Annotated in this window: 53 protein-coding genes and 1 tRNA gene; 30 read left to right on the top strand and 24 right to left on the bottom strand. The window is 61.3% G+C overall.

Going from position 1 to position 55,058, the window contains the following annotated elements:
* The 6 genes from VKV28_11580 to ftsZ all read left to right on the top strand — a co-directional run.
* Positions 1–529 (top strand): glycosyltransferase (locus tag VKV28_11580; GenBank protein ID HLH77437.1); only part of this gene is annotated, 529 nt, incomplete at its 5' end.
* Complete coding sequence (murC, locus tag VKV28_11575) at positions 526–1,956, top strand: UDP-N-acetylmuramate--L-alanine ligase (GenBank protein ID HLH77436.1); 1,431 nt, start codon at positions 526–528, stop codon at positions 1,954–1,956. The genes VKV28_11580 and murC, both read left to right, overlap by 4 nt.
* Entirely contained in the window at positions 1,943–2,881 is a 939-nt protein-coding gene (gene murB / locus VKV28_11570; protein HLH77435.1) for a UDP-N-acetylmuramate dehydrogenase, read from the top strand. The genes murC and murB overlap by 14 nt, the downstream gene beginning before the upstream one ends.
* Positions 2,881–3,564 carry a hypothetical protein gene (locus VKV28_11565; protein HLH77434.1) on the top strand — a complete coding sequence of 228 codons (684 nt, stop codon included), beginning with the start codon at positions 2,881–2,883 and terminating at the stop codon, positions 3,562–3,564. The genes murB and VKV28_11565 overlap by 1 nt, the downstream gene beginning before the upstream one ends.
* Positions 3,561–4,772: a cell division protein FtsA gene (gene ftsA / locus VKV28_11560; GenBank protein HLH77433.1), complete on the top strand. Its 1,212-nt coding sequence runs from the start codon at positions 3,561–3,563 to the stop codon at positions 4,770–4,772. Before VKV28_11565 ends, ftsA begins: the two co-directional genes overlap by 4 nt.
* A gap of 70 nt (positions 4,773–4,842) precedes the next feature.
* Complete coding sequence (gene ftsZ, locus VKV28_11555) at positions 4,843–6,210, top strand: cell division protein FtsZ (GenBank protein HLH77432.1); 1,368 nt, start codon at positions 4,843–4,845, stop codon at positions 6,208–6,210.
* Between the two features lie 81 nt (positions 6,211–6,291).
* On the opposite strand, the gene VKV28_11550 is transcribed toward ftsZ, so the two are convergent.
* From VKV28_11550 to VKV28_11540, 3 genes are read right to left on the bottom strand one after another with little or no spacing between them, the layout of a single operon-like run.
* Positions 6,292–7,443, bottom strand: a complete 1,152-nt coding sequence (locus tag VKV28_11550) for a M20/M25/M40 family metallo-hydrolase (protein HLH77431.1) — start codon at positions 7,441–7,443, stop codon at positions 6,292–6,294.
* Between the two features lie 31 nt (positions 7,444–7,474).
* Complete coding sequence (locus VKV28_11545; protein HLH77430.1) at positions 7,475–7,945, bottom strand: M67 family metallopeptidase; 471 nt, start codon at positions 7,943–7,945, stop codon at positions 7,475–7,477.
* Positions 7,942–8,928 carry a 2-dehydropantoate 2-reductase gene (locus tag VKV28_11540; GenBank protein ID HLH77429.1) on the bottom strand — a complete coding sequence of 329 codons (987 nt, stop codon included), beginning with the start codon at positions 8,926–8,928 and terminating at the stop codon, positions 7,942–7,944. Before VKV28_11540 ends, VKV28_11545 begins: the two co-directional genes overlap by 4 nt.
* Before the next feature lie 254 nt (positions 8,929–9,182).
* On the opposite strand from VKV28_11540, the gene VKV28_11535 reads away from it, so the two are divergent.
* Both VKV28_11535 and VKV28_11530 read left to right on the top strand, forming a co-directional pair.
* Positions 9,183–9,260 (top strand) — tRNA-Glu (locus VKV28_11535).
* A gap of 71 nt (positions 9,261–9,331) precedes the next feature.
* Positions 9,332–9,550, top strand: a complete 219-nt coding sequence (locus tag VKV28_11530; GenBank protein HLH77428.1) for a hypothetical protein — start codon at positions 9,332–9,334, stop codon at positions 9,548–9,550.
* A 7-nt stretch (positions 9,551–9,557) separates the two neighbouring features.
* Here the strand turns inward: VKV28_11530 and VKV28_11525 are convergent, their stop codons facing one another.
* A complete protein-coding gene (locus VKV28_11525) occupies positions 9,558–9,911 on the bottom strand; it encodes a hypothetical protein (GenBank protein HLH77427.1) in 354 nt (117 codons plus the stop codon).
* 656 nt (positions 9,912–10,567) lie between these two features.
* Here VKV28_11525 and VKV28_11520 point away from each other — a divergent pair.
* The gene (locus VKV28_11520) at positions 10,568–11,563 is read left to right on the top strand and encodes a hypothetical protein (protein HLH77426.1); all 996 of its coding nucleotides are present in this window, start codon (positions 10,568–10,570) and stop codon (positions 11,561–11,563) included.
* 94 nt (positions 11,564–11,657) lie between these two features.
* On the opposite strand, the gene VKV28_11515 is transcribed toward VKV28_11520, so the two are convergent.
* The 4 genes from VKV28_11515 to VKV28_11500 form a co-directional block, all read right to left on the bottom strand.
* A complete protein-coding gene (locus VKV28_11515) occupies positions 11,658–12,044 on the bottom strand; it encodes a hypothetical protein (GenBank protein ID HLH77425.1) in 387 nt (128 codons plus the stop codon).
* 48 nt (positions 12,045–12,092) lie between these two features.
* Complete coding sequence (locus VKV28_11510; protein ID HLH77424.1) at positions 12,093–12,227, bottom strand: hypothetical protein; 135 nt, start codon at positions 12,225–12,227, stop codon at positions 12,093–12,095.
* A 144-nt stretch (positions 12,228–12,371) separates the two neighbouring features.
* On the bottom strand, positions 12,372–13,814 hold the full coding sequence (locus VKV28_11505; protein ID HLH77423.1) for a CAP domain-containing protein: 1,443 nt from the start codon (positions 13,812–13,814) through the stop codon (positions 12,372–12,374).
* Between the two features lie 351 nt (positions 13,815–14,165).
* Positions 14,166–15,944: a DUF1302 family protein gene (locus tag VKV28_11500; GenBank protein ID HLH77422.1), complete on the bottom strand. Its 1,779-nt coding sequence runs from the start codon at positions 15,942–15,944 to the stop codon at positions 14,166–14,168.
* A gap of 955 nt (positions 15,945–16,899) precedes the next feature.
* On the opposite strand from VKV28_11500, the gene VKV28_11495 reads away from it, so the two are divergent.
* From VKV28_11495 to VKV28_11440, 12 genes are all read left to right on the top strand, one after another.
* Positions 16,900–18,033 (top strand): LLM class flavin-dependent oxidoreductase, encoded by a 1,134-nt coding sequence (locus tag VKV28_11495; protein ID HLH77421.1) that lies wholly within the window; start codon positions 16,900–16,902, stop codon positions 18,031–18,033.
* Between the two features lie 171 nt (positions 18,034–18,204).
* Positions 18,205–20,856, top strand: a complete 2,652-nt coding sequence (locus tag VKV28_11490; GenBank protein HLH77420.1) for a PAS domain S-box protein — start codon at positions 18,205–18,207, stop codon at positions 20,854–20,856.
* A 96-nt stretch (positions 20,857–20,952) separates the two neighbouring features.
* On the top strand, positions 20,953–21,966 hold the full coding sequence (locus tag VKV28_11485; protein HLH77419.1) for an amidohydrolase family protein: 1,014 nt from the start codon (positions 20,953–20,955) through the stop codon (positions 21,964–21,966).
* Positions 21,967–22,222: 256 nt separating this feature from the next.
* A complete protein-coding gene (trpE, locus tag VKV28_11480) occupies positions 22,223–23,731 on the top strand; it encodes an anthranilate synthase component I (protein ID HLH77418.1) in 1,509 nt (502 codons plus the stop codon).
* Complete coding sequence (locus VKV28_11475; GenBank protein ID HLH77417.1) at positions 23,728–24,315, top strand: aminodeoxychorismate/anthranilate synthase component II; 588 nt, start codon at positions 23,728–23,730, stop codon at positions 24,313–24,315. The genes trpE and VKV28_11475 overlap by 4 nt, the downstream gene beginning before the upstream one ends.
* The gene (gene trpD, locus VKV28_11470) at positions 24,312–25,325 is read left to right on the top strand and encodes an anthranilate phosphoribosyltransferase (GenBank protein ID HLH77416.1); all 1,014 of its coding nucleotides are present in this window, start codon (positions 24,312–24,314) and stop codon (positions 25,323–25,325) included. The genes VKV28_11475 and trpD overlap by 4 nt, the downstream gene beginning before the upstream one ends.
* On the top strand, positions 25,326–26,129 hold the full coding sequence (trpC, locus tag VKV28_11465) for an indole-3-glycerol phosphate synthase TrpC (GenBank protein HLH77415.1): 804 nt from the start codon (positions 25,326–25,328) through the stop codon (positions 26,127–26,129).
* A gap of 13 nt (positions 26,130–26,142) precedes the next feature.
* The gene (locus tag VKV28_11460; protein HLH77414.1) at positions 26,143–26,757 is read left to right on the top strand and encodes a phosphoribosylanthranilate isomerase; all 615 of its coding nucleotides are present in this window, start codon (positions 26,143–26,145) and stop codon (positions 26,755–26,757) included.
* Positions 26,741–27,934, top strand: coding sequence for a tryptophan synthase subunit beta (gene trpB, locus VKV28_11455; protein HLH77413.1), 1,194 nt, complete (start codon positions 26,741–26,743; stop codon positions 27,932–27,934). Before VKV28_11460 ends, trpB begins: the two co-directional genes overlap by 17 nt.
* Before the next feature lie 134 nt (positions 27,935–28,068).
* Complete coding sequence (trpA, locus tag VKV28_11450) at positions 28,069–28,899, top strand: tryptophan synthase subunit alpha (GenBank protein ID HLH77412.1); 831 nt, start codon at positions 28,069–28,071, stop codon at positions 28,897–28,899.
* Positions 28,900–28,903: 4 nt separating this feature from the next.
* Positions 28,904–29,713, top strand: coding sequence for an acetyl-CoA carboxylase, carboxyltransferase subunit beta (accD, locus tag VKV28_11445; GenBank protein ID HLH77411.1), 810 nt, complete (start codon positions 28,904–28,906; stop codon positions 29,711–29,713).
* 282 nt (positions 29,714–29,995) lie between these two features.
* Positions 29,996–30,661, top strand: a complete 666-nt coding sequence (locus tag VKV28_11440) for a hypothetical protein (GenBank protein ID HLH77410.1) — start codon at positions 29,996–29,998, stop codon at positions 30,659–30,661.
* Between the two features lie 23 nt (positions 30,662–30,684).
* Here the strand turns inward: VKV28_11440 and VKV28_11435 are convergent, their stop codons facing one another.
* The gene (locus VKV28_11435; protein ID HLH77409.1) at positions 30,685–31,089 is read right to left on the bottom strand and encodes a hypothetical protein; all 405 of its coding nucleotides are present in this window, start codon (positions 31,087–31,089) and stop codon (positions 30,685–30,687) included.
* 433 nt (positions 31,090–31,522) lie between these two features.
* Positions 31,523–31,717 carry a hypothetical protein gene (locus VKV28_11430; protein ID HLH77408.1) on the bottom strand — a complete coding sequence of 65 codons (195 nt, stop codon included), beginning with the start codon at positions 31,715–31,717 and terminating at the stop codon, positions 31,523–31,525.
* Between VKV28_11430 and VKV28_11425 the strand changes: the two genes are divergently transcribed.
* The gene (locus tag VKV28_11425) at positions 31,704–32,495 is read left to right on the top strand and encodes an NHL repeat-containing protein (GenBank protein HLH77407.1); all 792 of its coding nucleotides are present in this window, start codon (positions 31,704–31,706) and stop codon (positions 32,493–32,495) included. The genes VKV28_11430 and VKV28_11425 overlap by 14 nt on opposite strands.
* A gap of 110 nt (positions 32,496–32,605) precedes the next feature.
* Here the strand turns inward: VKV28_11425 and VKV28_11420 are convergent, their stop codons facing one another.
* The 4 genes from VKV28_11420 to VKV28_11405 all read right to left on the bottom strand — a co-directional run bounded on the left by VKV28_11420 (position 32,606) and on the right by VKV28_11405 (position 38,423).
* A complete protein-coding gene (locus VKV28_11420) occupies positions 32,606–33,871 on the bottom strand; it encodes an MFS transporter (GenBank protein ID HLH77406.1) in 1,266 nt (421 codons plus the stop codon).
* Positions 33,872–33,992: 121 nt separating this feature from the next.
* Positions 33,993–34,784 (bottom strand): DNA-binding domain-containing protein, encoded by a 792-nt coding sequence (locus VKV28_11415; protein HLH77405.1) that lies wholly within the window; start codon positions 34,782–34,784, stop codon positions 33,993–33,995.
* Positions 34,785–34,789: 5 nt separating this feature from the next.
* Positions 34,790–35,644: a DUF692 domain-containing protein gene (locus VKV28_11410; protein ID HLH77404.1), complete on the bottom strand. Its 855-nt coding sequence runs from the start codon at positions 35,642–35,644 to the stop codon at positions 34,790–34,792.
* Between the two features lie 679 nt (positions 35,645–36,323).
* Entirely contained in the window at positions 36,324–38,423 is a 2,100-nt protein-coding gene (locus VKV28_11405; GenBank protein HLH77403.1) for a DUF3179 domain-containing (seleno)protein, read from the bottom strand.
* Between the two features lie 234 nt (positions 38,424–38,657).
* On the opposite strand from VKV28_11405, the gene VKV28_11400 reads away from it, so the two are divergent.
* Positions 38,658–39,248, top strand: a complete 591-nt coding sequence (locus VKV28_11400; protein HLH77402.1) for a MarR family transcriptional regulator — start codon at positions 38,658–38,660, stop codon at positions 39,246–39,248.
* 37 nt (positions 39,249–39,285) lie between these two features.
* Here VKV28_11400 and VKV28_11395 read toward each other — a convergent pair whose 3' ends face one another.
* The 7 genes from VKV28_11395 to VKV28_11365 form a co-directional block, all read right to left on the bottom strand.
* Entirely contained in the window at positions 39,286–40,320 is a 1,035-nt protein-coding gene (locus VKV28_11395) for a polyprenyl synthetase family protein (protein ID HLH77401.1), read from the bottom strand.
* An 8-nt stretch (positions 40,321–40,328) separates the two neighbouring features.
* Positions 40,329–41,081 carry a coenzyme F420-0:L-glutamate ligase gene (gene cofE / locus VKV28_11390; GenBank protein ID HLH77400.1) on the bottom strand — a complete coding sequence of 251 codons (753 nt, stop codon included), beginning with the start codon at positions 41,079–41,081 and terminating at the stop codon, positions 40,329–40,331.
* Positions 41,082–41,092: 11 nt separating this feature from the next.
* Positions 41,093–42,052 (bottom strand): 2-phospho-L-lactate transferase, encoded by a 960-nt coding sequence (gene cofD, locus VKV28_11385; GenBank protein ID HLH77399.1) that lies wholly within the window; start codon positions 42,050–42,052, stop codon positions 41,093–41,095.
* Positions 41,985–43,232 carry a 5-amino-6-(D-ribitylamino)uracil--L-tyrosine 4-hydroxyphenyl transferase CofH gene (cofH, locus tag VKV28_11380; protein ID HLH77398.1) on the bottom strand — a complete coding sequence of 416 codons (1,248 nt, stop codon included), beginning with the start codon at positions 43,230–43,232 and terminating at the stop codon, positions 41,985–41,987. The genes cofD and cofH overlap by 68 nt, the downstream gene beginning before the upstream one ends.
* Complete coding sequence (cofG, locus tag VKV28_11375) at positions 43,229–44,410, bottom strand: 7,8-didemethyl-8-hydroxy-5-deazariboflavin synthase CofG (protein ID HLH77397.1); 1,182 nt, start codon at positions 44,408–44,410, stop codon at positions 43,229–43,231. Before cofG ends, cofH begins: the two co-directional genes overlap by 4 nt.
* A gap of 115 nt (positions 44,411–44,525) precedes the next feature.
* Positions 44,526–44,900 (bottom strand): phage holin family protein, encoded by a 375-nt coding sequence (locus tag VKV28_11370; GenBank protein ID HLH77396.1) that lies wholly within the window; start codon positions 44,898–44,900, stop codon positions 44,526–44,528.
* A gap of 161 nt (positions 44,901–45,061) precedes the next feature.
* Positions 45,062–45,331 (bottom strand): hypothetical protein, encoded by a 270-nt coding sequence (locus tag VKV28_11365; GenBank protein ID HLH77395.1) that lies wholly within the window; start codon positions 45,329–45,331, stop codon positions 45,062–45,064.
* Between the two features lie 340 nt (positions 45,332–45,671).
* On the opposite strand from VKV28_11365, the gene VKV28_11360 reads away from it, so the two are divergent.
* From VKV28_11360 to glp, 4 genes are read left to right on the top strand one after another with little or no spacing between them, the layout of a single operon-like run.
* The gene (locus VKV28_11360; protein HLH77394.1) at positions 45,672–46,697 is read left to right on the top strand and encodes a thiamine pyrophosphate-dependent dehydrogenase E1 component subunit alpha; all 1,026 of its coding nucleotides are present in this window, start codon (positions 45,672–45,674) and stop codon (positions 46,695–46,697) included.
* Between the two features lie 3 nt (positions 46,698–46,700).
* Positions 46,701–47,681, top strand: coding sequence for an alpha-ketoacid dehydrogenase subunit beta (locus VKV28_11355; protein ID HLH77393.1), 981 nt, complete (start codon positions 46,701–46,703; stop codon positions 47,679–47,681).
* Between the two features lie 9 nt (positions 47,682–47,690).
* Positions 47,691–49,016 (top strand): dihydrolipoamide acetyltransferase family protein, encoded by a 1,326-nt coding sequence (locus VKV28_11350; GenBank protein ID HLH77392.1) that lies wholly within the window; start codon positions 47,691–47,693, stop codon positions 49,014–49,016.
* A 33-nt stretch (positions 49,017–49,049) separates the two neighbouring features.
* Positions 49,050–50,282 (top strand): gephyrin-like molybdotransferase Glp, encoded by a 1,233-nt coding sequence (gene glp / locus VKV28_11345; protein HLH77391.1) that lies wholly within the window; start codon positions 49,050–49,052, stop codon positions 50,280–50,282.
* Here glp and VKV28_11340 read toward each other — a convergent pair.
* Positions 50,228–50,518 carry a hypothetical protein gene (locus tag VKV28_11340; GenBank protein HLH77390.1) on the bottom strand — a complete coding sequence of 97 codons (291 nt, stop codon included), beginning with the start codon at positions 50,516–50,518 and terminating at the stop codon, positions 50,228–50,230. The genes glp and VKV28_11340 overlap by 55 nt on opposite strands.
* 111 nt (positions 50,519–50,629) lie before the next feature.
* Between VKV28_11340 and ispF the strand changes: the two genes are divergently transcribed.
* Both ispF and VKV28_11330 read left to right on the top strand, forming a co-directional pair.
* The gene (ispF, locus tag VKV28_11335; protein ID HLH77389.1) at positions 50,630–51,109 is read left to right on the top strand and encodes a 2-C-methyl-D-erythritol 2,4-cyclodiphosphate synthase; all 480 of its coding nucleotides are present in this window, start codon (positions 50,630–50,632) and stop codon (positions 51,107–51,109) included.
* Between the two features lie 178 nt (positions 51,110–51,287).
* Complete coding sequence (locus tag VKV28_11330) at positions 51,288–51,890, top strand: MarR family transcriptional regulator (protein HLH77388.1); 603 nt, start codon at positions 51,288–51,290, stop codon at positions 51,888–51,890.
* Position 51,891: 1 nt separating this feature from the next.
* Here the strand turns inward: VKV28_11330 and VKV28_11325 are convergent, their stop codons facing one another.
* Entirely contained in the window at positions 51,892–52,818 is a 927-nt protein-coding gene (locus VKV28_11325) for an NAD-dependent epimerase/dehydratase family protein (protein ID HLH77387.1), read from the bottom strand.
* A 150-nt stretch (positions 52,819–52,968) separates the two neighbouring features.
* Positions 52,969–53,844: a phosphatase PAP2 family protein gene (locus VKV28_11320; protein HLH77386.1), complete on the bottom strand. Its 876-nt coding sequence runs from the start codon at positions 53,842–53,844 to the stop codon at positions 52,969–52,971.
* Positions 53,845–54,872: 1,028 nt separating this feature from the next.
* Here VKV28_11320 and VKV28_11315 point away from each other — a divergent pair.
* Positions 54,873–55,058 (top strand): hypothetical protein (locus VKV28_11315; protein ID HLH77385.1); only part of this gene is annotated, 186 nt, incomplete at its 3' end.

Below are 55,058 nucleotides of genomic sequence, written 5' to 3'. Positions count from 1 at the left end.
TGTTTTAGGGGGGTCAAGCGGAGCGCATAGACTGAACATTGGGGCTTTGTTTGCCTTCACTTCTTTGCGCAAAACTGTTATAAATTTCACCATTGTACATCAGACCGGGAGTGTGGACGAGGGGTTGGTGGGTAGCGGTTATCAACAAGCGGGAATCGCCGCGCGGGTAATCCCGTTTATAGACGATATGGCGGCTGCGCTGGCGGCCGCCGACTTGGTCGTGGCGCGCGCCGGAGCGATGACGGTCAGCGAGTTGGCCTTGGCTGGCCGCCCCTCCATCCTGGTGCCCTATCCCTTCCATCGCGATCGCCAACAGGAGCATAACGCCCGTACCCTGGAACGGGTGGGGGCGGCGATCATCGTGCCCGACGATGATCACCTGGGAGAAAACCTCAGCCGCAAGTTGTTGGAGCTCAATAACGACCGAGCTCGGCTGGTGACGATGGCCCAGCGTGCGCTGAGCATGGCGCGCCCGGACGCGGCGGCGGCGATCGCACGCACCTGCCTTGAGATCGCGGAGGCGCGATGAGCGGCGGCGCCATCCCTCAGAGCCTGATGGGGGCGGGCTCCCGCCCGCTGCATTTCATTGGGATTGGCGGCGCCGGAATGAGTGGAATCGCCGAGTTGTGTCTGCGGCTTAATCTGGCGGTGAGTGGATGCGATTTGCGCGCCAGCGCCGCCACGGCGCGGCTGGCCGGGTTGGGCGCCAGGATAACCATTGGCCACGATCCCAGTCACCTCTCGCCCGAACTTAACGCGGTGGTCATCTCGTCCGCGGTCAAAGCGAACAATCCCGAGGTGCAACGGGCGCGAGCGATGCGCATTCCGGTCATCGCGCGAGCCGAGATGTTGGGAGAATTGCTGCGCCTGGCCCGGGCTGGTGTCGCGGTGGCGGGCACTCATGGCAAGACCACCACGACTTCGCTGGTGGCTTTAATCCTGGAAGAGGCGGGTTTGGATCCGACGGTGGCAATCGGCGGCAACCTGCGCGCGCGCGGCACCAACGTGCGGCTGGGGCGAGGCGATTTCATGGTTGCCGAGGCCGATGAGAGCGACGCTTCCTTTTTGCTCCTGCTGCCCACCATCGCCATCGTCACCAATATCGATCCTGAGCATCTGGACCATTACGGCACCATGGAACGCGTGCGCGAGGCCTATCTGAATTTCGTCAACCGGGTGCCCTTTTACGGCTTCGCCGTGCTCGGTATCGACAGTGCCGAAGTGCGCGAGTTGCTGCCCATGGTACGCAAGCCGTATCTGACCTACGGGGAAGCGGCCGATGCCGATTATCGGGCCAGTGCAATTGCGATTCGGGGCCTGGCCACCACCTTCGAAGTGAGCGAACGCGGCCAGCCCTTGGGCAGCATCACGCTACCGCTACCCGGCCATCACGTGGCGCTCAACGCCCTGGCCGCGATCGCGGTGACGCGCGCGCTCGGGGTAAGTTTTGCGGTGGCCGCGGCGGCGTTGGCAAGCTTTTCGGGGATTGCGCGCCGGTTCGAAGTCAAAGGCGAGATGGCCGGTCGTATCGTGCTGGACGATTACGCCCATCATCCGGCCGAGGTGCGCGCCACCTTGGCGGCGGCTAAACGCGCCTTCGGTAGACGCATGCTGGTGGTTTTCCAACCCCATCGCTTCACCCGTCTGCGCGATCTGTTCGACGAGTTCATCACCGCCTTCGACGATGCCGACCGGCTCTACCTGACGGACGTTTATCCGGCTGGCGAGGAACCGATTGCCAACGTGTCCGCGCTGCGGCTGAGTCAGGCAATTCGGGCGCGGGGCGGGTTGGAGGTGGCATATCTAGGCGAGGAGCTCTGGCCGGCGCGTCGGGTGGTAGCGGATTCCGCTCCCGGCGACCTGATTGCGACCCTGGGCGCGGGCGATATTTATCGGCTGGGCGAGACGATTTTGCACGACCTGGGCCAGGAGAGCCCTGCCGATGAGCGCGCTTGAGCGGCAATTGGCCGGCCACTTCGCCGCGCGACTGCGCCGGGAGTGCGTGCTGGCAGAGCTGACCTCCTTTCGCATCGGCGGTCCGGCCGATCTGCTTCTGGAAGTCGCCGACGAAGACGAATTGGCGCTGGCAGTGAGCGCGGCGCGTCGCTGCGAAAGCCCGCTCTTCGTGTTGGGTGCGGGCACCAACTTGCTAATCAGCGACCGCGGCATTCGCGGACTGGTGCTGCGCCTGGGACCGGGCTTCGGCGAGATCGCGGTGGAGGGCAGCCGTGTGCGCGCCGGAGCCGCGGTGCCCTTCGGCATGCTAGTGGCGACGGTGGTGGCGCGCGGGCTAGCCGGATTGGAATTCGGCGAAGGCATCCCGGGTAGCGTAGGCGGCGCCTTAATCATGAATGCTGGCGCTTTCGGCGGCGAGCTGGCGCGTACGGTGGCCGCGGTTGAGGGGGTCGATCGCGAGGGCCGGCGCTGCCGATTGCAGCCCGCGGAAATCGCCTTTGGTTATCGACATAGTGCGCTGCCCGAGGGCTTTATCGTCGCCCGGGTGGACTTCCAGCTGGAGCCCGGCGACGCCGGCGCGCTCAGGGCGCGGGTGGCGGAACTCAAGGCGCGGCGCGCGCGCCATCAGCCGCAAGGACTACCCAATGCCGGCTCGGTGTTTAAAAATCCTCCTGGCGGTTTTGCCGCGCGCCTGCTCGATCAATGCGGGCTTAAAGGACAGCGGGTCGGCGCGGCCGCCTTTTCCGAGCAGCATGCGAATTTTATCGTTAACTTGGGCGGTGCGCGTGCGGCCCACGTGCGCGCCCTGATCGAATTGGCGCGCCGGCGAGTTGAAGACCAGACCGGAGTTCGCCTGGAGCCCGAGCTGCGGATGGTGGGCGAGTGGCAGGAACAGACCTCGGTGCTTGGGATGGGCGAGGCTTGATGAGCAGAGTGGCGGCAGGCAGGCAAAAGAGCCGACCCGCGGCGGATTGGAGCGGCCGGTTGGGCGGCATCGTGCTGTGCGCCTTCTTCGCTCTGGGCGTGGTGGCCGGGATCGGCGTGACCGGTCGTCACGGCGGCTTGGCGCTGGTTCGCCGCTTGCGCCATGCCTCGCGTCAATTGGCCCCGTTTGCTGGCGGCGGCGGAGCGATCGCGACCGTGGAGCGCTCGGACGGGCTTTATCTGTTGGCGGGTGATGGTTCGCTCAGCGGCCCTATCTCAGCGCGTGCGGCCGGGGATTTGCCGGTGCTCAGCGGCAGCGGCCTGGATTACGCACGGGCTTCGCAGTTGCTGGAATACGCCAGCCTGTTGGTGCGCGCTGAAGCGTTATGGTCGGAGTTGGTATCCGAGATGAAAGTGGAAAACGACGGCACGGCGACCCTGTTTTTGGAACAAACCCATACTGCGGTTACGGTGGATGTGGATCGAGGGAGTCTGGAGTTGACCCGCGCGGCCGCCATTCTGACCCGCTGGCGCGCCCGCCAGGATCTGGTCGCGGCTATGGACCTGACAGTCAGCGGTCAGGCGGTATTGCGCCTGCGCCAACCGCTGCCGGTTGCCTTGCAGGCTCTGCATAATCAGGCGTCTTTCCGCCGGCCGAACAATGGGGAGATGGCCTCGCGATGAGAAACATTCTGAGCGCTTTCGATATCGGCACCAGCAAGGTGTGCGCGCTGGTGGCCGAAGCCTCCGACGACTCCGACCTGGCTCTGCTGGGCTACGGGGTGGCGCCGTGCAGCGGGTTGCGCAAAGGGGTGGTGGTCAATATCGAGGCCACCGTGGAAGCCTTGCGCGCTGCGCTCAACGAGGCCGAGCGCAGCGCTGGCGTGAAGATTGGTGCTTCCTTGGTGGGCATCGCGGGCTCGCACATCAAGGGTTTTAACAGCCACGGGATCGTGGCGGTGCGCGGTGGCGAAGTCGGCCCGCGTGACGTCGAACGCGTGATCGAAGCCGCGCGCGCGGTCGCCATCCCGCTGGATCGGCAGGTCTTGCACGTGCTGCCGCAACAATTCGCGGTCGACGATCAGGACGGCGTGCGAGATCCGGTGGGGATGGCGGGCGTACGGCTGGAAGCGCGCATCCATATCGTGACCACAGCCCAGGGGTATGCGCAAAATCTGGTCAAGTGCTGCGAGCGCGCTGGCGTCAGCGTCTCCGAGCTGGTGCTGGAGCCGCTGGCGTCGGCTGAGTCGGCGCTCTTTCCTGAGGAGCGCGAGTTGGGGGTGGCGCTGGTGGATATCGGCGGCGGCACTACCGACATCATCGTGTATCACGCTGGTGCAGTGATGCACACTGCGGTACTGCCGCTGGGCGGCAATCATTTGACCGGTGACTTGGCGGCCGGCCTGCGCACCGCTCTGGCCGACGCCGAGAAGCTTAAAACCAGCTATGGCGTGGCTACCAATCAGGTGGTGGGTAGCGACGAAATGGTGCGCGTGCCTGGGGTGGGCGGGCGCGAGCCGCGCAGTCTGGCACGCCGGCTGCTCGGAGAGATCCTCGAACCCCGAATGGAAGAAATTTTCGTGATGGTGCAGCGCGAGTTAATCCGCTCGGGGGTGGCGGAGGCGCTCGCTTCGGGTTTGGTGCTGGTGGGTGGCAGCTCGTTGCTGGAGGGGACCCAGGAGTTAGCCGAACGGGTGTTCGAGCTTCCGGTGCGCCGCGGCCTGCCGGTCAATCTCAAAGGGATGCCCGAGGAGCTGATGAAACCGATGTATGCGACCGCCGCCGGCTTGCTGCTAGCGGGGCGGAGCAACTCTGCCAGCGCGGCCACGCGCTTGCGCTCTTGGAGCAAGCTGCGCTCGCGAGTCAGTGGCTGGGTGCGGGATTTTTTTTAACTTTGGCGGGCCTGCGCGCGCCCTGCGCGTGGCGTCATCGTCGACGAGGAGCGGCTGAGGAGGATTAGCGATGATCGAGTTGGTGGAAACGCCCGACCCGGGCGCCCGCATCAAAGTTATTGGCGCGGGGGGATGTGGTGGTAATGCGGTCAATCACATGATTCAGGCCGGGCTGCGCAATGTCGAGTTCATCTCGGTGAACACCGACATTCAAGCCCTGCAGAACAACGTGGCCCCGATGCGGATGCAGGTGGGTCAGCAGCTTACCCGCGGGCGCGGCACCGGCGGTAATCCCGAAATCGGGCGCAAGGCCGCTCTGGAGGACGAGGAACGCTTGCGCGAGGCCTTGACCGGGGCCGAAATGGTTTTCGTCACCGCTGGCATGGGCGGCGGGACTGGTACCGGTTCGGCGCCGGTGATCGCGCGCCTGGCGCGCGAAGCGGGTGCGCTCACGGTGGGGGTGGTAACCAAGCCCTTTCAGTTCGAGGGGCGCAAGCGGATGACCCAGGCCGAGGATGGGTTGCGTGAACTCAAGGCCGCGGTCGATACCTTAATTACCATTCCCAACCAACGCCTACTCTCCGTGGCCAGTCGCAATACCCCGTTGCGTGAAGCCTTTCAGCGCGCCGACGAAGTACTGCTGCAGGCGGTACGCGGAATCTCCGAACTGGTAACCGTCCACGGCCTAATCAATCTGGACTTCGCCGACGTGCGCTCGATTATGGCTGAGATGGGTTTGGCGATGATGGGAGCGGCGACGGCCTCGGGCGAAAATCGCGCGGTCGAGGCCGCCCAGCGCGCCATCTCCAGCCCGCTGCTGGAGGACCTGTCGATCAAGGGGGCGCGCGGTTTGCTCATCAACGTGACCGGCGGCAGCGATCTGTCGCTTTACGAGGTGAACGAGGCTGCCAGCCTGATCCAGGAAGAGGCGCACGAGGACGCCAACATCATCTTTGGCGCGGTGATCGACGACTCACTCAGCGATGAAATCCGGGTGACCGTCATTGCCACCGGCTTCGGCGACCTGGAGACGCGCTATGCGCCCAAGCCGACGATGGCCACGGCTATCCATCAGGCTTCCAGCGGCCGTCACTCCGGACCGTTGGGCAGTGTGCCGGGGCTGACGCGTACGCCGATTTCGACTCCGCTGCCGCATGCTCCGATTACCGCGCCGGTGCAATCGGCGGCTACCGCGCCGATCGATGGGAGCGAGACGCTAACCACTCCGGCGCCCACTTCGCCGGTTAAGGTGTTTCCTAGCAAGCCGGTGCGCAAGCTGGGCTTGCTGGTTGACGACAGCCTGGATATCCCGACTTTCAAGCGGCGGGCGGAGGAGGCTGGCTTTGGGACTGCGCCGATGAAGCTGGAGCCCAACCAGTTACTGGAGAATGAGGATTCGCTGGATATACCCACTTTTCTGCGCAAGCACGCCGATTAGCGAGCGGGGCTCGGTCACCCGGGCCCTGCAGGTGCGAGCGATCGGCGCGTGGGTAAGTGAATGGACGGGCCGAGCCTACTCTCAGCTCTCGGCCTGAACCTGCACTAGCTCCAAGGTGACCTCGGCGGCGGCAATCATGTCCTTGACGTCCAGCCATTCGCGCACGGTGTGGATGTCGCGCATGCCGGTGCCGAGGTTGGCCACCACCAAGCCGCGCTGATTGAGGACATTGGCGTCGCAACCGCCGCCACACGCGCCGGGCTCGACCAGCCGCCCGGCGCGCCGTGCAGCCTCCAGCACCTTGCGCACGATCGGCGCGTCCTCGCTCACGTTCATCGCCTGGTACTGGCTGTCGGCGCGGTGATTCAAGCGGGCCTCGAAGCGTTGCCCCTCCAGAGTCAGGTGGGCGTGCGCCACGGCTTGGCGAAAACAATCGACCATATGCTGGACCTGGGCGCTGAGCTTGGCCGGATCGCGCGAGCGCGCTTCGCCGCGCACGACCACCCGATTGGGGATGATATTGAGCGCGCGGCCGCCGTGGATAATTCCAAGGTTGGCCGTGGTTTCCTCGTCGATTCGTCCCAGGCGCATCGCGGCAATCGCCTGGGCGGCGACCTGGATGGCGGATAGACCTCGCTCCGGGGCCATTCCGGCGTGCGCCTCCAAGCCATGGACCACGAATTCCAAGGTTTGGCTGGCGGGACCGCGCACGAACAGAAAGCCGGGCGCGTCGCTGTCGAACACCAGCCCCTCGCGCGCTGCGACCAGGTTCAAATCCAGATGCTTGGCGCCTTGCAGGCCCACCTCCTCGCAGATCGTGAAGACCGCATCGATGGGCCCATAAGGCACCTGGGCTTCGTGCAGCCGATGGAGGACTTCGCAAATGATCGCGCAGCCCGACTTGTCATCGCCGCCCAAAACTGTGCGGCCGTCGCTGCGAATGATGTCGCCCTCCACGATCGGCCGCACGCCCTGGCCGGGGCTGACTGTGTCCATGTGGGAACACAGCAGCAGCGGGGCGGCGGCGGGCCGCGTACCGGGAAAATGGGCGATTAGGTTGCCGACCTCGCCGCCGACCTTGGTGCCCGCGCTATCGAAGCAGCACTGTGCCCCCAACGGCTCCAATTCTTTTCGCAGACGCTCGGCGCATTCGCCCTCGTGGCGGGAGAGCGAATCGATCTGTACCAGCTCCAACAACAGATGTTTGAGCCGCTGTGAATTTACCCCAATCATCGCCCTCGCCAGGTCGCCCGATCGTGCCTTGCTAGCGCATCCTCAGCTCGCTTTCGACAAAATCCTTGGTTGCCTCGTCCCAGGTATAGAGCGCGGCGCGGGCGAATCTCCCCTGTTTGATCGAAACTACCAAATAGCCGGTGTCGGGATAGTCGGGGCTGTCGGGAGTGAAGGAGCAGGCCTGGCGCCGGTCAGTGGGAGAGAAGTAGGCGTCGTGATCAGGATGGGAATGGTAGACCAAGCGCACGTCCAAGCCGCGGTCGTCCACTTCGCGCAACACCGCGAGGTGTTGGCGCGGCTCCATCAGGTAGGCGGTGCGCGCGTCGCGCGGAAAGGCCTGAGGGTCCTCGGCGTGCTTTTGATCTTGAATGTTTTGGATCGGCCGCACTTCTTCGATCCGTTCGTTGCCGATCACGAAGCCGCAGCATTCGTTAGGGTATTCGCGCTCGGCTTGCGCCTTGATCGCATCGAAGCTGGCTGCTCGTAGCGTAATTGTACTCATTGCCGATGCTCTCGTGCGCTTTGGCGCAGCCGTTCGCAGGCCTTAATCAAGTCGGTGAGGGTGCGATTGATTTCCACCGCCAGCCCCAACTCATCGCCCAGGGCTACGATGCGTCCGTTGAGGGCGTCGATTTCGGTGCGTCCGCGCTGTTCCAGATCGACCAGCATCGAGGGGCGATGATCGTAGGTGATCGGGACCAGTCGGCCGTAGAAGGCCTCGCGATAAGCGTCGGCGTTGGCGAAAGGCAACGCGATTTCCAGCCGGTGAGCAACGGCAAAGGCCTCCTCGATAACCCCATCCATGATTCGGCGCAGCGCTGGGTCCGCGCCCAGCGCTCCGTAATGGGTGCGCAGGAGGGCGCCGAGCGGATTGAGCGCGGCATTGTAGAACAGCTTGGTCCACAACAGGGGTCGGATGTCGGTGCTGGCCTCGCTGGGGATACCGGCCTGGGTCAGATGCGCGCTCAACCGCTGAGCGCTCGCATACAGGGCCGTGCTTGCCGTGCCGCTCAAATCGGGCGAAGGGCCCAGCGCCACCGGTTCGGCGAAGACCGTGACCCGGACCCGCGCCGGCGCCAGTTCGGCGCCAAAGATTACGCGCGCGCCCAGCAGGCGCCCGGCTCCAAGATAACGGGCAAGCTGCTCGAGATTGCCCAGGCCGTTTTGTGCCGCCACCACGATTCCATCTTCGGCCAACAATGCGCCAAGATGCGAGGCGAAAGCCGCGGTATCGTAGCTTTTGACCGCCAGGATTATCAGACTGAAGCGCCGGCCGGCCAAGGCATCGAGGTTGTCGACCAGAGCGAAACCATGGGCGCGATGGCTACCGAAGAGCCCCTCGAGTCGAAGGCCGTCGCGATCGATCGCCTGGAGATGGGCAGCGCGGCCGAGCAAGGTGACCTGGTCGCCGGCGAGTTGCAGCAGCGTGCCGATCGTCGAGCCGATCGCACCCGCGCCGGCAATCAAAATCGGTCCTTGCCACATCGCTAAGAAAGATAGCGGGCGGAGGCTGATCTCACAACCAAGGCGACTCAAGGGCGCCAACCACATCATGGGACCCGCGAGCGGTCGCGAATTCGTGGCGGCTTGCGCGCTGGCTGAGCGCATCCATGAGCCGTTGCGATGGCGGCGTCGCACTGCACCGACAGCAGGTGGGCAAAACCCAGCTTGCTCCAAGTTGCGATGGTCTGATACGTTTGCGCCGACGCGGCTGCGCCGTGTCGCGTCGCCCACCTTGCGTCCCCGTCGTCTAGCTCGGCCTAGGACACCGGCCTTTCACGTCGGTAACACGGGTTCGAATCCCGTCGGGGACGCCAAGGCTTTTCCCGTTAAACCCCCTAAATTGTCCGCTTTTTGTCCTGCGTCGAACCATTTTTGGCGCAGGGTAGTGAAACGGCATCACGCGTGGCTCACCACCGGCAACGCCTACATCATGCTGTTCGACGCGGCCACGTTGCCGGCAAATGACGCGACGCCGAAGGTGCTGATCTACGTACCGCCGAACAGTTTCGGATGGGAGACCGATGCGCAGACGCTCGGCACCGCTGGGTCTTTCAGGAAAGGTGAATTGCGCCGCATACACGCCCAATCGCATCTCCGCTGTTAGCGCTCACTCAGTTGGCATTGGCACAAGCGGAGGGCGGATTCGCAATTTTCTCGAAACCCACCTCTCCGCATTGCCCCTGGTAGAAGTAGTTGTAGCAGTTCAGCGGCATCCGCCCGACGTTGGCGGAAACGTGGCCGCCCGCGCCGGTGTCGTTCCAGTGGACATATTCCGGCGTGGGCCCACTCGGGGTCGGCGCCGCAGTCGGAGTCTCGATCGCGCTGAAACTGTAACTTATCGCCGGGTTGCTGGAGTTGCCGATGAACACGTTTATGGCGGTGCCGGTCGGAATCTGATTTACGGGATTGCTCGTGGGATCGTTGGAACCCTGGGGCCATTGCGACATGGGCGCATCGATTTCCATTTCGCCGATTTCCGGCGTCCCAGAAAGGTGTCGCCGCAAAACGGCGTGCCTGACAACTGAGGAAAGCTGCAGCACCCCTGCTCGGTCTGCCAATCACCGGGCGCGGTGGTACTCGGTCCTGTGACGGATTGCACCCACGCTGACGATCACCGATCCCAGCAAGTGCACGCTCAATCCGCCGTTATATTATCTGGGCGTCGGTTTCGACCGCCCTGGCGCCACGCCGGGCAACCCCTTCCATAGCCCTGCCGCAAATGCATTTCTGCACGTCACCGACGCAGCTAACGGCACCGACATCGCCCCGGGGTACGTCCTCACCACGAAAGGCGCAACGCTGGGAATCGACGGGACCACCGGCTACAAAGTGATCGCTCTGATGCGAGAAAAAACGAAGCCGCGGGGATGCCGGCGCCATCCACGCCAGGAGTTTCGGTGGTCGTAACGCTGCCGGCGCCCGGCAAGCCGCTCGAAACTCCGGTTCCCGACAGCCGCGGCCTGGCTCTGACCGTGGACGGCGCGTCCGGCGGCACCGTCAAATCGGCTGCTGACTGGCGCGCTTTCGGTCTCCATGTTCCGGATGAACCAGCGCAAGCCCGATAAAAACACTACTATCGCGAATTCGCAATGTGATATACGCATCAAAGGAGTACGGTCCGATGGCCGATCTGCCGCTCACGCTAGCGTGTTGGACCTATGACCGCACGCGCGCGCTCGCTGATGGAAGCGTGAAGCCCGAAGGTATCGCGCTCCGGATGGAAAGCGCGCCGCAGGTTGGCACGATCATGGAGCGCATGGTACGCGAGCGTGCCTATGACGCCTCCGAACTTGGCCTCACTTATTACTTAAGAACGCTGGAGCTGACCGGCGCGCCCTTTATCGCAATCCCGGTCTTTCCCAACCGCATCTTTCGCCATGCGGCGATCTTCGTGAACCAAGCGCGGGTGGCAAAGCCGCAGGACCTGATTGGAGCCAAGGTGGGTGAACTGCATCGCTACGGGCACGACGCCGGTATCTGGGCCAAGGGTATTCTTGCCGACGAATATGGCGTACCAGCGCGCAGCATGACGCATGTCGTAGGCGGGCTCGATCAGCCCGATGGGCGCGCGGACTGGGCGCCGTTCGAACCGCCCGCAGACGTGCGAATCGAACCGCTGCCACCCGGACGGGGCCTCGATCGGATGCTGGAAACGGGTGAGGTGGCCGCGCTCTTCTCGGCTTGGCTGCCCCCCAGCTTCGTGCGCGGCGCGCCTAACGTCGCGCGCCTTTTTCCCAACTATCGCGAGGTGGAGCGCGACTGGTTTCGCCGCACCGGGATTTTCCCCATCATGCACACGGTAGTAATCCGCCGCGAGCTTTACGAAGCCAACCGCTGGATCGCGCGTGCCTTGATGCAGGCCTTCGAAGCGGCGAAGGCCCGCGCGCTGGCTGAGTTCCGTGCGGCTGACACCTTCATGGGCACGTTCGTGATGGTCCCCTGGCTTTCCGCGCTGGTCGAGGAGAACCACGCACTTTTGGGCGCCGACCCGTGGGCCTACGGACTGGAGCCGAACCGCAAGGCGATCGAGACCTATCTTCGCTATCATGCCGAGCAGGGTTTATCCAAGCGTCGCTGGGCTCCCGAAGAGCTGTTCGCCCCGGAATGCCTGGGGTGACGCCGTTTGCACAAACCCGATCTGAGCATCGCCCTCGCGCGCAGCTTACCAAGAACGCCCTTATTGATGGGTAGGCCACTGGGTGCGCTGCGGCTCAGCGCTTGTGGTACGGGTAAAAGCGATCTTTTTCGCCGCGCTTCCATGCCGCCTTCAGGACCGGGTCGCTGATATCCCAATCGGGACGGCAGCGCTTGAGCACGGTGCGCAAATCCAGACGCAATTCTTCGACCGTGGGACGGCCAAAAAACCAGTAGCCGCAATAGAGCTTGAAGACCACCAATCCGGGCTCCAGCACGAGGGTGTACGGGATCATCGGATCGTGCCTTGTATCGGTATATTCGGCGATATCGAGATCCTTCTGGACCGTGCGCTCGACATCCGACAGGAAAGGCCATTGAGCGCCGACGCCCGAACGATACTCCTTGGTTTGGAGCGCATCGTCCGTGCTGATAGTTACCATCCGGCAGTAGCCCACTTCCATTTCGCGATGGAGCTGAACCAGCCCCTCCGCCTGGCGGCGATCTTTAGGTCAAAAGCCGCCCCGGCTGAGCACCAATACCATCGGATCGGCTCCCTGCAACTCCGACAGTGAGCGCAATTCGCCGTTGTGGTCCGGCAATTTGTAATCTGGGAACTTGGCCCCCGCAACGATATCTGGCCGCATCGCTTTGCACCTCGCTCATGAGCGTAGTCAAAGCAGCGCCTATAGCCAAATGCCGCTGAATTTCGTCTGCGACCTTATCCAAATAGCCCGCAGAGCTTCACACGCGCGAAGACGAGATTCGCCCGCCCTAACGTCCGCGCGGGTTCATTGCTCATCGAGCTTTGTAATGTGGGCGCTTGGCTTAGAGCCGCTGGCCTGAAAATCCCATGTGTAGGAGTGGCGCTGTGTGACGATACTTACCCGGTAGGCATGTCCCGGGGCGAGCGGCTCGCGCGGCATGACGACTACCGCGCCATATTCAAGCAGCACTTGCCGGCCGTGTTCGACGGGGAATGTCCGAGAGTCAAAGCCGCAGGCCTCCACATCCTGGCCAGTCGTGGTGTCGCGCAGTCCAAATGACTGCAAAAACGCCTTCACATCCGCCCCGGTTTGAACCGTGATCGGGACGCCCACGGGGAAGTGATACCCCGGGCAAGCGTCGAGAGGATTGGGCCATTCCGATCCTTCCATGACCCCGCGCACGACCGAACCGGCGGGAGGAAAGATGGTTGCAGGCGTGGTGCCGGTAGGGGTGGAACCGCGAATCACCAGCGTTGCCGCGCGCATCGGAAAGCGCCCGCAATCGCCATAGCCGGCCACCTTTGCCCAGGGCGCCAGCAGCGAGAGCCGATGGAACGCGGTGTCGATTAGCGCGTCGACGTCGGCCTCGGGATTGCGGTCCCAGCTGATGTCGCCGCTATGAGCCGCCCGGTTGCCAGCCATCGTGAAGTAAGGATTGGCGGGACTTTCGTTGTGGGCCGCGCCATCGATGGTTTGCTCGTATTGGAGGAAACCCGCCGGGTCGCTCGGTCCGTTTTTCACCAGGTAACAAGCATGGCTTTGCGCCGCGTCACTCAGCCCGGCGTTCTCCCCGATCGGCTCAACTCCGGCCTCAATTCTCCAGCCGTTAAGCGCTGTAAGCCATGGCTCATCCGATTTGAAGGCGATAAGTCCGGCGGCATCGGGGTCGAGTGTGGTACCCGGTGCGGCCGCCAAATCGCCAGACGCAGCTTCCTGATTCTGCCGCTTCAGCGACTGGCTTTGCCAGACTGGCAGGCCGGGCAAGCCGATTGACTGCATCTGTCCTTGGGAATTGGTCGAGTACTGGAGGGGGATACAGGATGACGCCCCAGCGGCGAGCGCGATGGCAACGACCAAAAGACGGGCTTGCCTGGGGAGAGGTCGCCGTGAAGCAAGCTTTTCGTGCTGAACCTTTCGCTCGCATTCCGCCCACCCTTGATGCCGGACGCTCATATTCGAACCCCCCTTTTTACCTCCGAAAACACAAGCAGCGGAGAAGCGAGGCTGATGTACGGACTGACGCAATCGTAGGCCATTTGGGCTATCGATTTCGAGCACTTCGATGCAAAAAGTTACAATTTCTAACGTTCGCGGAACCGGCCGGATCTTGCGCGTGGCCGAAACCTCGAGCTTCGCTGGGCCAAAGCTTGCGATTGCTGGCTGAAATCTCTCGATCTCTTCTTGGGCGGTCGCGAAAACCGGGCTCGCGGTCTGCGTGTCTGCGTTGGCTTTGCCCGAGACGGACAAGCAGTTCGCTCGCCGGCTTAGCTGATTCAGCCGGAGGGCTAATCCTTTTGCATCATGACCTAGGTTGACTTGATCGCAGCGCTGACGTGGTCCTTTTCAGCCTCAGATCCTCAACGCTACGACAAGTGAATACCGATTCAGTCGTGCTGTCGCCCACATTGAGATCCATCGGTAAAAGCCCGTTCAGTAAAAGCCCGTTGCGCGTCGTGCACTATATCTGCCACAGCCAGGCCTGCGGCAGCACCGATGCAATCGATTTCGTTGGCAGTGGCATCCGACGAAACCCATCGCAATGGCGGCGAGCGGCTGCGAGCAGACAAGTAGGAAGTCTGCCCGCAGCCGAGCCCAGGCTTAAATCAGGTCAAAATTATATTGGAATTGCGCCGTCAACATCGAAAGACCCTTGAGTATTCCGATGTCCAATCCGCCGTTGGGAAAACCGTAGCGATTGGTTCCAAGCACCTCGATCCAGCGAAAAGTGGCAAAATATTTGTTGGTCCATGGCGGTGTCAGAGTCAAGCTGGGAAAAAACGCGAATGTTTCGCCGTTGGGGTCGTAGGCCATGGTCCAGGTCGGCGCGATGGCGCCCCACCACCAGCTCGAGGTGATGTTGAGGGAACCGCTGATATCGTTGTGATACATCGGGTTAAAGTAAGTCAGGAATTGTTGCATTTTGCGGCTCGGACTGAGTAATGTCTGACCGTCGATTTCCGCATTGACGGTTAGATTACCCGTGCTGGTCAGCCAGGGAACGTAGGCGGAATCCAGATCCAGACCCGCGATCCAGAGCATGACGTCAGAATAGGTAAGGCCGTCGGGGGAGCCATTTTGATAATTCGGATTGAAGTGTGTAAACACAGTACCTGGAATTGCAAAAGTGTTGAACGGCATGTGATTTTGATACATCACCTCAGTGCGCGCCACGAACGGCAGGGAAGCCAGTGCGCCCGGCAGGTATATAGGCCTGTTGGCGGTAAAGCCGGCGCCTTGGTACGACTGATAGGTGATATATTGGTTGCGGGCAAAGACCCCGGGCGCTTCGGCAAAGTCCACAGAGCCAAGCTTGTCCACGGGTAGGTAGCTGTGAGCGTTGGCGTAGATTGCCGTCATCTCGACGTCATAGGCCAAGGTATGAAATCGCACAAAAACGTTACTATTGGCGAAGGTCGCGCTCGGATATACCCAGCGCGGGTTGTAAGGCGAGGGAACATACAAACCAGTGCCCGCGGGTCCGCCGACCTGGTACATGACAAAGGGCGGGGCTTGCGCGATTGGTGCACCGGCAGGCGGAGGACCTTCGCCGGTACAAACGGTGCCCTTGGGCCCGCCAGTGGGACTGGTGCAACCGCGGTTGTCGGGGCGCCCCGTGAAGCGACCACCGGGTAAGCCGCCCAAAAGCGTCTCGCGACCTGCTATCGGGTCCATCCCAAATAGATGATCGTCGCTGTAGTTGACGTTGGTGTACATAAAGTCGAAGCCGGGTTCATAGACGACCTCCAGAAAGTTCGTGCCAAAGGGACCGAAATCGGGCAGGTTGAGGATTGGGTGGATCATCCAGACCGGCATGTAGGTCTGCTCGATGTTGGCGAAGCCGAAACTCCAACTCAGGTCCTGTGGATTGATTTGGTCGGTAGCGCGGAATGTCACCGACTCGCCCCATTTCACGATCTGCTTGCCGATGAATAGCTGCAAAGGGCCGATTCGGTGCTTGATCCAGAACTCACGCAGGCCGTACTGGTTATAAAAGTCGCTATTGCAATGCGTTTGCACGCCCCTGGGGTTTAGGCAGTTGGTTTCCCAGGGGTAGCTGGGTTCGTAGACGCCCCAAAAACGCATGAAGACCTGGTCGTTCTCGGTGGGGTCGTCATTGACATCCAATTGCACGAAATTGCGTTCGGTAGCTAAAGAGTTTTTGCTTTTGTTGTAATTTAGCGCCTCAGAATCCAGGAATACACCGCTGGTGTTATTGATGAATCCAGAGACGTTTAAGGTTTTTAGGGCCAAGGGCTGCGAGGATGTTCCTCCGCTGGATGTCATTAATTGCGCCGCGGCTTCAGGAGGTGCTGCAAAATGAAACAAGACAAAAATGAACAGATAAAATGCGACACTAAATAATAGACGCGATTTCAAGTGATTTGCCTCCATTTGCTTAGCTAGACAAGTGTGGGGCTTCGGCACGCTACGCCTTTGCGCAGTGGCGCAAATCGAATGTGGTTCAGCGCAAGGTGAACCACGGAAGCGCTGTACCGAGAAAAGCTGGCTAAGCGAGGAAAGCGTGGGCCGGATCGTCGGGTATGCGGGATGCCGTCCGGCAGTGTAGGCGATAAGGTTGAACGACCGGCGGCGGAACTGAAGCTAAACGGTGCTGGCCGCGGGGTGTTCTTTCGACCTCAATAGCAAGACAGAAAACAGGCGCGGAGTTTTCCACGAGGTCAGGAGCAGGCGGACTGACCTGCTCCACGACGTGACGAGCAGATTGATTGCGGGCGGAATGAATAAGCGAACTACGGAGATGGGCGCTTAGCGCAAACTCTCGCGACAGATGAGCCAAAGCGAGGTTGGTCAGAGCAAAAACGAGCAGAAGCGGTAACAGCCTGTGCTTCATGGCCGTGATGAAAAATGGCCCTTATAAAGTCACGGATAGCCAGGTTCCACTGGTCAACCGAGTTATCATAGTCATCGAGAAAGAGTCAAGAAGAGAGTGTAAGAAAAAAATAGCCTGTGCCGGGCGGATGCGAAAAAGTATTAATTTGGATGGGCGGGCGACAGCGCAACGGTAGATATTGTAGCGGCCTGCGTGGGTGGAGCTTAAGTGTTGCGCAAGCCAAGCTTACGAGGATAGCTCGACGACCGACTACGGGCTTTCCGATCAAGCATGCGAGGAGCGCGGTGTTCAATGGTGGCGTGGTTTGGCTGAGGCAACTCGGGGTGGGGGCTCGGTCCGGGCGGCGGACATCATAAAGTCATGAGACTGGGCGGTGGACCGGCAGTGGTAGCTGGCCGTATATTTCATCGGTCAGGGGGCTGACAATTGCTCGTGCGGAACTGATCGCCGCGCCGGCTCCGGCGGGAAAGGGAATTCGTGATGGCGCAACGCAACCCGGGCTTGGTGGAAGGTAATCGCTTCAAGTTGGGGATCTTCGGGCCCAATTGTTCCGGGGGCTTGGCTTTCACCAAACTGCCGGAGCGCTGGGATGCTGATTGGGACAAAAATGTGGTTCTGGCCCAAATGGCCGACCAGGCCGGCATCGAATGCCTGATACCGGTGGGTCGCTGGAAGGGATACGGCGGAGCCACCGATGTGAACGGTACATCGTTCGAAACCATCACCTGGGCGGGGGGACTGCTGCCACAGACCCGGCGCATCAATATCTTTGGTACCGTGCATGCGCCCCTGTTCAATCCGGTAATGGCGGCCAAGATGATGGTTACCGTGGATCACGCCGGTCATGGGCGCTTCGGGATCAATATTGTGTGCGGGTGGAACCAGGGCGAGTTTGAGATGTTTGGAGCGGTGCAGCAGGAGCACGACGGTCGCTACGAGCAGGGCCAGGAATGGTGGGAGGTGGTACGGCTGCTGTGGTCGGGACAAGGACCGGTAGATTACCATGGACGTTTCTTCAATCTAAAGGGGCTGGTGGCTTCACCGCGTCCTTGGGGCGAGCGCGCCCCATTGATGATGAATGCCGGGGCCTCACCGGCGGGACGAGCCTTCGCGATTCGCAACTCCGATCTTCACTTTGACGCCTGTGGACAACCCGAACAATGTGTGGAGCGGATCGCCGAGACCAAGCGTCTGGCCCTCCAAAACGGCCATGCCATCGCGGTCTGGACCCCGATCAGCGTCATCTGCCGGCCTACCCAGCGCGAGGCCGAGGAGTATGTGGAGCGAGTGGTGGAGCACGCCGATTGGGAGGCGCTCGATCATCTGCTGGGCGGTTTGACTGCCAAAACTGGTGGTCGCTCGCGCCCCGACGACGATCTGTTAAGTTGGCGACGCAATCAAAACGTGCGTGCGATTTTGGGCTACGGCGGCGAGTACTCCGTGCAGGGCGACCCCGATCATGTGGCCCGTGAACTGGCCCGTCTGCATGGGGTCGGGTTCGATGGCGTTGCCATTAGCTTTATAGATTATATCCCTGAACTGGCCTATTTCGCTCAGGAAGTGCTGCCGCGTTTGGAGCGGATGGGGCTGCGCAAACCGCCGCCGGTCAGTTGAGATAACGGCTACAGGCGGCGGTTGGGTTGCCAAAAGACCCCAAGCTGATCAAAGCTGCGCATTCCAGGGCGGCACCCGGAACAAGAGGGCTGCCGCGTGGCGGACTGTCTGGGTGAAAATGGGCACGGCCACAAAAGTCTCAGGCTGGGTAAACGAAGCCGCCGAGGGGGTATGAAGCCGGAGGGTTCGCCACTCGATCTGCTCGCGCAGCTGCTGCGCCAGGCGATCGACGAGCAGATTAATGAAGGTGTCGTGGTGCTGCGCGCCGACGGCACTATCGTCTACAGCAATCGAGGTTTTGCCCGGCGTGTCGCCGCTACTCCGGCGCAGCTGCTTGGCACCGCATTTACGCGCTTTTTGAGCAACGAGCAATCCGCTGCCTTCGCTGCGCTGGCCAACTCCGATGCTCCCGGCTCCACTGGTCGTTTCCGCCTGCAGGCGGAAGGCGAACAGCCGGTCGAGGTGATCTTGGCCGCCCGTTCCTTTACGGCCGACGATAGCGCGCGAGTGGTGGTGTTGAGTGTGGATTCCTTCGAGGGACAGCGTTCCCACGAACTGCTCAATACTTGGATGCGTGGGATGCCCAACGTGATCCTGATTGGGTGGAACCGCGATTTGGAAATTACCATGGCCATCGGGCAGGCTCTGAGCGCGGTTGGAGTTGCGCCGGAGCAGCTCATCGGCAAACCGTTGTTTGCGCTGGAGGCTCATCTGACCCCGCTGACAGCGAATCAGCGCGAGGATGTCCTGGCGGGCCGGCCAATCAGCCGTACTGGGGTTTACGGCGGACACACCTTCGACACCCGAATCGTCCCACTCAGGGATAGCGAAGGGGAGATCGTCGGGGGGGTGGCCGGCGGCGTAGACGTTACCGAACGAGTGGTGATCGAGCAGCGGCTTGAGCGCAAGGTGGCTCAGGAGAGCGCGCTTAGCCATTTTGCGCGGCGCGCCCTAGAGGGTGGTGATATCCAGGCGCTGGCTCACGAGGCGGTGCTCGGTGTTACCCGGGCTTTGAATGTTCCGACCTGCGTGCTGTACGAGGTCGAGGCCGATCAAAGCGCGCTCACCATCCGAGCCGGAGTGGGGTTGGCCGGCGACGCCAAGGTTGGCGAAAAGCTCCCGCTGTCCGCCGTTCCCGTGGCTCAGCGGGTGGTGGTGACCGGTGCGCCGGTGATTGCTCGCAACCTGGACAGTTCCGAGCTGAGTTCCCCCTGGGTCACGGTTTTTGGTCGACGTAGCGCCCTGAGCGTGCCGGTTCCGCGGCGTGAGCGCCTGTACGGAGTGCTCAGCGTGTTTGGCCATGGCGAGGCGGATTTCAGCGCCGAAGAGCTGGAATTTGTCCGCACCATCGCCAGCATTTACGCGCAAGCGGTGGAACGCCGCGAAGTCGAGGCGCAATTGCGCCATAGCCAGCAGTACTATCGCTCCTTGTTGGAAAATGTTTCCGACGTCATTTCGGTGTTGGAGCCTGATGGCACCCTGCTATTCACCAATCGCGCCGCGACCGGAGTCTTTGGCCGCAATATCGCGTCAATCATCGGCACCAATGTGCTCAATTTCCACCATCCCGATAACGTCGAAGCAGTGCGCCAATGCTATGCTTTGGCGCTCCAAAATCCCGAGCAGCTCAGAACAGTTGAAAGTCGGATCCGGCACGAGGACGGGTCGTGGCGCGACAGCGAAGTCGCGGTGCTTGCCACCACCAGCCTGGAAGGCCGCCCGGTACTGGTGTCGACCGTGCGGGATATCAGCGAACGCAAGCGCGTGGAGCGCGAGTTGTCGTTGCTGGCCTCGATCATCGAATTTTCCGACGAGGCGATCACCAGCCGCGATACCGAGGGACGGGTAACCAGCTGGAATCCGGCCGCCGAACGGCTCTACGGGTTCAAGGCCGAGGAGATTATTGGTAAGCGGCGCGACTTCTTCGAAATGCCCGAGTTGAGTCAGCAACTGCGCGAGGCCGGGGTCAGGATCATGCAAAGTGGTCGCTCGGAACGGCTGGAGAGCAAGCGCAATCGCAAGGATGGCAGCGTGATCGAAGTGACGGTGACCTTGTCGCCGCTGTTGGGCTCCAATGGCGAGGTGCTAGGCATTGGTGCCATCTCCCGCGACGCCAGCGAGCGCAGACTGGCCGAACGGGCACGCGAACTAGCCCGCTCTAACGCCGAGCTGGAACAGTTTACCTATGCGGTTGCGCACGACTTGAAGGAGCCGATGCGCCAGATGGCGATCTACGCTCAGCTTCTGCGTAGGCATGCGGCCGCGCCACAGTCCGTGCGCACTGAGTATTTGAACCGTATCGAAGAAGGCGCGCGGCACGGACGTGAGTTAATCAATGCGGTGCTCGATTATGTGCATCTCGCTCCGCAGGCCGCGGAACTGGTGGCGGTGGATTGCGAAGCGCTGGTGAAGTCCGTGGTCGAGGGGTTTGCCACCTCGATCGCCCGCCTGCAGGCGCAGGTTATCTGGGATGGGTTGCCCACCGTGATGGCGGACCAGGCGCTCCTGGCGCGGGTATTTCAAAACCTCATCGGCAACGGGCTGAAGTTCCATGGCGAACAACCTCCGCAAATCCGCATTACAGCGCGCCATGACCTGACCGAATGGGTGTTTTCGGTCCATGACAACGGCATCGGAATCGACCCCCAATATGGCCGGCAGATCTTCGACATGTTCCAGCGCCTAAACCACCGACAAAGCTACGAGGGAACCGGAATCGGCTTGGCGATTTGCAGGAAAGCATTGGAAAAATTGGGTGGAAGAATCTGGCTGGATAGTGAATGTACCCAGGGTGCTACTTTTCGTTTCACCTTGCCGGCATGAACCCGGATGGAGGGCTGCGCAGGGGAGGGTGGCGATTTCCGCGGTGAGCCTGACTGCTGGCGTTCATTTAACCAACCAGGCGCGGAGGCGCCGGTCATGAGAATTGATTGTCATACCCACATTTTCCCTCAGCAATTGCCGCCGCTGGCGCGAACCACCGGCGATGAGCGCTGGCCCGCGGTCAAGCTCAACGGCGACGGCTCCATTGATGTTATGGTTCAAGGCTCGTTGTACCGGCGTATCGCCGCAACCGCTTACGTGCCCTCGGCGCGGCTGGCCGAGATGGATCGCGAGCAAGTCGACAAGCATGTCTTGATGGCCACGCCAATCACTTTCGCCTATTGGGGCGACCCCAAAGCCACCTTGGAGTTGTGCCGCTTCCAGAACGATTTCATGGCCCAGTTCGTCGCTGCCGACCCCGAGCGCTTTATTGGCTTCGCCACGGTGCCGCTCCAGGAGCCAGCGCTGGCGGTGGAAGAGCTTACGCGGGCCCGGCGCGAGCTTAAGCTGGCCGGGGTCGAGTTGGGCGCCACCGTGCGCGGCCTGGGGCTGCACCGGTCCGAGCTACGCCCGTTTTTCAAGGCCGCGATGGAGTTGGACTGCCCGCTGTTCATCCATCCCCTAAACGAACCCTGGGCCTGGGACGAGCGCATCAAAAGCTGGGGAATGGGGCTGACCAACAGCATGGCGATGCCGCACGAAACGGCAATGAGCGCGGGGGCGTTGCTGCTGTCGGACCTGCTAGTCCAGTATCCCGATTTGCGCATTTGCCTGGCCCATGGCGGCGGCTCGCTAGCCGCGGTGCTCCCTCGCATGGGGCATCAGTGGGAGATGCGGCGTGGGCGCGGCGAGGCGGTTACTGGAGTGCATCCGATGGAACTGGCGCGCAAGTTGTGGGTGGATAATCTGACTTACGATTACGAGGCTTGCACGCTGTGCCGAGCGCGTTTCGGCGGGATGGTGCTGGGAACTGACTATCCCTTCGATGGCCGCCGGGAGCGGCCCCCTGGTATAATGTTTGATCAAGCCCTGGAACGCGGCGCGATCGGAAGCGCGGAAGTCGAAGCAATTAAGCAACATCAAGCGCTGCGCTACCTGTTCGGCCGTTAAATTGCGGAAGCACCGATGATAGGCCAGCGGCGACGGTGCATAGGCGGCTTGACGCTGGCGCGCGCGATAATTAGGCTTAAACGGATGCGTTGCGCAATTCGGCACAACTGGGTGGCTTGGCGTAGCTGGCGTGTGTCCGCTTGGGCCGAGGTTTCGTAGCGCAGACGAAGCCCTTAGTTGAAGAGCAAGGCCGCAGGCGGACTAGTCCTCTGCGGCCTTTTTTATTTACCGGCGTCGCGCGCCGAAAGCGATAAGGATGGTTGGACCCGATTTAGCGCAGTTCGAACGTCTGGCCAGCGAAGGCTTTGATCTCGTGCCTGTGACGCGCGAGATCGCGGCCGATCTGGAGACGCCGGTCAGCGCGTTTTTGAAGGTGGTGCGCGGCGAATACGCGTTTTTACTGGAAAGCGTGCAGGGCGGCGAGAAATGGGGCCGCTATACCTTTCTGGGCTGCGAGCCCAGCCTCATCTTCCGCGCCCAAGGTAAATGCCTGGAATTGACTCGCCCTGGACGTGCTCCCGAGCTCAGCGAAGTGGAAGATCCCTTCGAGGCCCTGCGCCAGCAGCTCAAAAACCATCGCGCCCCGCAGTTGCCCGGGTTGCCCCGATTTTTTGGCGGGGCAGTGGGCTTCCTGGCCTACGACCTCGTGCGTTACTTCGAGCGCATACCGGTGCCTGCCGCCGACGAGCTAGGAGTGCCCGACCTGTGCATGCTTTTTACCGATACCGTGCTGGCCTTCGACAATTTGCGTCAAAGCATCCAGATTATCGTCAATGTGCCGGTGCGCGAGTACGCTTCCGCGCGCCAGGCCTACCATGCCGCCCAAGATAAGATCGATGGTGTCATCGCGCGGCTGGCCGCGCCGGTGATTTTGCCTCGGCGCTCGGCTGCGCAAGCCCCGGCCGCCCCTTCCATAAGCTCAAACCAGAGCCGCGAGGGGTACATGTCGATGGTGCTGCGGGCCAAGGAATACGTCAGCGCCGGCGACATCATCCAAGTGGTACCCTCGCAGCGCTTCCAGGCTGAGCTCACCGTTCATCCCTTCAATCTCTATCGGAGCCTGCGCGCGATTAATCCCTCTCCCTATATGTTCTATTTGCAGATGGGCGCACAGACGCTGGTGGGTGCCTCGCCCGAGGTAATGGTGCGGCTGGAGGGGCGCGAGGTGACGGTGCGGCCGATCGCGGGCACCCGGCGGCGGGGAGTGGACGAGGCCGAGGATCGGCGGTTGGAGGCCGAGTTGCTGGCCGACCCAAAGGAACGGGCCGAACATGTGATGCTGGTCGATCTGGGGCGCAACGATGTGGGTCGGGTGGCGGAAATTGGTTCGGTGAAAGTCAGCGAGCTGATGGTGGTGGAGCGCTATTCGCATGTCATGCATATTGTCTCCAACGTACGCGGGTGCCTGCGCCCGGAGTGCGACGCGTTTGACGCTTTCCGCGCCACCTTTCCCCAGGGGACGGTCAGCGGCGCCCCCAAGATCCGTGCAATGGAGATCATTAGCGAGCTAGAAGGCTCGCGGCGTGGGGTGTATGCCGGCGCGGTGGGTTATTTCAGCTATACCGGTAACATGGACACCGCGATTGCCCTGCGTACCATGCTGGTCCAAAACGGCCAGGTGTATATTCAGGCCGGTGGCGGCGTGGTGGCCGATTCCGATCCGGCCGCCGAATACGAAGAGTCGGTCAACAAGGCGCGCGCAATGATGGGTGCCCTGCAAGCCGCGATCGAGCTGGAGGAGATTGCGCGAGGGAGCAGGCGATGAGCCGCCAGCACCTGCTGATGGTGGACAATTACGATTCTTTCACCTTCAACCTGGTGCAATACCTCGGTGAACTGGGTGCCGAGGTCAGCGTGCGGCGCAATGACGCGATCGATGTGGGCGGGGTGCGCGCGCTGGCCCCTGACGCGATCGTGATCTCGCCCGGACCTTGCACCCCAGCCCAGGCCGGTGCCTCGCTGGCATTGATTAGGGAATTGGGCGGTCAGGTCCCGATCCTAGGCGTCTGTTTGGGCCATCAATGCATCGGTGCGGCCTACGGCGGCCGAGTGGTGCGTGCGCAGCGTTTGATGCACGGCAAGACCTCGCCAATCGAACATGACGGGCGCACGGTTTTCGCCGGCCTGCCGAGTCCCTTTCAGGCCATCCGCTACCATTCGCTGTTGATAGAGGCGGACACGCTGCCTGAGTGCCTGGAACGCTCGGCCTGGACGGCGGAAGGCGAAATCATGGGCGTGCGCCACAAACAATTGGCGGTGGAAGGCGTCCAGTTCCATCCCGAATCCATTCTTACCGAGCATGGTCGGCGGCTGCTCGCCAATTTTCTGGCCCGGGTGGCGGGGCGATGAGCGCGATCCGACAGGCGCTGGTGGATGCGCTGGCGGGCCAGTCGCTGCCTGCCGAAGCGATGGGGGCCGTACTTGATGAGATGCTCGACGGCGAAGCTTCACCCGTACTGGTGGCGGCCTGGTTGACAGCCTTGCGTCTGAAGGGTGAGAGTGCCGAGGAATTAGCGGGCGGGGTGGCGGCGCTGTTACGCCGCGCGGTGGCCCCGCCGCTGAAGCCAGGCGGGTTATTGGATACGGCGGGCACCGGAGGCGATGGCCGCGGAACCTTTAATATCTCGACCGCCGCCGCGCTGGTGGCCGCCGCCGCCGGCGTCAAGGTCGCCAAGCACGGCAATCGGGCGGCCAGCGGTGCGGTCGGTGCGGCCGACCTGCTGGAGCATTTGGGCGTACGCATCGAGGTCTCGCCCGCGGGCTTGGCCCATTGCCTGGAGCGAGCGGGAATATGCTTCATCTTCGCACCCCGTTATCATCCTGCTCTGGCACGCGTCGCCGGCTTGCGCCGTGAGCTAGGCGTGCGCACCATTTTCAACCTGCTCGGCGCGCTGGCCAATCCCTGCCAACCGGAATGCCGGCTGCTCGGCGTGGGTGAGAGCAAATTGGTGCGGCCTATGGCCGAGGCTCTGATGCGGCTCGAAGTGGCACACGCGATGGTAGTGCATAGCCAGGACGGGATGGACGAGTTGTCGGCCGCGGCACCTAGCCGGGTGGCGGAGATTCACGCGGGTCGACTGAGCGAGTACCTGGTCGATCCGCGCTCCTTGGGCCTCCACGGCGGCGACATCGTCGTCAGTGGCGTGGCTCAGGCAGCAGCTCGCTTTCGAGCCGCGCTAGCGGGCGAGGATCGCGCTGCGCACGACGTGCTGGTGCTTAATGGTGGGGCGGCTATCTATGTGGGCGGGCGCGCTCCGTCGCTCAAGGAGGGGGTGGAGGTGGCGCGCACAATCGTGGCTTGCGGCCGCGCTCTGGACAACCTCGAGCGGTTGCGCCAAGCCAGTTGGGAGGAAGCCTAGGTGAGTTCGTTTCTGGAGCGGATCTTTGCCGCCAAGCGGGTCGAGGTTGGTGAGCTCAACCGGCGGGTGCCGCTGGCGGAAATGCGCGCGCGGGCTGCGGCCAGCCCCGCGCCACGTCCCTTTATCCAAGGGCTGCGCCAGCGCCACCCTGCGATTATCGCCGAGATCAAAAGGGCCTCGCCCAGCAAGGGCGACATTCAGCCGGGACTGGATCCGGCTGCCGTGGCGCAGGCCTACGTCGAAGGCGGCGCGGCGGCCATCTCGGTCCTCACCGACGTTCATTTCAAGGGTTCGCTAGCGGATTTGCGCGCGGTTCGCCGGGCCGTAAATGTACCACTGTTGCGCAAGGATTTTATCTTTGATCCCTATCAGATTTACCAGGCGCGAGCCGAGGGAGCCGACTGCGTTTTGCTGATCCTAGCGATGCTCGCACCCGCTCAGGTCGGCGAATTGCTGGCCTTGGCTGGAGACCTTGGATTGGCGGCTCTGGTGGAGGTGCACGATCGCACCGAGCTGGAGCAGGCCGAGCGGATGGGGGCGGCGCTAATCGGGATCAACAATCGCGACCTGCACAGCTTCGCCACGGATTTGGCGGTAACCGAGAGATTGGCAGCTTCCTACCATGGATCCGCTCTATTGGTGTCGGAGAGCGGCATCGACGGACCGCACGACGTGCGCCGCCTGTATCGAGCCGGGGCGCGCGCCTTTCTAATCGGCGAGAGTTTGCTGCGCGCGGGCGAGCCGGCGGCGCGGTTGGCCCTGATGGCGGGCGCGCTGGAAGAAAGGGACCAGGCCCTTGGCTAACGCACGGCAGTCGGTGAAGGTAAAAATCTGCGGCGTGACCCGAGTCGAGGATGCGCTGGCGGCGTGCGAATATGGCGCGGATTACGTAGGCTTGAACTTTTATCGCGGGACTGTGCGCTGCGTCGAGTTGTCCCAAGCAATCGCAATTCGCGATGCCGTGGGGGGGAAGGTCGCGTTGGTTGGGGTCTTCGTCAATCCCACACGGGCTGAAGTGGCGCAGCGGCTTCAGCAGGTGGGCTTCGACCTGCTGCAAATTTACAGCGACCGCCCACAGATTCGCGAGGACTGGCCGGTACCGGTAATCCATCCGATCGGGTTTAAGGCCGCACAGCCCGGCCCGCTTGCGGCCTTGTCGTCCCCGCAGGATGGATTACCGCGGCTGTTCCTGATCGACCAGTTCGATCCGCTGCGCTACGGTGGCACCGGGCGAGCGATCGAGCTTGACCAGTTGCGCGGCCTGGAACTGGGCCGCTGCTTTGTTGCCGGGGGGCTGAAGCCCGATACAGTGGCGGCGGTGGCTGCGTTGGGGCCGTACGGCGTCGATGTCGCCAGTGGTGTAGAGAGCGCACCCGGAATCAAGGACCGTACGATGCTGAGGAGCTTTATCGAGAATGCAAAGTCTGCCTGACAAACATGGGCGCTTTGGCCAATTCGGCGGGCAATGGGTGGCCGAGACCCTGATGCCGGCGCTGCAGGAATTGGAGCAGGCGTATCGCGTCGCACGACGCGATCCGAGCTTCAAGCGGGAGTTGGAATACTATTCGCGCGAATACATCGGCCGGCCTACGCCTTTATATTTTGCGCGCAATCTTAGTGAGAAGCTGGGTGGGGCCAAAATTTATCTCAAGCGCGAAGATCTCTGTCACACCGGCGCGCACAAGGTCAACAACACCTTGGGTCAGGCGCTGCTGGCGGTGCGGATGAACAAGCCGCGCATCACCGCCGAAACCGGAGCCGGCCAGCATGGAGTGGCCACCGCGACGATGGCGGCGTTGTTTAAGCGTCAATGCGAGGTTTTCATGGGCTCGCTCGACGTGCAGCGCCAAGCGCTTAACGTGTTTCGTATGAAGCTGTTGGGCGCCAAGGTGCGGGCGGTAGATGCCGGCAGCAAGAGCCTCAAGGACGCCCTCAACGAGGCTTTGCGCGACTGGATAACCAACGTGCGCGATACTTATTATCTGATTGGGACGGCGGCCGGGCCTCATCCCTATCCGATGATTGTACGAGATTTTCAAAGCGTAATTGGGCGCGAGGCGCGGCGCCAAATCACGGCGCGGGAGGGGCGCTTGCCCGACCTGCTGATAGCGTGCGTCAACGGCGGCAGCAACGCCATTGGACTGTTCTATCCATTCATCAAAGACGCCCAGGTGCGTATGGTCGGGGTCGAGGCGGCCGGCTTGGGTGTTAGCAGTGGTGCCCACGCCGCCACCCTGGTGGCCGGGAGCGTGGGGGTCCTGCACGGCAACAAGACCTACCTGCTGCAGGATGAGTTGGGACAGATTCGCGAGACTCACTCGATCGCGGCCGGGTTGGATTATCCCGGGGTCGGCCCCGAACACGCCTATCTGCGCGACAGCGGGCGCGCCGAGTATGTTGCGGTGACAGACGCCGAAGCGCTGGCGGCCTTGCAAACCCTGTCGGAGACCGAAGGCATCATCCCCGCCCTGGAGAGCTCGCATGCAGTTGCCCATGTGTTGCGCCTGGCACCCGGCTTGCCGCGAGAAGCGATTGTGGTGGTCTGTCTGTCGGGACGCGGCGACAAGGATATGCAGGGGGTGGCGCGAGCCTTGGGCGTAAGCCTGTAGGCGGCTTCTAGCTCCGGGGTTAGGGTAAGGAGAGCGAGGGATGGTGCCCGTTTTTGCTGCCGGCTGCGGCCGCGTGCGCCCGCTGAGCTGGGTTTTTTTGCTGCCCTGTTAGGGCGCGTGGGAAAGGAGTGAGGATGCAAAGCAACGGACGAATCGCGCGGATGTTTGCCCAATTGCGCGCTCGCAACGAGGCCGCGCTGATTCCCTTTATTTTTGCCGGCGACCCGGATTTGGAACATACCCAGGCCTTGGCACTGGAGTTGGCCCAGCGTGGTGCCGACTTGATCGAGTTGGGCATTCCTTTTTCCGATCCAATGGCTGATGGTCCCGCCAACCAGCGCGCCGGTGCCCGCGGGATGGCGGGTGGAGGCACTCTCAGCGCGGTTCTGGGGATGGTCAGCCAGCTCCGTCAGTTCACCCAGGTGCCTCTGATTCTGTTCGGCTACGCCAATCCGTTTTTGCACTACGGCAGCGAACGGCTGTGCGCGGACGCGGGCGCCGCGGGCGTCGACGGTTTGCTGATGGTTGACATGCCGCCGGAAGAAAGCGGCGAGCTGGCCCAACCTGCACGCGCGGCCGGCTTGGACCTTATCTATTTGCTGGCGCCTACCACGCCGCTTGAACGCGCCCGCCGGATAGCCCGGGCTGCCAGCGGTTTCCTCTATTATGTTTCGGTGACTGGGGTAACTGGGGCGCGCACTGAAGTCGCGGCTGATCTGGCGCAGCATATTCAGGCTTTGCGTCAAGTCACCGAGCTGCCGCTGGGAGTCGGGTTCGGCATCTCCACCCCAGCCCAGGCGGCGCAGGTGGCTTCATATGCCGACGCGGTTATTGTCGGTAGCGTTCTGTCGCAGTTGATCGAAGCCTGCGGCAAGTCCGAGCGTTTGTTGCCCACGGTCTGTGGGCTGGTGGCCGAGATGAAACAGGCGATGCGCGGGGCGCGCGGCGGCGCACAAGTGGCATAGCGCGATGGCGGGTTCTCCACAAACTTCGGCTCAAAACGATCTGTGGCTCAAGTGTCCCTCATGCAAAGAGATTGCCTTTCGCAAGGAAGTCGAACGCAATCTCAACGTCTGCCTGAAGTGCGCCTACCACTTTCGGGTAACCGTGGAGCAGCGTCTGGCAATCACGGTTGACCGCGCCAGTTGGCGCGAGCTCCTGGCCGACCTAGCAATTGGCGACCCGCTGCATTTTCACGATTCCAAACCGTATCCCGAGCGACTGCGCCAGGCGCGAGCGAACTGCGGCCGTAATGATGCAGTTGTGGTCGGAACCTGCCGTATCGGTGGGCAGCGCGCCGCGTTGGGAATTATCGATTTCAAGTTCATGGGCGGAAGCATGGGCGTGGTGATGGGCGAGAAACTGGCTCGCCTGTTCGATTATGCTCGTGCCCACAAGCTGCCCGTAGTGGTCTTCAGCTCCTCGGGTGGGGCGCGCATGCAAGAGGGCATTCTGTCCCTAGTTCAGATGGCCAAGGTGGCGGCTGCGATCGGACGCTTGCGCGACAGCAGGCTGCCGTACGTGTCGGTTTGTTGCGATCCAACCACTGGCGGCGTGGCTGCCTCGTTCGCGATGTTGGGCGATCTCAATGTGGCCGAGCCCGGTGCTCTTATCGGATTCGCCGGTCGGCGTGTGATCGAACAGACCATCAATCAAAAGCTGCCCGATGAATTCCAACGCTCGGAGTTCTTACTGGCCCATGGCATGCTCGACGCGATCGTGCCGCGGGCACAGATGAGCGCAACCTTAGCTAAGTTGCTCGCTCTGTTGCACCGGTGAAATTGGATTGAAGCTTAGCTAACGGTCGTAAAGGTTCCACAGGGGTTCGCTTTTTGCCGGTTGACGCGATGGCGCGATCGACCCTGTCATTTATCGCACGATCGAGCGCAACTGCAGTCAGCTTCGCAAGGTCTCGCGGCACGCGATTTGCGATATCCCCAGCAGTCAGGTGCGCCCGTACCAAGCATAGGCATGGTAAAGGGTGAAGTTGGCAAAATTGCTTGGATAAAGCCAAACGATACCGTGCGTACCCTGAACTTCTTGCGAGGTTGGTCCAACTAAATGAGGAACGTCAATGCTCGAATTGAAAAATTGCTGCCGCTAACGATCCGGCGACTGCTGTTCGTGTTGATGGCGGGTGGTCTCATGGGATGCGGAGCATCCACCGCATTGTTGGGTGGAAGCACTGGGGGTGGTGCCAGCTTGGCAGCCACGGCCAGTCAAATTTCTATTCCCAGCGGCTCGATGTTCACGTTCGTGGGGCGTTCGATTAAATTGCACTATGCCGATCCGGCTTCGTTGTTGGCGGATAGTAGCCGGGTCGAAGCCGAACTGATTGAAGAGCAGTGTACTTTTCACCGCCCGGACCCGCCTTTTTTGGTGCCGAGCTTGAGTTCGCAGAGGGGCTGGCTGTTTGCCGGGCGACTCAATCAGAACAGTCTGTTTCAAGCGCTTGAGTACAAGAGCATTTTCACGTTGGGCCTGACCGGTACGCAACAGCTCAACACTTGGCCGGTCAGCATGGTGAGTCTAGGAGATTTTGGCGACACTTATTTGAGCGATCGACTTCAACTTATTTCGCAAGCCAAACTGTCGCCCGAAGAGGACGAGAATTTATTGGGTGTTTATACGGCCAACGCCGACAAAATTACCTCGATCACGATGCATTTGATTAGAAGCTATAATCCACAGACACAATGCCTGCCGGCGGCTCACCATTTACTCTGAAGGGCGACCGGCCCATTTCATAATTAGACCTCGCGGGGATGCTCGGGGCGCGGCGGCCGGTTAATGGCCAAGCGCAGCAGGGGATAGCGTCGCACGGTCGGTCTGGGGTGGGGTACTTCCGCGAGGTAGGGTAGCTGGCGGGTCAGCCTGGGCAAGCTGCGGGTGGCGCGCCGACGGGCCAATTGAAGTTGCAGCTCGCTTTGCGATTGGCGGTCGTGGTGGAGCAGGCCAAGGAAAAGGCCGTTGGCAATTAGGACCTTGCTCAGGCCGCCGAGAAAGATCAACCAGACCAGCCAGATTCGTTCGTCGAGCGAGTTGGGCGATGAAAGCACCGTCACGGTGCATAAAATTAACGCTACAGTCAGGAAAGCTGCGATAAAAATAGCAATTCGTTGGCGGTCTTTTTGTTCATCGGCGGGCTTGGCCAACGGCCTCCCCGACCGCCTGGCACGCGGGCTGAAGCGAACAATTCTGCTCATGGGTTCGACCCCGAAGCGCTCCTGATTGTGCACTATATCAAGCCAGACTTGCTTTGAGCAAAGCCGCATTGTTGCAGCGGCGACAGCGCACAGGTGCCCGGCATTAGGCCTTAGAAGTGAACCGTCCGCGAGTTCCTAAGAGTTAAACCAGCTGGTTTGGCGATCCTTACGATAGCTTGTAGCCATTTGCACCCAGTTGTATCATCCCGCGTGGCCGTCTCGTAGTGACCTTTTAGGGGGGACCAGTGAGAGCGGTTGACTACTGTCCAGCCGCGCGGCGGCGGCGAACAGGCCTATTTTGGGCCGCGCATATGTTGGCGTTTTGGCTTGCCGTAAACGCAGGTTGTCAAAGTTCAGGAAACTCGCCGACACGCGCTAATGATTATACTACACCTACGCCGGCGCCATCCGATTCGCCGGCGCCCACGTCAGGGGCAACTGCCATTTCCACGCTGACAGCCACGGCGACAGCGACCATCGCACCTTCGGCCTCGACCCCAACGCCGTCACCGTCACCAACCCCAACGCCGTCACCGTCACCAACCCCAACGCCGGTCCAGCATTTGTACGTCACCAATGCGGGGGCGCTTGGGGTTTACCTGGCCAATCCGACCGCCGATGAGCCACCGATAGCCACGGTAACCAGCGGCCTGACCCGACCTTATGGCGTGGCGTTGGACAGTTCCGGAAAGATTTACGTTGCTGACAGCGCGGCTGACACGGTCAACATTTACCCGCCGGAACCGCAGGGAAACGAATCGCCGACGGTGACGATTACCCAGGGTCTGTCGGGGCCAACGGGGATCGCGTTGGATGGCAGCGGGAAGATTTATGTCGCCAACGAATTGAGCGGCGCGGTGCAGATTTACGGTGCCAATCCCAGTGGCGATGAACCTCCCGAAGCGACTATTACTCAGGGACTCAGCGATCCAATGGGGTTGGCGGTGGGTCCGGACGGTAAGCTTTACGTGGCCGACTACGGCGGTTGGTTGGCGATATACCCGGCCAATGCGGATAGTGGTACCGCGCCCGCCGTGGTGATCAGAAGTGAGCTGGGTACCCCCGATGCGGTTGCACTCGATCCGGCCGGTAATATTTACGTCGCTGACGCCAGCGGCTCGGTTAACCTATACGCAGCCGATCCTATCGGCGACCAGCCACCGCTCGTTATGATCACAAACTCGCTTCTGATTCCCAGCGGGGTTGCCTTGGACGCAGGCGGCAAAATTTACGTTTCCGATGTCGATGCGGACAACGTGAAGGTCTATGCGGCTTCTCCACGGGGCGACGAACCGCCGTTGGCGACGCTTGTCACGGCGATCAATTTGCCGCTGGGGGTCGCGGTTGGACCATAGCCCCGCTGTGTTCTGAAACTTAGCCAGCTACGGTCGATTGCCTCAGCGGCGAGGATTCTAGCCTTGCGTGAAGCGCGAGATTCCTGGCTGCGTAGCGCCGGTCCGCGTTGCTACGGATAAGCTAGGTCAACGGTGCGGCTGGGTGCGGTCTCCGGCATTAAAGTGGCCAGGGTTAAAATCGCGCCTACGCCAACCACACCAAGGCTCAGGAAGCCTATCCGAAAACCTTCGTGCTGGACCAAGAAGCCGGCGAGCAGGTTGCTGGCGGTAGCGCCGCAGGCGATTGCGGTAGCCAGTGTGGCTTGCAACAGGTTGAAGCGGCCGGTTCCCCGCGCCAAGTCGGCGGCAACGATCACCAAAAGCACTCCGAAAATTCCCGAGCCAACGCCGTCTAGAATTTCGCCTGCGATTATGAGGCTGGGTTGGTGAACAAGCGCGAATAGCAGGGCGCGCAAGGGCAAGCTGGCGAACCCGATGAGAAAAATTGGTTTGCGACCTATCCGGTCGGCGGATCTTCCAGCCAGCACCGCGATTGGGGCCATCGTAAGCTGGGATATGAGGATGCAAAGCGCCATAAAAAGGGCAGCGAAGGAGTGCTCGCGACTGGAGACCATCTCGCCCGCCAAAGGCAACATCGCCGCATTGGACAGATGGAACAGCACCACGCTCAACACCAAGATTAGGATTCGCCGGTCCTTGAGCAATGCGCTGATTTTAGCGATCTGCAGTTGGTCGTGGAGGTTGCGACCAGCCTCCCGGGCCAGTGCGTGATCGATATCGTTTTCGCGGATTGCCAGCGCCGATGCCATTACCACCAACGAGGTGGCAGAGGACAAATAGAAAACATCGGCAAAACCCAAGAAGTGGCCCACCAGGCCGGCCATAAGGCTGGCAATCACGGTGCCGGCGTGATTGAAGCCCTGATTGCGGCCGGTACGGCGAGCGAAGGCGTGACTACCGACGATGCCCAAAGTAAGTGCGGCGATCACCGGGCCGAAAACCGCCATGGCGATGCCGATGAGGGTTTCGCCTGCGCATACGCTGAGCAGATCGCGAGCCAGCGCGATCGCGAGGCAACCCACTCCCAGCATCAAAGCCGCGCTGGCCGCCAGCAGGCGCTTGGCGCGCAGCCAGTCTACCAGTGCTCCCGCTGGCACCTGAACAACCAGTACGGCGAAACTTTGCGCCGACATGACGAGGCCGATCCGACCCACGTCCCAATGCTGTTGAGCCCGCAAATAACTGGCGACGAAAGGTCCGACTCCGGACTGGAGGTCGCCGAGAAAAAAATTGAGGCAATCCAAAGCGAGAAGGCTTTGCCGATTGTCTTGCGCCGGTGCGTGCAAGGCCGCATCCGCCGCCGCTTCGCCATCCACTGAGTTACAACTCTCCGATCGGCCGCGCGAGCCATGCGCGTCATCGACGATAAGTCGACGCTGATGACGGGATCCTATCGGACGATATGCGCGAAAGGCAAACTTGATAAACCCAACAGGCTCAGCCGGCAAGCAGGCCGTCGGCCAGCCAGCGGTTAAGCATCGCGTTAATCGCGGCTGCGTCCATATCCCCGTCGCGGTTGACGATCTCGGTGCACACTTGGGCAAATGGCGCACCTTGCTGGACGAGCTGCAGAGCGGCGTTTTCAGCCGAGTTCAGCTCACGAAAGTATACCACGTCGGATTGGCGCCAGATCAGCAGAATACATGGGCGAGCTTCGGCCGAAGCATGCGGTTGTTTATCAAGCTGGCTCAAGATGTCTCCAACCGTATATGCGAGCGCCTCGATCTGCAGCGCGGGGTGAGTGTGCAGGACGAGATCTGGCCACTGGGCGGGCGTCAATGTGCGCAAGTCCGCCAGGTTTAGGCATTGCGCATCGGGCGCGTGAAAGACTTCAATCAACGTCCGCTCAAGTCGGGCAAGATCGGACAGGTAGGGTGGAAAGCGCTGGGCGTGCGAACGGATAAAATCTGGCATTAGCCGGCCGGCGTGGAAAACCGAAGGCGTGCTAGGAGGATGAGCGCTCAGGTAAGCACGAACGAGGTCGCTCATCGCCGTTTCCCCGATCACTTGAGTGCAGGCCGGATATTCCTCGCACAAAATGCGGCGCAGGCGCTCGAAGTAAGCTTCGGCGTAGATCCCAATCCTGGCCCTGGGCGGTAAGCGATCATCACCTGCGATAACGTCGGTGAGTTCTCGCTTGAAGATGGCGCGGGCCAGCTCGGCCGGCTCTTCACCTGGTGTGGCAGTGATCAGACGACACAAACCGAGTTGCAGCTCACGCAGATTCATTGCGCTTAACGCGCTTGGATGGTCGCAAGCTCGGCAAACGGAGAGCTTTGTCGGGAGCGAGCATGGTTGGCTACCCGGATGAGCTCTTCCAGCGTCGGCAGCTTGTCATCCCATTCGATCAGGGTGGGGAGCGGGCCCAGTCTGGCCACAGCATAGTCGTAAAGCTCCCAGACCGTGGCGCAAATGGGCTGATCGTGGCTATCGAGCAGGTAACTACCAAAGTTGGAATGACCCGCGAGATGATACTGGATTACGCGCTCGGCCGGGATGGCATCGATATAGCGGTGAGGGTCGAAGCCGTGGTTGAAGGCGTTGACGTAGATGTTGTTGATGTCAAGCAAAATGGCGCAGTCGGCTTCTTCCGCTACCGCACGCACAAAGTCCCACTCCTCCAGCTCGCTGCTACGCCAGCTCAGGTAGCTGGAGATGTTTTCCAGCGCGATTGGCTGTTGCAGAATGTCCTGAACTTCGCGAACCCGGCGCGCGACATGCGCGACCACCTGACCGTGGTAGGGGAGAGGCAACAGGTCGTGGAGATTGTGCCCGCCAGCGCCGGTCCAACATAAATGGTCCGAGATCCAGGCGGGATGGAAGCGCCGCGCCAAGTCCTTGAGCTGCTTCAAGTAGGCCTGGTCAAGGGGGTCGGAGGATCCAATCGACAGCGACACACCATGGCAGACGATCGGATAGCAGGTGCGTACCGATTCCAGTACCGCCAGGGGGCGACCGCCGGGTACCATGAAATTTTCGCTGATGATTTCCAACCAATCAATCGCCGGATGGGTTGCCAGCAGCGCCTCATAATGTTGCCGGCGCAAACCGATCCCGCATCCCAAGGCGGGGAATTGTCGGCGGTCCATTGGTTAAAGAGCCAAACGCCGGCCGCCTGCGGCTCTCCCAGGTGCATTCTCGATGCGGGCAGATACGGTCTGTAGCATCAAGTGCGTGAGGTTTATAACCATGGTAGGGTCGGCTCGTGCGCGACGCGAGCCGGCGTGAATCATCAGGAGGGTTTGCCGCCTTTGGTCTGACATTCCTTCACCGAGGAGGTGAGGATAAAACCTTGCCCTTTGCAGGAGTTCTGTCCAGGTCCTGGGCTAGTCGCGGTTTTGCACGCGCTCTGTCCGCTGCAATTGTTAGCACCCATGCATTTCACTTGAGCTTGTTGACTCTTGCTCCCGGTCGATTGGGCCAGAGCAGGGCCGCCAACGACCATCAAGCCGACCGCGGTCGCCAGCGCGGTCCCCGCTAGTAAAGAACCTTTCATGATTGCCTCCTCAGTTAAAACCGTCTGGCGCCTCACCAGCATCCGACGCGTGGCGCACAGAGCGCAAAGAGACGTGTTCGCTACTTGTGGCAAAACCGCGCGGCTCCTTCAAGCACTCCAAAAAGCTTGGGATTATACTTGCGACCGCGCAGCTTTCCTTTTTGAGCTCCTCCATCTGACCAAGGAGGCCTTTCACGGAGAATTGCTAAAGATATCGAGTCGAGCCTCCGTGGCAAACCATGGGGCGGTGGTGCGGAGGGTTCCTAAGCCTGCTACGAATGACCATTAGCAGCCTTGCTTGGGCCTCCAGCTATCGAAGAAGGTGGCTTGCTGGTCTCTCGGAAAAGCTCCGCTACGGCAGTGGGCGGCGTGCCGCTATCGGCAAAACGACCTGTTACCAGGACCGTACCATCCTTAAGCAGCGTCAGAGTAGGCTTGTAGCGCCCCAAGTCCATCTTGCCGGCGGGAGAAAAATTTCCGGTTCTGGGGTCGTAAAACTCCGCCGAGGCCATATCCACGCGCTGGCCTCGGATGGAGATCGAGCCGCCGACAATAAGCAATCTGCCGTCGGGCAGGGTGACCAGCGTAGCACCTTCGCGCGGAACCATCATGCTGCGGGACGGGCCGAAGCGACCCGTTGCGGGGTCGTAAAGCTCGGTGCTACGCAAGGTTCCCTCCGCGCTGCTTCCCCCCAGGATTAAAACCCGGCCGTCAGGCAGCAGGGCGGCATCATGGGATTGGCGAGCGGTCATGAGGTGGTCGGTAGGGCTGAAGGTGCCGGTTTTGGGGTCGTAGATTTCAGCGCTGTTGAGAAAGTTGGAGCGATTGCTCAAGCCGCCCACGATCAGCACCCGCCCGTCCTTCAGCAGAGTCGCGGTATGATAAGCGCGAGCGTCGTGCAACTCGCCTTTGGTCAAAGTGAAGCTTCGGGTCTGAGGGTGGTAGATCTCCGCGCTAGCAGAGGTTTGGTTCACACCCTGGCCACCGATGATCAGCACCGTGCCGTCGGGCATCAGGGTGGCTGTGTGCCCTAGGCGTGCCGAGTTCATCGGATGGATCAGAGTGAAGGTGCCGGTTTTGGGATCGTAAAGCTCCGCTTCCTTGGAAACGGCGTGATTTTGCAATCCGCCTGCCAACAACACGGTACCGTCACGCAGGAGCGTGGCGGTTTGCCCACCGCGCGGATGGACCAGCTTGCCGGTGGCTACCCAATGGTGAGTTTGGGGATTGTAAATCTCGGCGCTGTCCAACTCGGTTGGACCACCGCTGTCGCCGCCGGCTACCAGCACCTTGCCGTCATTGAGCAAGGTGGCTGATTGCCCCTCGCGCACCGCTGTCATCGCTTCGGTGATATGGAAGTTATCGGGTTCGTCGACGTGCAACTGCATCGGTTCGGCAATCAGTTCGCTCCGGGGATGGAAGGCGGCCCAAGCGAACCAATAGCCGGTATAGGCGGCCACATGTTTGCCATCGAGCGCGACCCCCGCGGTTCGGCTCTTGGGATCGAAGACAATGTCGTAGGTATGCCCGTCCAAGGTGGTATGGATCGCCTTGCCGCTGAACTGCGAGAGGCCCGCAAAAGGAAAGGCCTGAGGTTTTCCCTCCTTGGACAGGATGCCCAGCACCATGGCTTTGGCCGGCAGGCGCGAATCGAGTTTACCGGTAGCGAAGGGCGGGGTGGAAGATTTCTCCAGGGCCGCGAAAGGATCTTTGGCATCCACGTCCGGTCCCGCCATCACCAGGCTATCGGGATGAAACTTGTGCCAGATTTCCCAGCTGGTCACCACGCTGGGTAGCACCGTCAAGATATGTCCTTTGAGCGCGCCACGGATCGCGCTGCCTTCGATTTGCGACCAAAGGCTGTGCGTCTTATCGTCAGAGAACACCAAGTTGTCCTGGTAGAGATCGTCTGAGGCCTCGAAATTGACCGCCTGGTCGTCGATAGTGCGGCTAAAGACGATCGCGCTTTCGGTTAACGGGCAAAACGTGACCAGCACCGGCTGGTCGCCAATCTGGTCATTGACCACCTCGTGCTCGGCCAACAGATTCAACGGATAGGCGCGCGGCTGATGGTTTACAACCACGCCTATGATCCGCTCCTCCGGCTTGGGCGCCTTGCCCTCGCCAGCCGCCACCATCGCGGGCGAGCTCAGGGTACGAACCGCACCCGCCGGCAAGCCGTCGGCTACCAGACCGCCGCCTGCAGGGAGTCTGATCGCCGGACTTTCGGTCTGGGCGGAAAAGCCCGAATCGGCTCGTCGGTTGCAGCCGCCAACCAGCCCAACCAGCAACAGACCCGATATGATGAGCGCCAAGTTGACGCAACGGGCGCTTGATCCTTCGTTATCCGAAAAATGGTGATTTTCGTTCATGGTAATCTAATTGGCGCCCGGTTGGATTTATCCTTGGGCCACGACGCCGAACCATTCCTCAGTGTGTCACGACAGCCGGCGGATTTGAAGACGGCATGGCGAAGGTGCTGACTTGATGTTATAGCGCGCGAGGCATTACTTTATCAGGTTAGTTTTAGCTTCGATTTATCACGCGAATGCGATGGCGACTGACAGGGCGCGCCGGTGAGCGCCGGGAGGGGGAAATTCCAGGCTATGACGGAGCGGGGCGAGACAGAACGGGACTTTGTGGATGGGCTGATCGAGCAATGGCAGCGGGCCAGTCCAAGTTTTGACTATAGCTGGTTCGGTTTCGTGACACGGGTACAGCGGCTGTCGGTCTTCATTAACGCCATCCAAGAAAACTTTGCTCGGGCTCATGGCCTCAAGTATGGAGAATTCCTGGTGTTGGCCGCCTTGCGCCGCAGTATTCCGGAGTGTGCGCTGAATCCCACCGAGCTATTTCGCTCCCTGCTTATCACTTCGGGCGCAATCACCAAGCGGGTGGATCGCTTGGTTGGGATGGGACTGGTCGAGCGGCGTGCGGACCCCGAGGATCGGCGCGGAGTGCTCGTTTATCTGACGGCGCGCGGGCATCAATTGTGCGACGAAATGATCGCGACCAGCTTCGCTCAAGACAGCGCCTACGGGCGAGTAAAGAATTTCAACGAGCAGGATCGCAGAGATTTGGCGAATCTGCTACGGCGGGCGTTGATGGCCTTCGAGCAGTGCGACTCGACTGCGGCCAGTGAACGCAGGCGCGCTGAAGTGCGTTCCTCTCCCCCACGCGAGCCGGACAACACTTAAGGCAGCACCTTTAGGTTAATGTCAGGCTAAATGCGGCTTAAACCTCGCGTGCCACCTGCCCATCGACCATCGTGGCGATACGGTCGCGAAACAGGGAAGGTGGCAGATGGCCGAGGAGCCGGCGTGCGCTGTGGGCTTGTTGCGCGGCGCGGGCGCGCGCTTCTCTTAGTATCTCGGGCGCGCTGACCAATTCCAAGGCCCGCTGGAAACCCGCCCCATCCACCGCGCTACCGCTTTGGAAGAGGTTGCGCAACTCCTCCGAACGCTCCACCCCTAGGACGACCGGCAGCGAGGGAATGCCGGCGCGCAGGTCCGAACCAACTGGTTTACCGATTTTGGCCTCCGGCCCCACCACGTCGAGCAAATCGTCAACCATCTGAAAGATCACGCCGATTTCTGTTCCCAGCTCGCCCATCCAAGTGACCAAGGAGAGCGGAGCGCCGGCCAGTAGGGCGGCAATTTTCCCTCCCGCCCAGAATAGGGAGGCGGTCTTGAGCTGAATTACGCGCCGGTAGTCGTCCAGGGTGATGGCGGGATTAAAGCGCAAGCGTCCCTCCATCACTTCACCTTCGGTCAACTGAATGCAGGCCTCGGCTGCTATCCGGATAAGCTCCTCCTCAAAGGGGCCGCACAGCTCGAAGGCACGCGAGAACAGGAAGTCGCCGGCGACCAGGGTAGGGCCCAGGCCGAAGCGCTTATAGGCCGACGGTTTGCCGCGGCGCAACTGGCCACCGTCGATAATATCGTCATGTAAGAGAGTGGCGGAATGAATCAATTCCAATGCCACGCAGACATCGACTGCGTCCCGCAAGCGGCTGTCGTCGCCCCCACACGCACGGTACAGGAGCAAAATGAAAACTGGGCGCACGCGCTTGCCGCCGCCGCCGACCAGGTAGCGGCAAATTTCGCTGATGAACTGCTCACGACAATCGAGCAGACCCAGCATCCGCTCTTCCACCGCCCGTAATTCTGCTTCGACCACCTGCGCCGGGTTTTCCGCGCAGGCGGCGCTCTGGTCGGTAGTGATGGGAATGGAGCTTTGGAGCCGATTTAAGTTAGCTGCTTTAGGCATTGCAGGTACTATCTGAACAAATCTGCTTCCGCGGCGCGAATCAAGGCTTTGGCGCTTCCCGCCGCCGGCCGGTAGCGATAGCCTCGTACGAGCACAGCCGGGACGGCGCTGGCTTTTTCCATCAATAAACCGGCCGCGCCAGCCAATTCGTCGGCTACCGCGACCACCGTGTGGGCCAACTCGCGCCCGCCCAGGTCGCGAGTGCCGCGCAAATCCAACAGCGCTTCCATGCCAGCGATTCCTAGGCAAATTTCGGTGAGTCCCTCCCGCCAGGGACGGCCAAAGGTATCGCTGACGATCACCGCGACCTCACATCCGCACCGCCGCATCAATTCTTCGCGCAGCGCCGCCGCCGAGCGATCAGCGTCTACCGGCAACAGGATTGCGCGCTCTTCGGCGATGGTATTGGATACGTCCAACCCGGCATTAGCACATATCCAGCCTGGGCCCGTCTCCACGATTAACACGCCGCGATCCATTCGCACCACCCGATTGGTATTTCGCAGCACCAATTCGACCACGCGCGGATCCTTGCCCCAGCGGGCCGCGTGGCTGCGTGCCAGCGCCGAGGGTTCGACTTCGCGCAGGTCATAGACCCGCCCTTCGGCCTTGGAAATTGCCTTTTGGCAGACCACCAGAATGTCGCCTGCCTGCAGTCTCAGCGCGGCTCGCTCCAGGCCGTCGATCAGCATCGCAGCCAAGTCGTCACCGGGCGTAATAAGCGGGAGGCCTTCCAGCGCGGTCAGGGTGAGTGAAGCCATTGCAGCCAAGCCTACACGTTAAGCGCGCTTAGGACCACGCTTGCTAGGTTTGCGGCGCGCGCGGGGTCGCTCATGATGGTATCGGTGACCACGGCGCGCAGGCCCAGGGCCTGGATCGCGCCGAGCAGACGATGATCGGCCTGGTCGAGCACGAACGTCCCCACGCAATCACGATAAAGTTGGGCTACGCCCAGCGCTGAAACCGGATGGCCAAGACCGCGCAACATCTTATCGGCCGGTCCTTTCAAGGCCTTTCCCCCCACGATTGGACTGATCGCGGCCACCCGCTCGCGCACCCGCACCAGGGCTTGGCGCAGCGGCCTTAGCGCTAGAATGGGGCCGAGCGAGACGAAAGGGTTGGAGGGGGCCAGAATGATGGCGCGTGCCTGCTCGATTGCAGCCAGTGCGGCGGGCAAGGGACGCGCGCGCTTGATGCCTCGCCAGTGGATGCCTTCGACTTGGCCGCGGAAGCGCTCGCGCACGAAATACTGCTGAAAGGGCCGTGGTCCGCGGCCGCGCACGGTGACAAAGGTCCGCACCCGATCGTCGCTCATCGGCATGACCGCGCAGCGTAGCCCGAAGCGGCGGGCAATCTCCGCGGTAATTCGGCTCAGTGGCCAGCCTTGGCGCAGGCGCTCAGTGCGGAACAGATGGGTTGCGAAGTCGCGGTCGCCCAAGCCGAACCAGGCCGGTCCGTAAAAGCGCGCCAGTGCTGCCAGGGTGGCAAAGGATTCTTCCTTCCAACCCCAGCCGGTCTGCGCATTGACGACGCCGGCCAACGTATAGGTCACGGTATCGAGATCGGGCGAAACGTGCAGGCCGTAAAATTCCTCATCGTCTCCGGTGTTGACGATTATCCTGAGCCTGCGTTGATCCAGGGTGAGCGCCAGCCCGCGCAGAAATTTAGCCGCACCCACTCCCCCGGCAAGAATCGTGATGGTCGCTTGAGAATTGGATCGGCCGTGCCCCATTGGGCGCTCTCTTTCCCCGAAGTTTCTGGTACAGGGTATCGCGTTGCACCGCCACGCGCCCCATCCGCGCCGCTAGCTGCTCGATTTCGTCCACCGCCACAAATTCGCCTTCTTCGCCTCCGGCTTGCGCCGTGATGCTTTCCTCCATCAGGGTGCCTGAGAAATCATTGCACCCGGTCTTAAGGGTCAGGGCCGCTAACTCCAGCCCCAGCTTGACCCAGGAGGTTTGCAGGTTGACGATCCAAGGCCGCAGGTAAAGGCGGGCGAAAGCGTATAGGCGCAAGTCGTCATAGCCGCGTGGCTGCGGCGAAACCATCCCTTGGCGGTACAGCATGGTGTTGGTATGTACGAAGCGTAGTGGCACGAACTCGGTAAAACCGCCGGTGCGCTTCTGGATATCGCGCAGCAAGGTCAGATGGTTGACGAGATGGCGGGGCTGCTCCAAATGGCCGTACATCACGGTGCTGGTGGTGGGCACGCCCAAATCGTGGGCGGTGGTAATGATTTCCACCCAAGTCGCCACGTCCACTTTCTTGTGACTTAGAATTTCGCGGACCTCGTCGTCCAGAATCTCGGCCGCGGTACCCGGGATAGAACCCAGGCCGTGCTCGCGCAGCATCCCGATATACTCCCGATAGTTCATTCGGGCACGCCGCGCCCCATACAGGATCTCCATCGGCGAGAAGGCGTGAACATGGATTTGCGGAAAGCAGCCTTTGATCGTATCGAGCAGATCGCGATATTTGAAGGCTGGCATGTCGGGATTGATTCCGCCCTGCATGCAGATTTCGGTGGCGCCGCGGGCCACCGCGTCCGCCACCTTGGCCAAGATAGTGGCGTCGGAGTGATCGTAGGCGTCGCTGTCAAGCCGATGACGCTTGAAGCCGCAGAATTGGCAGTTGACGAAGCAGACGTTGGTGAAATTGATATTGCGGTTTACAACGTAAGTGACTTCGTCGCCGCAATCGGCGCGGCGTGCCCAATCCGCGCATTTGATCAGTGCCGCCAGGTCGTTGCCCTGGCTGGTGTAGAGCGCCAGGCCCGCTTCCGGATCGATTTCGCCCCCTGCCATTGCCTGCGTCAGTATCGTGCGAATGGCGGGCGTGGCGCCTGCCAGCATTCGCTCCAGCGCGGCGGCCTCGATCCCGTTGACGTATTCGCTTAGTTCAGCCACGTTCACAGGCTTTCTCCCGACGCCATAAAGGCGCCAACCAGCGGTAGCAACTCGGGGTCAATCCAGCGCGAATTAATAAATTCGCGGTACACCGGCAAACGCGCACGCAGGGTGAAGCCGGCTTCGGCGCAGCGCGCACCCAGGGCCTCCAGGTGAGGCCAGGGCGCCTCGGGGTTGACGTAATCGCGGGTCAAGGGCGAGATCCCGCCCCAATCGTTGATGCCGGCGCGCAGGAAAAGTTCGATGTCGTTAGGCGAGAGGTTGGGCGGCGCCTGCACGTTCATTGCTGGTCCGAGGACCAGCCGAGCGGTAGCGATCGCACGGGCCATTTCGTGCGCTTCGGGCTCAGGATGGCCCGCCATTGGGATATCTGGTTTGGCGCGGAAGTTTTGCACGATCACTTCCTGAATGTGACCGTAACGAGCATGCAGGTCACGAATCGCGATCAGACTCTCGGCGCGCTCGGCGGCGTTCTCACCGATTCCCAGCAGAATGCCGGTGGTGAAAGGGATGCGCAGCTGGCCAGCCTCTTCGATCATTTTCAGGCGCAGGGCCGGCGCTTTATCCGGAGCCCATTGATGGACTCCACCGCGCCCTCGCAGGCGGGGCGAAACATTTTCCAGCATCAGCCCCATGCTGACGTTGACCGGCCGCAGCATCGCCATCTCTTCTCGCGTCAGTACCCCGGCATTGGTGTGCGGCAACAAGTTTTGCTCCAATGCCCATCGGCAGGCCTGGCGCACATAATCCGCGGTGCTGGTGGCGCCCAATTCAGCCAGGGTGCGGCGAAAGCCACGAAAGGCGAGCTCGGGCTTGTCGCCCAGGCACATCAGCGCTTCGCTACAACCCATTGCGCGCCCGCGGCGCGACCATTCGGTGATCTCCGCCGGGGTCATGGTCCAGGCTCCCGGCTGCCCCGGATCTTTGCGAAAGGTACAATAAGTACAGCGATCGCGGCACAGGTTGGTGACCGGTAAAAAAACCTTGGGCGAATAGGTCACCACCCGTCCCTTGCCGCGATCGCGTAGTTCGCCAGCGGCTGCCAGCAGATGGTCGAAATCGCACTGCTCGATGAGTGCTATCGCATGGTCGAGATGCAATGGCAGCCCAGCCAAGGCTCGCTCCACGGCCTGCACGGCGGCGGGAGACGAGTAGGTTGCTGGAACGGTACTGAAAGCAGGCATAGATACTCGGCATTTTATAAGCTATCGGATAGCGACAGGCAACCGGCGTTTCGCTGGCCGGGTGGTCGCGTGCTCCGGTAGCCAGCGCTTTCAGAAGTAACAAAGCGCGCGGATTTTAGCATGAGGGAATCGAAGCGCGATTTTCCTGTCGCGTCGCCACCCGCTGCATGGCCAGATAGCCCGCCATCCCGCCTACCATCACGCCCCCGCCGGCGATCGCGAAGGCGGCCCACCAAGGCAGAAAAGTGTGCAAACCCATGATCAAGGCGCCGAGCAGGCAACAGCCGCCGGCCAACAGCGCGCCGATTAGCAGGACTTGGCCGAGGGCACGATCGACAATTCCGATCAGCACCTGCCCCAGGTTGGCTTCAAACAGCCGCGCTTCCATCTGTAAGACGTGCGAAAAGTCGTCCAACACGCGTCCCAACAGACTTGACCATTCGGGTTCGCCGCGGTTGCGAGAGGCTGCCGTCGTTTCCTCATGTTCCATGGACCACGCTCCTAAGAGAGGTCGGCTCTCCGCGTCTATAGTGCCGCACCCTGGAGTAACAAATCCGTAAGGTCGAGTTCACGTTTTTTCGATCGGGAAGACGTGCAGTCTGGAGCAGAGTACGAGAGTTTTGACGGCCTGCGGGGGTCGCGTTTCGGCCGTTATAGGTCAGGCTTCCCTTTGCGCAAGGAAAAGCCAGCCGCGGCGCCCAACAGCAAAGCGGCCAGTGGGATCAGAGAATTGGAGCTCAGGCCCATCACAAAGCCGCCGGCGCCAGCCAGTCCCAGGGCCGTCAAAGGGCGGCCGCGGATCAAAGAGTCGACATCGAGTTGGGTTTCGACCTTGCGATTGACCTCCTGCAGGGTCTGCGAAAGGTTCTCGCGTGCCTGCTGCAATTCGTCCTCGATCTTTTCGATCTGTTCATCCGTCATTGGGCCCTCTGCCTGCCGCTGGGACACGATTTCCTGTGCGGTTACCAAGCGGTGCTTTGCCTCCAGCCTGCCCAGTCCGGGATCCAAATTTCTACAAAAATCTCATCTCATGGTGGCGCTGACAAAGCCAAGAGGTCAAGAAATTAAGTGCGCCTGGGGCGCTGAGCCGCGCACCTCAGCTTTTGCCGACTCCAGGCTTGGGCTAGTGTGGGGAATTGGCAGTCGTTCGAGCGGTTACGGCCAACCAGCTTGAGGAACCTGCGCAGGCGCGCTGCGGCCCGGGGCAATGCGGGAAGCAGGCCTGAGACCGTTTGCATCGGCTGCCGGACAGGAGGGCTCAATGGCATCCCAGGCAACCACGCATGCCGAAATTCCCGCTCGCGTGGAGTACGAGCTGCAGCTTTATTACTGGATGAAACTTATCCGGGGGTTTGAAGAGCGGGTCTCACGACTGCATCGCCAAAACAAAATTCTGGGTGGGGTCTATTCGGGCGCCGGACAGGAGGCGATTGTGGCTGGGATTTGTGCGCCGCTGCAAAACGGTGACTTCGTCGCTCCGCTGCATCGCGACCTGGGAGTCTTTTTGATTCGCGGGGTGGAACCCAAGGTTCTCATGGCCCAGCTCATGGGTCGGGAAAGCGGGCTGTCGCGCGGCAAGGATTCGTTTTTGCATGCAGGAGACCTCTCGCGCGCGATTTTCGGTTCGACCTCGATGCTGGGCTCCTCGCTGCCGGTGGCGGTGGGCGCGGCCCTCAAGTTCAAAATCAAGCGCGAAGCGCTGATCGCGGTGGCCTTCTTTGGGGAAGGCGCGTCCTCGCGCGGCGACGTGCATGAAGCAATGAACTTCGCCGCGGTGCACAAGCTCCCCGTGCTGTTCGTATGTGAAAACAATCGCTACGCCTACTCCACGCCGCTGGAGAAACAGATGGCGATCGACGACGTCGCTGAGCGGGCGGCGGCCTATGGCTTTCGCGGCTACGTCAGCGCGGGGAACGATTTGCTGGCGGTGCTGGAGTGCGCCGAGCGGGTGATTCAAAAAATTCGCGCCGGGGAAGGGCCTGCCCTAATTGAATGCAAGACCTATCGCTACCATGGCCACAGCGAGCATGATCCGGCGCTTTATCGCAGCCGCGAAGAATTGCTCAAATGGGAAAGTCGCGATCCGATTCAGGGCTTCGAAGTGTACTTAGAAAAGACCGGTCAGGACGTGCGCCGCTTGCGCGAGCAGACCGACCAGAAGGTAGCGGCAATCCTTCAGGAGGCGGTCGAATTCGCTGAAAACAGCCCTTTCCCCAGTCCCACCCAGGTACTCGAGGATCTCTACGCTACCCCGGTGGGACGGAAGGCCAACGGCGGCAGGAGTTAGTCGATGGAGGCCACCTATCTAGAAGCGATCAATCAGGCGTTGCACGAAGAGATGCGGCGCGACGACACCGTCCTGATGATGGGCGAGGACGTGGCCGAGCTGGGCGGCGCCTTCAAGGCCACCGTGGGGCTGTTGGAGGCCTTCGGCGAGGAGCGGGTGATCGATACTCCCATCTCCGAATCGCTGATCGTGGGCGCGGCGGTGGGCGCCGCCGTAATGGGTTTACGGCCGGTGGTGGAGATGCAATTTGCCGACTTTATCTCCTGCGCCTTCGATCAGATTGTCAACATGGCCGCCACCGTGCGTTATCGCCACGGCGGGCGCGCGCAATGTCCAGTGGTGGTGCGCAGCCCCTCGGGCGCCGGTATTCACGGCGCAATTTTCCATTCGCAAAACCCCGAGGCCTGGTTTACCCGAGTGCCCGGGCTCAAGGTAGTAGCACCAGCCACCGCGTTCGACGCCAAGGGAATGCTCAAGAGCGCTATACGAGACGATGATCCGGTGATCTTCTTCGAGCACAAGCGCTTATATCGCAGTATCAAGGAGGATCTGCCCGAGGGCGACTTCACCGTGCCCTTGGGGATAGCCGAAGTTCGTCGGCCCGGGCGCGACCTGTCGATCATTACGTACGGCGGCACGCTCCATCAGAGCCTGGATGCGGCCCGAATCGTCGAAGCCCAGGACGGACTTTCGGTAGAAGTGGTGGATTTGCGTACCCTGCTGCCGCTGGATCGCGAAGCGATCCTAGACACCGCGCGCAATACCGGCAAGGTACTGATTGTGCACGAAGACCGCCTGACTGGGGGGATCGGAGGAGAAATCGCGGCCTTGATCGCGGAGCTGGCCTTCGAGCACCTCGATGCGCCGGTGCGACGGTTGGCGTCACTGGATACTCATGTTGCTTTCAGTCCGCCGCTGGAGGAGGCGATCCTGCCTAACACCAACAAGATAGTCGAGGCGATTCGCAGTTTGGCGAGCTATTGAGAGGCGAACATGCCGGTTGCATTGGTGATGCCACAGTTGGGCGAGAGCGTGGTGGAAGGAACCCTGACGCGCTGGCTGGTCAGAGAGGGTCAGCGGGTCGAGCGCGACCAGGCGATGGCGGAGATTTCCACCGATAAGGTGGACACCCAAATCGAAGCGCCGGCGGGCGGAGTGGTAATCCGTTTGCTGACTGCGGAGGGACAGACAGTAGCGGTGGGCACCGAGTTGGCGCTGATCGGCGAAGCGGCGGAGCTCGCGCCCGCCGCCAGCGCGACACCCGCTGCCAGCGCCGCGCCCGCCGCCAGCGCCGCGCCCGCCGCCAGCGCCGCGCCCGCTGCGCCTGCCGCCGCGGGTGGTGGCGTGGCGCGCAGTCAGGCGGCGCCCTCAAAGCCTCGGCGCTTTTCTCCGGTGGTGCTTAAGATGGCCGCCGAGTATCAACTCGATCCCTCCCGCATACCCGGCACCGGCCTGGGCGGGCGAGTGACCAAGCGCGACCTCGAGCGTTATCTGACCGAGCACGGCGAGGTCGCGGCACCAGTGGCCGCGGCGGGCGACGGTGCGCCGTCACCCGCCGCGCGTCCGTCGCCAACAGCATTGCCGCAAGTTTTTCGTCCACCAGTTTACCAGCCACAGGCGGACGACCAGATCGAACCCTTTACCCGTCGGCGCAAAATCATCGCCGAGCACATGGTGTTCTCCAAGACCCATTCCCCACACGTCGGGACCGTCGCCGAAGTGGACATGACGCGAGTGGTTAAGCTGCGCGAGCGCCACAAGCAGGATTTTTTGCAACGCGAGGGGTTTGCGCTGACGCTTCTGCCGATCGTGGTAGCGGCGACGGCGCGGGCGTTGCGAGAATTTCCGCGAATCAATGGTTGCGTGGTGGGAGATTCGCTGGTCATTCGCAAACAGATTAACATCGGCGTGGCGGTGGATACCGAGGCTGGTCTGGTAGTTCCGGTCATTCGCGATGCCGATCAGAAATCAGTGCTGGGACTGGCGCGCGAGATTAACGCCCTGGCGCGTGGTGCGATTGAGGGTAGTCTCGGGGCCGACCAGCTTGCGGGGGGCAGTTTTACGGTCACCAACCCCGGTCGCGAGGGTAATCTGTTCGGCTTCGCGATTATCAACCAGCCCCAACTGGGCATCTTACGCATGGGCGAGATCAAAAAGACCGCGGTGGTGATGGATCTCGACGGCGCCGATGTTATCGCCGTGCGCCAGATCATGTACCTGGCGCTCTCCTACGACCATAGGGTAATTGACGGTGTCTTGGGCAATCGTTTTTTGTTTCGAGTGGGGCGGATTCTGGAAGCCGGCGAATTTACTATTTGAAGCGCCTTGGCGGGCGAAATAAGGGTCGACACCATGATCAGCGTCGATGAAGCATTGAAGATCGTTTTGGACAGCGTCGCCCCACTGGCAGTGGAACGGGTACCGTTGCTGGACGCGCGGGATCGCATACTGGCCGAGCAGATTTATTCCAATCGCGATATTCCCGGCTTCGATAACTCCGCGATGGACGGGTTCGCGGTGCGCGCCGCCGATCTGGCGGGCGCGAGCGAACGCACGCCCAAGGCGCTGCGCATTACCGAGACAATCGCGGCGGGAGCGATGCCGACCACGGCAGTGACGGTAGGCAGCGCAGCTCGCATCATGACCGGGGCGCCGATTCCGCCTGGTGCCGATGCGATCGTGCCGGTGGAGCGAACCCGAGTTGCGGGCGCGGTCGTACAATTTCTGGCAGCTCCCGAGGTGGGCGAGTTTGTGCGGCCCCAAGGAGAAGATCTGAGGGCCGGGCAACTTGTGATGGGGCCGGGGCGGCGACTGAGTCCCTCCGATATCGGAATGCTCGCCTTGGTTAACCGCCCCATGGTCGAGGTCTGGCGGCGGCCACGGGTGGCGCTGGTCGCCACCGGTGACGAATTGGTTGACGCCGATCAAGTTCCGACCGGAGCCCAGGTGGTTAATTCCAGCGCCTATGCGCTGGCGGCGGCGGTCGCCGAGGTTGGCGCCGAGGCTAGCATTTTGAAGATAGCCCGCGACGATCCCAAGGAGATCCGCGCTCGCCTAATCGAAGCTTCGGCTTTCGACGCGATTTTCACCACCGGCGGCGTTTCAGTCGGAGACTTCGATCACGTCAAGGGCGAGCTCGATCGGGTCGGGATGAAGACCCTATTTCACGGCGTGGCGCAACGTCCGGGCCGGCCATTGAAATTCGGTCTGATCGGTAGCTGCCCAGTCTTTGGCCTTCCCGGCAATCCGGTCTCTACCTTGGTCTGCTACTACCTGTACGCTCGGCCGGCGTTGCTCAAGATGGCGGCCCATCAGCAGCTGCAATTGCCTCGGGTCAGCGCGCGCTGCATGGTCGATATCCGATTGGCGCAAGGTCTGACAGTTTTCATCCGCGTTACGGTGCAGCGGCGCGATGGCGTTTACGAGGCCACTCCCACCGGCGCGCAAGGCTCCAACTTGCTCGGGTCCCTGGCGCGGGCAGAAGGGCTGCTGGTGGGGCCCAGCGATAAACTCAACCTGCGAGCGGGCGATCAGGCTGAGGTTTTATTGCTGCCGTCTGCTGCGGTGGGCGCTGAGGCCGAGTAGGTGCGCGATAGCGCGCCGCGCCGCCGCCACAGCCATTGACCGACCAGGGTCGCGCCGGCGCCGAACAGCGCCGCGCCGATTATCACGGCCGAAACCTGGAGCTGGAGCTTGGCTGCGAAGGGCAGTAGCTTGATCTCGATTGGAGCCAGACGAAAATTCTCGGTCAGAACGTAGGCCACCCACAACAGGACGATTACCGCGACGATGAATTTGGGGTTTTTGAGCAGGGCAGGCACGGCCTCGGTCCTCGCAAAAGCTGTTTCGAGCTTGTACGCTTTAACCAAAGTTGTCAACGCGATTAAAGGGTGAGTTTCGCCCGCACTCCCGCTGCGTCGCACCTGCTGTTTATGAAGTTTAAAATCGGACAAGGCTTTGACTTTCACCCCTTGCAGACGGGCCGGCGCTTGGTCCTAGGCGGCGTGGAAATTGCCCATGAGCGGGGCTTGCTGGGCCATTCGGATGCCGACGTGGCAGCCCATGCGCTGGCCAACGCGATCCTAGGAGCACTGGGCGAAGGAGACCTGGGACGCCATTTCTCCGATCGAGATCCCGCCTATCGCGATGCCGACAGTCTGGAGCTGCTGGGCGAGATCTGGCGGCGGGGTCAGGCCGCTGGATGGCAGATTCAGAATGCCGACGTTACCGTCTTCGCCCAGCGCCCGCGCCTGGCCCCTTACCTTGAACAAATGCGCGTGCGATTGGCCCAATGCCTGGGCTTGCCAACCGCCGACCTTAATATAAAGGCTTCCAATCCGGAGGGCTTGGGGGCATTAGGTCGTGAGGAGGGGATGGCGGCGGCGGCGGTCGTGCTGCTGGCGCGGGATTGAGATTATCTGTTCACCTGATGTGAACGATCAGGAACTTCTCAAACCTGAGGCATCTGCTCTTTTTATCCTTTTTGGTCTTTTACTCTTTTCCCGATGGCTTTCGCATGAGATACTATAGCGTGGCCTGTGGCGACTGTCGGCCGCGAAAGACTCTCGAATTCATCAAGGCAAACCGATTGTGGCCTCAGAACAAGCACCGACAGAACGTGACTATGTCGACCAGATAATCGCGCGCTGGGCCCAGGCTTGGCCGGAATGGGACATGTCGGTGTTTGCGGTCACCGGCCGCATCAGGTTGTTGGTGCTATTGCTGGATGCCGCGTTGGCGCACGTAGGCGAGCGCTATGGGATAAAACTAGGCGAGCTAGAAATCCTAGTCTCGCTGCGCCGGCGAGGCGAACAATGCTCGGCTACTCCCACGGAATTAGCCGAGGAAGTCTGGATCACCGCGGCCTCCATTACCCGCCGGATAGATCAGCTCGTCAAGTTGAAACTGGTTGAACGCGAACGTGACGTTTTGGACGACCGGCGTGAAGTGCTGGTGCGCCTGACCCAGCGCGGCCGGGAGGTGGCGATGGCGGTGCTGGATGAAAGCATGAAGGCGGAAGGCAGGCTAATCCAGCGTCTGGACAGCCAAGCGCGCCAGGGTCTGATCGATTCGCTACGTGAGCTGCTATTGTCGGTTGAGGCACCCGCGGGAATCCCGCCGATGCGGTTGTTTCGCGGAATCCGCTCCTCGGGGGCCATGATTGCGGCCAAGCTGGACCAATCCAAGGGCTGATTTAGCCGCCCGCCCGCGGACGGCGTCCGGCATCGAGCAGTAGCTCGCGAACCGCGGCCTCGGTATTTTCCATCGGATGCCAGTTTAGGATTTCGGCGGCGCGGCGGTTATCGGCCAGCGTATGGCGGGCGTCGCCCGGGCGCGCCGCACCATGGCGGGTTGGGCCGCCGAACAGTTCGGCGATGCGGTTGATGGTGAGATTGCGCCCCTGGCCGATATTGATTGCGCAACCATCGGCCCGCGCGCAATCCATCGCCAGCAGGTTGGCGCGCACCACGTCCCGCACATGGGTAAAGTCTCGGCTTTGCTCACCGTCGCCGTGGATTGGCAGCGGTTGTCCCTTAGCCCGGGCGCGCAGGAAAACGCTCATAACCGTGACGTAGGCACCCTCGCTCGCCATCCGCGGACCAAACACGTTGAAATAACGCAGGGTCAGAGTCTGAAGGCCGTAGAGCTGATGGAACAGGCGGGTGTATTCCTCGCCGGTCAGTTTCTGGAGTGCATAAGGATTAAGCGGATTGGGCCGCATCTCTTCGTGGAGCGGCAGATTCGGTTGGGTGCCGTAAACCGACGAAGAGCCGGAAAAAATCACTCGCCGCACGCGTTGAGCGCGAGCTGCCAAAAGCACATTGAGGGTGCCCACGACGTTGACTAGGTGGGTTTCCAATGGCTGTTCGATGGAGAGCGGAACGCGGGGTAGGGCGGCCACGTGGAAAATGCAATCCGCTCCCGCGAAGGCGGTGGCCATCGCGTTGAAGTCTCGGATATCGGCCTCGATCAGCTCGGCCGCGGAATTGACCTGATCACGCCGACCAGTCGCAAAATTATCGATTACGCGCACTCGCCGTCCGCTGGCCAGTAGCGCGTCGGTGAGATGGGAGCCGATAAAGCCTGCTCCGCCAGTAACCACTACCGTCGAGTTATCCACGTCAGCCCGGTTCCATTAGCGAGCGCTCCTGGCGCCACGCGGTGTAGCTGCAAGCACCATCGCAGCAAGGTTACTATCGCCAAGCAGCGGACGGAACAGGGAGTTGAGACGGTTTGGGGCCGGTACCAGGCAGTTTGCATGGCCGCGATCTCACCAAAGGCAGGCAAAACCGAGGGCGGGCGGAGCCAACGCAGTCGTGTGTGGGACCGAGGCCGGCGCTGCGAGTGGCACGATACGCCAGCGGCCGGGCTGCAGGGAATGCTCTCGGTGCAAGTGCAACAGCAGTTCGGTAGTGGCCCAACCCAGCAATCCGCCCGCCAAAACGTCGGAGAACCATTGTTGGTTCTTAAGCCGCGTGACTCCTTCCAGCGCCACCAAGGAATAAACCGGCGCCGCCACGTACCAACGATTGCCGTAGTACTCGCTGATTCCGGTGGCCATCGCGGTCTCGATCACCATGTCGTTCGAGGTGAACGACCGGCTGTTGAAGCCGCTCGGAGGATGGAAGAACTCAAGATGGCTGCTGGTCTGCGCCGGGCGCAATCTGCCGAATCCGGCTTTGATCCCGAGGTTGAATAGCACTCCCATCCCGGCGGCCTCGGCGCCGGTCAGTAGATCGTGGCGCAGGCTGACGTTATCGGTGTATAGCCCGTAGATATAGAGCAGGCCCAGCGCGGAGATCAGCGTTGTATAGCTGAAATTTTCCATCACGTCGTGATCACTACGCGAGAGATCGCGTAACTCGCCATGCATCGTCTGGTCCAGGGCAAACGAGCCGCCCCACAGCGCACTGGCAGCGCCCAGCGCAAGGTAGAATCGGGATTGGCGAAAGGGACTATTGGGAGAGGTGATATAGAACGGTGACAGGCCGATATCTTCGAGGTCGAGCTGTGCATTATTAACGACGTAGCCGGCGTCGGCCAGCAGTTCGCCGACTGCTGTGGGATTGGGCGATTGTGCTTGCGCCGCGCCTGTGACTACCATCAGCAGAATTACCGCGCATAGTGAGCATCGAGACGCCAACATCGGACGCCACCGCTCAGGCGGCCTGAGCCGCTTGAGGTTCTGTACGATTCGATTGTGCCATCAAGCTCCTCGCGCCAACAACCTAACGCGGGGACAGCGCAGTGGAGCAGCAGAAATTCAAGGAGCTGATCAAAACTCAACTCGACAAAAATACTTTCCCGTCAAGCCGTGAAAGTCAGCGAATGGATCGTGGTAGCCAAACGCGGCTTGCCTTCGCGCTGGATCTCTTTCCAGGGGTGTTTTCGCATACCCGACTTTGATCTCTTCCGCTGTGGCAACCGTGGCAGGATGCGGGGGCTGCTGTCCGACGGGCATATCAAAAAATACGATTGGTCGGCATTTCCGTTTAAGCATCTTGTTGCTGTTTAAAATAAGAAATGCGAATCTTGATGCACGCCGCAGGAGTGGGAGGGAATTTTTTTCAGAGTGATCGGCACCCCACCTTGCCCGCGCCTTAACGGTCCCTGACTTGGTGCACTGCGCGCCGACGCCAGCCGTACACCAGATGGCCGCAATCGCATCCTCGGTGTATCGCGAGCGCTGTCACGGAGTCTTGGCGTTCGGCCTTTTGGGCCCGAAATTCCCGCGTCAATTCTGGATCGGGTCAGCGCTGACTCCTAGCCGCTTCTGCCAGGCCGTGTTGGGCACAATCAGCTATTCAACGCTCCGATTCTCGGCATCCGGTCAGTAGCTCGCGCTGACAAACCTAGATACCGCCGCAACGCTGGCCGGATGATCAAGCCATTCCCGCTGCCGGGCGAGACTTGCCAGAGGAGCTGCATCGCTCCAATCACTTAACAGGTAAGCTAAAGGTCACCGAGCTTTGCGGAAAGAAAATTATAATTCAAGATATTTGACATCTTTAACACGTTATATTATAGATTCGCGCTTACAGCATGTAGAAGATTAGTTTTACAGCAAAGAGATGCTTAAAGACGCGCTTGCGACAAATTATAGACTTTGCGGGAAGGTATTCATTTTTGTCGCACCTAGCTGCACCAACGTCTGAACAGGAGAGGGAGTCTAGGATGGCAAAAGAGCGCGCGAGGATTAAATCGGCCGGTGCCGTGGCTTTGTTGTTCAGCGTCATCGGGGGATTTGTGTTGTGTGGCGGACTGCAAGCGCATCGGCAGATTGCCGCTGCGGCTTTAGCGGAAAATCCGCCGGTGAGTTATCTGAGCTGGCCGCCGGCTCCGCCGGATATGCAACTCCAC

Source organism: Candidatus Binataceae bacterium, from assembly GCA_035294265.1.
Lineage (GTDB): Bacteria > Desulfobacterota > Binatia > Binatales > Binataceae > DATGLK01.
This window is presented reverse-complemented; position numbering and strand designations above follow the sequence as displayed.

What these genes read in the sequence shown, in the direction of transcription:
- VKV28_11510 (HLH77424.1), bottom strand. Translation starts at nt 12,227, where the DNA reads ATGCGGCCAGATATCGTTGCGGGGGCCAAGTTCCCAGATTACAAATTG.
- VKV28_11365 (HLH77395.1), bottom strand. Translation starts at nt 45,331, where the DNA reads ATGACGGATGAACAGATCGAAAAGATCGAGGACGAATTGCAGCAGGCA.
- VKV28_11320 (HLH77386.1), bottom strand. Translation starts at nt 53,844, where the DNA reads ATGTTGGCGTCTCGATGCTCACTATGCGCGGTAATTCTGCTGATGGTA.
- VKV28_11395 (HLH77401.1), bottom strand. Translation starts at nt 40,320, where the DNA reads ATGCCTAAAGCAGCTAACTTAAATCGGCTCCAAAGCTCCATTCCCATC.
- cofD (HLH77399.1), bottom strand. Translation starts at nt 42,052, where the DNA reads ATGGGGCACGGCCGATCCAATTCTCAAGCGACCATCACGATTCTTGCC.
- VKV28_11515 (HLH77425.1), bottom strand. Translation starts at nt 12,044, where the DNA reads ATGGAAGTGGGCTACTGCCGGATGGTAACTATCAGCACGGACGATGCG.
- trpD (HLH77416.1), top strand. Translation starts at nt 24,312, where the DNA reads ATGAGCGCGATCCGACAGGCGCTGGTGGATGCGCTGGCGGGCCAGTCG.
- VKV28_11525 (HLH77427.1), bottom strand. Translation starts at nt 9,911, where the DNA reads ATGGAAATCGATGCGCCCATGTCGCAATGGCCCCAGGGTTCCAACGAT.
- VKV28_11355 (HLH77393.1), top strand. Translation starts at nt 46,701, where the DNA reads ATGGAGGCCACCTATCTAGAAGCGATCAATCAGGCGTTGCACGAAGAG.
- VKV28_11370 (HLH77396.1), bottom strand. Translation starts at nt 44,900, where the DNA reads ATGGAACATGAGGAAACGACGGCAGCCTCTCGCAACCGCGGCGAACCC.
- VKV28_11400 (HLH77402.1), top strand. Translation starts at nt 38,658, where the DNA reads ATGACGGAGCGGGGCGAGACAGAACGGGACTTTGTGGATGGGCTGATC.
- cofG (HLH77397.1), bottom strand. Translation starts at nt 44,410, where the DNA reads ATGCCTGCTTTCAGTACCGTTCCAGCAACCTACTCGTCTCCCGCCGCC.
- VKV28_11475 (HLH77417.1), top strand. Translation starts at nt 23,728, where the DNA reads ATGAGCCGCCAGCACCTGCTGATGGTGGACAATTACGATTCTTTCACC.
- VKV28_11520 (HLH77426.1), top strand. Translation starts at nt 10,568, where the DNA reads ATGGCCGATCTGCCGCTCACGCTAGCGTGTTGGACCTATGACCGCACG.
- VKV28_11565 (HLH77434.1), top strand. Translation starts at nt 2,881, where the DNA reads ATGAGCAGAGTGGCGGCAGGCAGGCAAAAGAGCCGACCCGCGGCGGAT.
- VKV28_11545 (HLH77430.1), bottom strand. Translation starts at nt 7,945, where the DNA reads ATGAGTACAATTACGCTACGAGCAGCCAGCTTCGATGCGATCAAGGCG.
- trpA (HLH77412.1), top strand. Translation starts at nt 28,069, where the DNA reads ATGCAAAGCAACGGACGAATCGCGCGGATGTTTGCCCAATTGCGCGCT.
- accD (HLH77411.1), top strand. Translation starts at nt 28,904, where the DNA reads ATGGCGGGTTCTCCACAAACTTCGGCTCAAAACGATCTGTGGCTCAAG.
- ftsA (HLH77433.1), top strand. Translation starts at nt 3,561, where the DNA reads ATGAGAAACATTCTGAGCGCTTTCGATATCGGCACCAGCAAGGTGTGC.
- ispF (HLH77389.1), top strand. Translation starts at nt 50,630, where the DNA reads ATGAAGTTTAAAATCGGACAAGGCTTTGACTTTCACCCCTTGCAGACG.
- VKV28_11440 (HLH77410.1), top strand. Translation starts at nt 29,996, where the DNA reads ATGAGGAACGTCAATGCTCGAATTGAAAAATTGCTGCCGCTAACGATC.
- VKV28_11350 (HLH77392.1), top strand. Translation starts at nt 47,691, where the DNA reads ATGCCGGTTGCATTGGTGATGCCACAGTTGGGCGAGAGCGTGGTGGAA.
- VKV28_11495 (HLH77421.1), top strand. Translation starts at nt 16,900, where the DNA reads ATGGCGCAACGCAACCCGGGCTTGGTGGAAGGTAATCGCTTCAAGTTG.
- VKV28_11360 (HLH77394.1), top strand. Translation starts at nt 45,672, where the DNA reads ATGGCATCCCAGGCAACCACGCATGCCGAAATTCCCGCTCGCGTGGAG.
- murC (HLH77436.1), top strand. Translation starts at nt 526, where the DNA reads ATGAGCGGCGGCGCCATCCCTCAGAGCCTGATGGGGGCGGGCTCCCGC.
- ftsZ (HLH77432.1), top strand. Translation starts at nt 4,843, where the DNA reads ATGATCGAGTTGGTGGAAACGCCCGACCCGGGCGCCCGCATCAAAGTT.
- VKV28_11405 (HLH77403.1), bottom strand. Translation starts at nt 38,423, where the DNA reads ATGAACGAAAATCACCATTTTTCGGATAACGAAGGATCAAGCGCCCGT.
- VKV28_11415 (HLH77405.1), bottom strand. Translation starts at nt 34,784, where the DNA reads ATGAATCTGCGTGAGCTGCAACTCGGTTTGTGTCGTCTGATCACTGCC.
- VKV28_11550 (HLH77431.1), bottom strand. Translation starts at nt 7,443, where the DNA reads ATGATTGGGGTAAATTCACAGCGGCTCAAACATCTGTTGTTGGAGCTG.
- trpE (HLH77418.1), top strand. Translation starts at nt 22,223, where the DNA reads ATGGTTGGACCCGATTTAGCGCAGTTCGAACGTCTGGCCAGCGAAGGC.
- VKV28_11490 (HLH77420.1), top strand. Translation starts at nt 18,205, where the DNA reads ATGAAGCCGGAGGGTTCGCCACTCGATCTGCTCGCGCAGCTGCTGCGC.
- VKV28_11485 (HLH77419.1), top strand. Translation starts at nt 20,953, where the DNA reads ATGAGAATTGATTGTCATACCCACATTTTCCCTCAGCAATTGCCGCCG.
- murB (HLH77435.1), top strand. Translation starts at nt 1,943, where the DNA reads ATGAGCGCGCTTGAGCGGCAATTGGCCGGCCACTTCGCCGCGCGACTG.
- trpB (HLH77413.1), top strand. Translation starts at nt 26,741, where the DNA reads ATGCAAAGTCTGCCTGACAAACATGGGCGCTTTGGCCAATTCGGCGGG.
- glp (HLH77391.1), top strand. Translation starts at nt 49,050, where the DNA reads ATGATCAGCGTCGATGAAGCATTGAAGATCGTTTTGGACAGCGTCGCC.
- cofE (HLH77400.1), bottom strand. Translation starts at nt 41,081, where the DNA reads ATGGCTTCACTCACCCTGACCGCGCTGGAAGGCCTCCCGCTTATTACG.
- VKV28_11410 (HLH77404.1), bottom strand. Translation starts at nt 35,644, where the DNA reads ATGGACCGCCGACAATTCCCCGCCTTGGGATGCGGGATCGGTTTGCGC.
- VKV28_11540 (HLH77429.1), bottom strand. Translation starts at nt 8,928, where the DNA reads ATGTGGCAAGGACCGATTTTGATTGCCGGCGCGGGTGCGATCGGCTCG.